The 56,220-nt window shown below is 68.3% G+C and carries 55 protein-coding genes (2 of these 55 running past the window's edge); 20 read left to right on the plus strand and 35 right to left on the minus strand.

The genetic code is table 11. The features are described 5' to 3' along the window. Positions 1–984: the beginning of a PEP/pyruvate-binding domain-containing protein gene (locus AOM45_RS08830; protein WP_030464908.1), read on the minus strand. It extends 1,500 nt beyond the left edge of the window; only the first 984 of its 2,484 coding nucleotides appear in the window; the start codon lies at positions 982–984; the stop codon falls past the left edge of the window. 73 nt (positions 985–1,057) lie between these two features. Continuing rightward, complete coding sequence (locus tag AOM45_RS08835; RefSeq protein WP_030464909.1) at positions 1,058–1,894, minus strand: alpha/beta fold hydrolase; 837 nt, start codon at positions 1,892–1,894, stop codon at positions 1,058–1,060. A gap of 46 nt (positions 1,895–1,940) precedes the next feature. On the opposite strand from AOM45_RS08835, the gene AOM45_RS08840 reads away from it, so the two are divergent. Beyond that, the gene (locus AOM45_RS08840; protein WP_051782707.1) at positions 1,941–2,399 is read left to right on the plus strand and encodes a CGNR zinc finger domain-containing protein; all 459 of its coding nucleotides are present in this window, start codon (positions 1,941–1,943) and stop codon (positions 2,397–2,399) included. On the opposite strand, the gene AOM45_RS08845 is transcribed toward AOM45_RS08840, so the two are convergent. Both AOM45_RS08845 and AOM45_RS08850 read right to left on the minus strand, forming a co-directional pair. Beyond that, on the minus strand, positions 2,396–3,277 hold the full coding sequence (locus AOM45_RS08845; protein WP_030464911.1) for an ADP-ribosylglycohydrolase family protein: 882 nt from the start codon (positions 3,275–3,277) through the stop codon (positions 2,396–2,398). The two genes, AOM45_RS08840 and AOM45_RS08845, sit on opposite strands and share 4 nt — an antisense overlap. A 33-nt stretch (positions 3,278–3,310) precedes the next feature. Then, positions 3,311–3,988 carry an SDR family oxidoreductase gene (locus AOM45_RS08850; protein ID WP_030464912.1) on the minus strand — a complete coding sequence of 226 codons (678 nt, stop codon included), beginning with the start codon at positions 3,986–3,988 and terminating at the stop codon, positions 3,311–3,313. Positions 3,989–4,059: 71 nt separating this feature from the next. Here AOM45_RS08850 and AOM45_RS08855 point away from each other — a divergent pair, with 71 nt between their 5' ends. Next, on the plus strand, positions 4,060–4,860 hold the full coding sequence (locus tag AOM45_RS08855) for a LysR family transcriptional regulator (RefSeq protein ID WP_030464913.1): 801 nt from the start codon (positions 4,060–4,062) through the stop codon (positions 4,858–4,860). Here the strand turns inward: AOM45_RS08855 and AOM45_RS08860 are convergent. The 3 genes from AOM45_RS08860 to nrdR form a co-directional block, all read right to left on the minus strand. After that, positions 4,835–5,386, minus strand: a complete 552-nt coding sequence (locus AOM45_RS08860; RefSeq protein WP_051782708.1) for a hypothetical protein — start codon at positions 5,384–5,386, stop codon at positions 4,835–4,837. The two genes, AOM45_RS08855 and AOM45_RS08860, sit on opposite strands and share 26 nt — an antisense overlap. Positions 5,387–5,475: 89 nt before the next feature. Beyond that, the gene (locus AOM45_RS08865; RefSeq protein WP_030464915.1) at positions 5,476–8,301 is read right to left on the minus strand and encodes a vitamin B12-dependent ribonucleotide reductase; all 2,826 of its coding nucleotides are present in this window, start codon (positions 8,299–8,301) and stop codon (positions 5,476–5,478) included. 66 nt (positions 8,302–8,367) lie between these two features. Then, complete coding sequence (gene nrdR, locus AOM45_RS08870; RefSeq protein ID WP_030464916.1) at positions 8,368–8,838, minus strand: transcriptional regulator NrdR; 471 nt, start codon at positions 8,836–8,838, stop codon at positions 8,368–8,370. A gap of 293 nt (positions 8,839–9,131) precedes the next feature. Here nrdR and AOM45_RS08875 point away from each other — a divergent pair, with 293 nt between their 5' ends. Together AOM45_RS08875 and AOM45_RS08880 are read left to right on the plus strand one after the other, a co-directional pair. Next, positions 9,132–9,566: a hypothetical protein gene (locus AOM45_RS08875; protein WP_156093531.1), complete on the plus strand. Its 435-nt coding sequence runs from the start codon at positions 9,132–9,134 to the stop codon at positions 9,564–9,566. Then, positions 9,539–12,583 (plus strand): AfsR/SARP family transcriptional regulator, encoded by a 3,045-nt coding sequence (locus tag AOM45_RS08880; protein WP_236703247.1) that lies wholly within the window; start codon positions 9,539–9,541, stop codon positions 12,581–12,583. Before AOM45_RS08875 ends, AOM45_RS08880 begins: the two co-directional genes overlap by 28 nt. Positions 12,584–12,616: 33 nt before the next feature. On the opposite strand, the gene AOM45_RS08885 is transcribed toward AOM45_RS08880, so the two are convergent. From AOM45_RS08885 to AOM45_RS08895, 3 genes are all read right to left on the minus strand, one after another. Further along, positions 12,617–13,030: a hypothetical protein gene (locus AOM45_RS08885; protein ID WP_030464919.1), complete on the minus strand. Its 414-nt coding sequence runs from the start codon at positions 13,028–13,030 to the stop codon at positions 12,617–12,619. A 22-nt stretch (positions 13,031–13,052) separates the two neighbouring features. Continuing rightward, positions 13,053–14,429, minus strand: coding sequence for a S1 family peptidase (locus AOM45_RS08890; protein WP_030464920.1), 1,377 nt, complete (start codon positions 14,427–14,429; stop codon positions 13,053–13,055). A 125-nt stretch (positions 14,430–14,554) separates the two neighbouring features. Continuing rightward, complete coding sequence (locus tag AOM45_RS08895) at positions 14,555–14,836, minus strand: hypothetical protein (RefSeq protein ID WP_156093532.1); 282 nt, start codon at positions 14,834–14,836, stop codon at positions 14,555–14,557. A 234-nt stretch (positions 14,837–15,070) separates the two neighbouring features. On the opposite strand from AOM45_RS08895, the gene lexA reads away from it, so the two are divergent. Next, the gene (gene lexA / locus AOM45_RS08900; protein WP_030464922.1) at positions 15,071–15,748 is read left to right on the plus strand and encodes a transcriptional repressor LexA; all 678 of its coding nucleotides are present in this window, start codon (positions 15,071–15,073) and stop codon (positions 15,746–15,748) included. Here the strand turns inward: lexA and AOM45_RS08905 are convergent. Beyond that, complete coding sequence (locus AOM45_RS08905; protein WP_063756950.1) at positions 15,723–16,481, minus strand: GbsR/MarR family transcriptional regulator; 759 nt, start codon at positions 16,479–16,481, stop codon at positions 15,723–15,725. The two genes, lexA and AOM45_RS08905, sit on opposite strands and share 26 nt — an antisense overlap. A gap of 110 nt (positions 16,482–16,591) precedes the next feature. Between AOM45_RS08905 and AOM45_RS08910 the strand changes: the two genes are divergently transcribed. Then, entirely contained in the window at positions 16,592–17,716 is a 1,125-nt protein-coding gene (locus AOM45_RS08910) for a cytochrome P450 (RefSeq protein ID WP_236703250.1), read from the plus strand. A 271-nt stretch (positions 17,717–17,987) separates the two neighbouring features. Here the strand turns inward: AOM45_RS08910 and AOM45_RS08915 are convergent, their stop codons facing one another. From AOM45_RS08915 to AOM45_RS08925, 3 genes are read right to left on the minus strand one after another with little or no spacing between them, the layout of a single operon-like run. Continuing rightward, positions 17,988–18,947 (minus strand): SdiA-regulated/phytase-like domain-containing protein, encoded by a 960-nt coding sequence (locus AOM45_RS08915; protein WP_156093533.1) that lies wholly within the window; start codon positions 18,945–18,947, stop codon positions 17,988–17,990. Then, positions 18,944–20,392, minus strand: a complete 1,449-nt coding sequence (gene hflX / locus AOM45_RS08920; protein WP_030464926.1) for a GTPase HflX — start codon at positions 20,390–20,392, stop codon at positions 18,944–18,946. The genes AOM45_RS08915 and hflX overlap by 4 nt, the downstream gene beginning before the upstream one ends. 25 nt (positions 20,393–20,417) lie before the next feature. After that, positions 20,418–20,918 carry an ArsR/SmtB family transcription factor gene (locus AOM45_RS08925; RefSeq protein WP_030464927.1) on the minus strand — a complete coding sequence of 167 codons (501 nt, stop codon included), beginning with the start codon at positions 20,916–20,918 and terminating at the stop codon, positions 20,418–20,420. 54 nt (positions 20,919–20,972) lie between these two features. On the opposite strand from AOM45_RS08925, the gene AOM45_RS08930 reads away from it, so the two are divergent. Then, a complete protein-coding gene (locus AOM45_RS08930; protein WP_030464928.1) occupies positions 20,973–22,214 on the plus strand; it encodes an MFS transporter in 1,242 nt (413 codons plus the stop codon). Beyond that, the gene (locus AOM45_RS08935; RefSeq protein WP_035908835.1) at positions 22,207–23,088 is read left to right on the plus strand and encodes an SMP-30/gluconolactonase/LRE family protein; all 882 of its coding nucleotides are present in this window, start codon (positions 22,207–22,209) and stop codon (positions 23,086–23,088) included. The genes AOM45_RS08930 and AOM45_RS08935 overlap by 8 nt, the downstream gene beginning before the upstream one ends. Positions 23,089–23,113: 25 nt before the next feature. Here AOM45_RS08935 and dapF read toward each other — a convergent pair whose 3' ends face one another. The 3 genes from dapF to AOM45_RS53745 are packed head-to-tail and all read right to left on the minus strand — an operon-like array spanning position 23,114 to position 24,998. Next, the gene (gene dapF / locus AOM45_RS08940; protein ID WP_030464930.1) at positions 23,114–23,908 is read right to left on the minus strand and encodes a diaminopimelate epimerase; all 795 of its coding nucleotides are present in this window, start codon (positions 23,906–23,908) and stop codon (positions 23,114–23,116) included. Continuing rightward, positions 23,896–24,804 carry a tRNA (adenosine(37)-N6)-dimethylallyltransferase MiaA gene (gene miaA, locus AOM45_RS08945; RefSeq protein ID WP_030464931.1) on the minus strand — a complete coding sequence of 303 codons (909 nt, stop codon included), beginning with the start codon at positions 24,802–24,804 and terminating at the stop codon, positions 23,896–23,898. Before miaA ends, dapF begins: the two co-directional genes overlap by 13 nt. Beyond that, the gene (locus AOM45_RS53745; RefSeq protein ID WP_308202546.1) at positions 24,801–24,998 is read right to left on the minus strand and encodes a class III extradiol ring-cleavage dioxygenase family protein; all 198 of its coding nucleotides are present in this window, start codon (positions 24,996–24,998) and stop codon (positions 24,801–24,803) included. Before AOM45_RS53745 ends, miaA begins: the two co-directional genes overlap by 4 nt. Positions 24,999–25,651: 653 nt before the next feature. Between AOM45_RS53745 and AOM45_RS08955 the strand changes: the two genes are divergently transcribed. Continuing rightward, positions 25,652–27,010, plus strand: a complete 1,359-nt coding sequence (locus AOM45_RS08955) for a DUF349 domain-containing protein (RefSeq protein WP_030464933.1) — start codon at positions 25,652–25,654, stop codon at positions 27,008–27,010. A 42-nt stretch (positions 27,011–27,052) separates the two neighbouring features. Here the strand turns inward: AOM45_RS08955 and AOM45_RS08960 are convergent, their stop codons facing one another. From AOM45_RS08960 to miaB, 3 genes are all read right to left on the minus strand, one after another. Beyond that, positions 27,053–27,730, minus strand: a complete 678-nt coding sequence (locus AOM45_RS08960; protein ID WP_030464934.1) for an RICIN domain-containing protein — start codon at positions 27,728–27,730, stop codon at positions 27,053–27,055. Between the two features lie 66 nt (positions 27,731–27,796). Continuing rightward, positions 27,797–28,264 (minus strand): Rv2732c family membrane protein, encoded by a 468-nt coding sequence (locus AOM45_RS08965; RefSeq protein WP_030464935.1) that lies wholly within the window; start codon positions 28,262–28,264, stop codon positions 27,797–27,799. Further along, complete coding sequence (gene miaB / locus AOM45_RS08970) at positions 28,261–29,727, minus strand: tRNA (N6-isopentenyl adenosine(37)-C2)-methylthiotransferase MiaB (RefSeq protein ID WP_030464936.1); 1,467 nt, start codon at positions 29,725–29,727, stop codon at positions 28,261–28,263. The genes AOM45_RS08965 and miaB overlap by 4 nt, the downstream gene beginning before the upstream one ends. Before the next feature lie 81 nt (positions 29,728–29,808). On the opposite strand from miaB, the gene AOM45_RS08975 reads away from it, so the two are divergent. After that, the gene (locus AOM45_RS08975) at positions 29,809–30,699 is read left to right on the plus strand and encodes a TAXI family TRAP transporter solute-binding subunit (protein WP_236703251.1); all 891 of its coding nucleotides are present in this window, start codon (positions 29,809–29,811) and stop codon (positions 30,697–30,699) included. 46 nt (positions 30,700–30,745) lie between these two features. Here the strand turns inward: AOM45_RS08975 and AOM45_RS08980 are convergent, their stop codons facing one another. Next, positions 30,746–32,131, minus strand: a complete 1,386-nt coding sequence (locus AOM45_RS08980) for a sensor histidine kinase (RefSeq protein WP_030464938.1) — start codon at positions 32,129–32,131, stop codon at positions 30,746–30,748. 57 nt (positions 32,132–32,188) lie between these two features. Then, on the minus strand, positions 32,189–32,863 hold the full coding sequence (locus AOM45_RS08985; protein ID WP_030464939.1) for a response regulator transcription factor: 675 nt from the start codon (positions 32,861–32,863) through the stop codon (positions 32,189–32,191). A gap of 159 nt (positions 32,864–33,022) precedes the next feature. On the opposite strand from AOM45_RS08985, the gene AOM45_RS08990 reads away from it, so the two are divergent. The 4 genes from AOM45_RS08990 (at position 33,023) to AOM45_RS09005 (ending at position 36,309) form a co-directional block, all read left to right on the plus strand. Beyond that, entirely contained in the window at positions 33,023–33,751 is a 729-nt protein-coding gene (locus tag AOM45_RS08990; RefSeq protein WP_174517896.1) for an amino acid ABC transporter ATP-binding protein, read from the plus strand. A gap of 39 nt (positions 33,752–33,790) precedes the next feature. Further along, positions 33,791–34,690 carry a glutamate ABC transporter substrate-binding protein gene (locus AOM45_RS08995; protein WP_030464941.1) on the plus strand — a complete coding sequence of 300 codons (900 nt, stop codon included), beginning with the start codon at positions 33,791–33,793 and terminating at the stop codon, positions 34,688–34,690. Between the two features lie 78 nt (positions 34,691–34,768). Continuing rightward, a complete protein-coding gene (locus AOM45_RS09000; protein WP_030464942.1) occupies positions 34,769–35,416 on the plus strand; it encodes an amino acid ABC transporter permease in 648 nt (215 codons plus the stop codon). After that, a complete protein-coding gene (locus AOM45_RS09005; RefSeq protein WP_030464943.1) occupies positions 35,413–36,309 on the plus strand; it encodes an amino acid ABC transporter permease in 897 nt (298 codons plus the stop codon). The genes AOM45_RS09000 and AOM45_RS09005 overlap by 4 nt, the downstream gene beginning before the upstream one ends. Positions 36,310–36,373: 64 nt before the next feature. Here the strand turns inward: AOM45_RS09005 and AOM45_RS09010 are convergent, their stop codons facing one another. Genes AOM45_RS09010 through AOM45_RS09020 form a run of 3 tightly spaced genes read right to left on the minus strand, consistent with a single transcriptional unit; the run spans position 36,374 to position 37,484 of the window. Next, positions 36,374–36,835 (minus strand): hypothetical protein, encoded by a 462-nt coding sequence (locus tag AOM45_RS09010; protein ID WP_059362309.1) that lies wholly within the window; start codon positions 36,833–36,835, stop codon positions 36,374–36,376. Beyond that, the gene (locus AOM45_RS09015; protein ID WP_156093535.1) at positions 36,820–37,185 is read right to left on the minus strand and encodes a hypothetical protein; all 366 of its coding nucleotides are present in this window, start codon (positions 37,183–37,185) and stop codon (positions 36,820–36,822) included. Before AOM45_RS09015 ends, AOM45_RS09010 begins: the two co-directional genes overlap by 16 nt. Positions 37,186–37,196: 11 nt before the next feature. Further along, the gene (locus tag AOM45_RS09020) at positions 37,197–37,484 is read right to left on the minus strand and encodes a hypothetical protein (protein ID WP_030464946.1); all 288 of its coding nucleotides are present in this window, start codon (positions 37,482–37,484) and stop codon (positions 37,197–37,199) included. 134 nt (positions 37,485–37,618) lie between these two features. Here AOM45_RS09020 and AOM45_RS09025 point away from each other — a divergent pair, with 134 nt between their 5' ends. Next, complete coding sequence (locus tag AOM45_RS09025) at positions 37,619–38,275, plus strand: response regulator (RefSeq protein ID WP_030464947.1); 657 nt, start codon at positions 37,619–37,621, stop codon at positions 38,273–38,275. Here AOM45_RS09025 and AOM45_RS09030 read toward each other — a convergent pair. The 4 genes from AOM45_RS09030 to AOM45_RS09045 form a co-directional block, all read right to left on the minus strand. After that, a complete protein-coding gene (locus AOM45_RS09030; protein ID WP_030464948.1) occupies positions 38,262–39,011 on the minus strand; it encodes a succinate dehydrogenase/fumarate reductase iron-sulfur subunit in 750 nt (249 codons plus the stop codon). The two genes, AOM45_RS09025 and AOM45_RS09030, sit on opposite strands and share 14 nt — an antisense overlap. Beyond that, on the minus strand, positions 39,008–40,876 hold the full coding sequence (locus AOM45_RS09035) for a fumarate reductase/succinate dehydrogenase flavoprotein subunit (RefSeq protein WP_030464949.1): 1,869 nt from the start codon (positions 40,874–40,876) through the stop codon (positions 39,008–39,010). The genes AOM45_RS09030 and AOM45_RS09035 overlap by 4 nt, the downstream gene beginning before the upstream one ends. Positions 40,877–40,885: 9 nt before the next feature. Further along, positions 40,886–41,650, minus strand: a complete 765-nt coding sequence (gene sdhC, locus AOM45_RS09040) for a succinate dehydrogenase subunit SdhC (protein WP_030464950.1) — start codon at positions 41,648–41,650, stop codon at positions 40,886–40,888. A gap of 85 nt (positions 41,651–41,735) precedes the next feature. Further along, complete coding sequence (locus AOM45_RS09045; RefSeq protein WP_030464951.1) at positions 41,736–42,029, minus strand: Rv0250c family protein; 294 nt, start codon at positions 42,027–42,029, stop codon at positions 41,736–41,738. A 228-nt stretch (positions 42,030–42,257) separates the two neighbouring features. Here AOM45_RS09045 and edd point away from each other — a divergent pair, with 228 nt between their 5' ends. From edd to AOM45_RS09065, 4 genes are all read left to right on the plus strand, one after another. Further along, positions 42,258–44,114, plus strand: coding sequence for a phosphogluconate dehydratase (edd, locus tag AOM45_RS09050; RefSeq protein WP_030464952.1), 1,857 nt, complete (start codon positions 42,258–42,260; stop codon positions 44,112–44,114). Between the two features lie 269 nt (positions 44,115–44,383). Then, positions 44,384–45,031, plus strand: a complete 648-nt coding sequence (eda, locus tag AOM45_RS09055; RefSeq protein WP_236703252.1) for a bifunctional 4-hydroxy-2-oxoglutarate aldolase/2-dehydro-3-deoxy-phosphogluconate aldolase — start codon at positions 44,384–44,386, stop codon at positions 45,029–45,031. A 215-nt stretch (positions 45,032–45,246) separates the two neighbouring features. After that, on the plus strand, positions 45,247–47,208 hold the full coding sequence (locus tag AOM45_RS09060) for a PEP/pyruvate-binding domain-containing protein (protein WP_030464954.1): 1,962 nt from the start codon (positions 45,247–45,249) through the stop codon (positions 47,206–47,208). Further along, positions 47,208–48,443: an MFS transporter gene (locus AOM45_RS09065; RefSeq protein WP_030464955.1), complete on the plus strand. Its 1,236-nt coding sequence runs from the start codon at positions 47,208–47,210 to the stop codon at positions 48,441–48,443. Before AOM45_RS09060 ends, AOM45_RS09065 begins: the two co-directional genes overlap by 1 nt. Here the strand turns inward: AOM45_RS09065 and AOM45_RS09070 are convergent. From AOM45_RS09070 to AOM45_RS09080, 3 genes are all read right to left on the minus strand, one after another. After that, positions 48,403–50,943 (minus strand): BREX system ATP-binding domain-containing protein, encoded by a 2,541-nt coding sequence (locus AOM45_RS09070; RefSeq protein WP_081901787.1) that lies wholly within the window; start codon positions 50,941–50,943, stop codon positions 48,403–48,405. The two genes, AOM45_RS09065 and AOM45_RS09070, sit on opposite strands and share 41 nt — an antisense overlap. Positions 50,944–51,177: 234 nt before the next feature. Continuing rightward, on the minus strand, positions 51,178–51,609 hold the full coding sequence (locus tag AOM45_RS09075) for a zf-HC2 domain-containing protein (protein ID WP_253728221.1): 432 nt from the start codon (positions 51,607–51,609) through the stop codon (positions 51,178–51,180). A gap of 4 nt (positions 51,610–51,613) precedes the next feature. Further along, a complete protein-coding gene (locus tag AOM45_RS09080; protein ID WP_030464958.1) occupies positions 51,614–52,141 on the minus strand; it encodes a sigma-70 family RNA polymerase sigma factor in 528 nt (175 codons plus the stop codon). Between the two features lie 260 nt (positions 52,142–52,401). Between AOM45_RS09080 and AOM45_RS09085 the strand changes: the two genes are divergently transcribed. Then, positions 52,402–53,631, plus strand: coding sequence for a DUF4142 domain-containing protein (locus AOM45_RS09085; protein ID WP_081901788.1), 1,230 nt, complete (start codon positions 52,402–52,404; stop codon positions 53,629–53,631). Positions 53,632–53,888: 257 nt separating this feature from the next. On the opposite strand, the gene AOM45_RS09090 is transcribed toward AOM45_RS09085, so the two are convergent. The 3 genes in view from AOM45_RS09090 to AOM45_RS09100 are tightly spaced (at most 46 nt apart) and all read right to left on the minus strand, a layout consistent with a single transcriptional unit that may run on beyond the window. Further along, complete coding sequence (locus AOM45_RS09090; RefSeq protein ID WP_201779925.1) at positions 53,889–54,968, minus strand: AAA family ATPase; 1,080 nt, start codon at positions 54,966–54,968, stop codon at positions 53,889–53,891. Between the two features lie 46 nt (positions 54,969–55,014). After that, a complete protein-coding gene (locus AOM45_RS09095) occupies positions 55,015–55,785 on the minus strand; it encodes an RNA ligase family protein (RefSeq protein ID WP_030464961.1) in 771 nt (256 codons plus the stop codon). Between the two features lie 42 nt (positions 55,786–55,827). Next, positions 55,828–56,220, minus strand: partial view of an MFS transporter gene (locus tag AOM45_RS09100; RefSeq protein WP_030464962.1) — the 3' portion only. 351 nt of this gene lie beyond the right edge of the window; 393 of the gene's 744 nt are visible here — the last part of the coding sequence; its start codon lies beyond the right edge, outside the window — the gene reads right to left on this strand; it ends in the stop codon at positions 55,828–55,830.

Consider the following 56,220-nt stretch of genomic DNA (forward strand, 5'->3'; position numbering starts at 1 on the left):
CGCCGCCCGCCCCATCGGGGTGATCGGCCGTTCCAGGCCCTGCGCGAGGCTGAAGCAGAAGTAGACGTGATCATCGCCGTCGGGGTTGTCCGGCAACGGGAACAGCGTCGTGATCGGCCGCGCCTGCGTCAGGTGCAGCTCGCCGTCGGCGTCGATCGCCCACTCGGTGTCCTGCGGCGCGCCGTAGTGCTGCTGCACCTTTCGGCCGAGGACGGCGAGCGCGTGGATCTGCCCGTCGGTCAGGCGGGGTTCCTCGTTCTCGCCCACCTCGACGTGCTCGGTACCGCCTCCCGGCAGCGACCGGATGACGAACTTCTTGTCCCCCAAGCGCTTCTCGACGATCTCACTGCCGTCGACGACGAAGTGGTCGGGATTGACCGCACCGGACACGACGGCCTCGCCGAGGCCGGGGCTCGCGTCGATGACGATCTGGTCGCGCTTGCCGGTGACCGGGTTTGCCGTGAACATCACGCCGGAGATAGCGGACTGCACCATCCGTTGCACGACAACGGCGAGGTAAGTGGTGCTGTGGTCGATGCCGTTGGTCTCGCGGTAGCTGACCGCTCGATCGGTCCACAGCGAGGCCCAGCACCGGCGCACCGCGTCGACGACCTCGTCCTCGCCGACGACGTTGAGGAACGTGTCCTGCTGGCCGGCGAAACTCGCGAACGGCAGGTCCTCGGCCGTCGCGCTGGACCGCACGGCGACCGGCACGCCATCCCCTAGCTGGCGGTACGCGTTGACGATCGCATCGCGAATCTCCTGCGGCACAGCGGTTTCCAGCAACGTCCTGCGGGCGTTCTCCGGCGTGGTGCTCGCCAGGGCGTCCGCCTCGGCGACGGCGCGGTAGGCGTCCGTGGTGACGCAGAAGCCCTGCGGCACCGGCAGCCCCGCGCCGGTGAGCTCACCGAGGTTCGCGGCCTTGCCGCCGACGACGGCCAGCATGGTGCCGTCGATGGAGCTGAAGTCGATGACGAGCGACATGGTTCCCCTCCAGGGTCCGCCTGGAGAGGAGGTTACGAGCGTCCGGCCAAAAACTCAACACGTGATGAATAAATCACACCGTTGGAGTGAAATCCCTGATCAGAGCAGCGATCTCCGTGAGGTTCTCCTCCAGGGCGAAGTGGCCGGTGTCGAACAGGTGCAGCTGCGCGCCGGGCAGGTCGCGCAGGTAGGCCTTGGCGCCGGGCTCGATGAAGAACGGGTCGCCCGTGCCCCACGTGATCAACGTCGGGGGCTGGTGCTCGCGCAGGTAGGCCTGCCACTCCGGGTACTTGGCGACGTTGGAGTGGTAGTCGAGGGCGAGGTCGACCTGAGGTTCCGGGCGCAGGTCGAGGTAGTGCTGGTCGAGCGTCCACGTGTCGGGCGAGATCGTCTCGGGGTCGCGCGCGCCTTCGAGGTAGCCGAACTTCGTGTACTCCAGCGCGAGCATGTCGCGGGCGGCCCGCCGGTCGCGGTTGGCGATGAAGTTCTTGGCCAGTTCGGAGAGGCCGTCCTCGTAGGCGTTGCCGTTCTGCACGATCAGACCGTTGATCCACTCCGGGTGGCGGGTCGCGATGCGGAAGCCGACCGGGGCGCCGAAGTCGAACACGTACATCCGGAAGCCCGTGAACCCGACGGTTTCCAGGAACTTCTCGATGGTGTCGGCGAGGAAGTCGAAGCTGTACTGCCGCTGGGGCGCGTCGCTGTGGCCCGAGCCGGGGTTGTCGGGCGCGATGACGTGGAAGTCGTCCTTGAGCTCCTCGATCAGCCGCGCGTACTGGTGCGAAGCGGACGGAAAGCCGTGCAGGAGCAGGAGTTTGGGCGCGTCCGAGTCACCGGCCTCCCGATAGAAGATCTTGATGCCGTCGACGTCGGCGAACCGGTGCCTGGTCACATGCGTCTTTGTGGTCATAACGCATTAGACTAATGATAACTCGCCATGTTGTACAGTTAGAGACGTGCTCGCACTGGACTTCGTCAACACATTGACAGCCGAGGAGGACCGCCTGCCCCAGTGGCTGGCCGAGCAGGGTCTCCCCTGGTCGGAGGCCGTTCTGGAGCTGCGCGGCCACGTCGAGGCCGCCGTGCTCGCGGCACGGGACGGCAGGGAGCCTGATCTCGCGCCGGTGAACGCGGCACTGCGCGGCGCCCCGGCGTACGAGGTGCTGTCGTGGTCCGGTTCCGTCGTGCGGACGAAGGAACGGGAGGGCGACGAGGTCACGCGGGCGCTCGCCGTGCTGGCGGGTGCGACCGCGGACCTGCTGACGTCACCGGCCGTGCTGAAGGTGAAGACGTGCGAGGGGCCGGGGTGCCGGTTGCTGTTCGTGCCCGCGCACCCGCGACGCCGGTGGTGCGATCCCGCGACGTGCGGGAACCGGGTGCGGGTGGCGCGGTACTACCAGCGGCACAAGGACTAGCGGCGCACCCAGTCCGGGAGGGGTTCGCGTTCGTCACGCCAGTCGGGCGGCGGTGTCGCGATGATGCCGCCGACGATCGCGGAGGTGGTGTCGACGTCGCCGCCCGCCTCGACGCACGTCGTGATGGCGGCACGGTAGTCGCCGAGGTGGCGAGCGGCGACCCAGAGCGTGAACGGCACGGTGTCCTGCGCCGTCACGCGTGAACCGTTCCCGAGGACGTACGCGGCCTCCTCGGCGGTCCGGATCCGGCGCGCCTTCTCGATCCCCTTGCGCACGAAGGAGTCCTCGAGGTGGTCGAGGACGGTGCCGAGCAGGTCCGGCGGTGGCGTGCCGGTCAGCCTGGCCTTCGCCGCGACGGCCGCCGCGTGCGCCACGGCGAGGCCACCCATGACGCCCTCCGGGTGCTGGTGCGTGACCTCGCTGGCCCGGATCGCCTGCGTGGTCACGGTTTTCGGGTCGTCGGCGAAGTACGCGCCGAGTGGCGCGATCCGCATCGCGGCGCCGTTGCCGCACGAACCCTGGCCGTTGAACGCGCTTCCGGCCGCCTCTTTCCACGGCGTGCCCTGGCGGATCTTGCGCAGGATGGTGAAAGCTCCGGCGCCGTAACCGCGATAGGGCTCGCAGCGATCGGCGAAGGTCGCCGCGAGCCGGTCCTGGTGGACATCACCGTGATCACGGAGCTCGGCGACGAGGTTGCAGGCCATTTCGGTGTCGTCGGTCCACTCCCACGGCCCTCGTGGCGGCTTGCCGGCCACGAGGTCGGGCAGCGAGCGGCCGACCATGAAGAACTGTGCGCCCAGAGCGTCGCCGACGGAGAGCCCGTCGAGCGAGTCGTATGCGAGGTCCAGGCGCGCACGAGCATGCAGAACTATGCGCATCGCCTGCTATTTTACCTTGCCCCGCAACGGATTTCAGGCGATCACGGCACCGCCGTCGACGGTGAGGATCGTGCCGGTCGCCCACGGCTGCGTCATCAGGTAGAGGTACGCGTGCGCGATCTCCTCGACCTCACCGACGCGCTGGAGCGGCAACGTGGCCGCGACGCCCGCGTAGATCGGCTCGGCGTCCGGTCCCCACAACGGGCTGCGCACCACGCCGGGGCTGACCGCGTTGACCCGCACCGGCGCGAGTTCCACGGCCAGCGCCTTGGTCAGTGCCTCCACCGCGCCGCAGATGCTCGCCGCGACCGCCCAGCCCGGTCCCGGCCGGTCCTTCGCGATGCCGGTGGTGAGCGTGATGGACGTGGTGACGTCGGCGGCTTTGACCGCGTCGAGCACGCTGAAGTACCTGAGGCCGAAGAAAGACCTCGCGCGGTCCCGGTCGAAGTCGGTGAGCGCCATCAGTTCGAGCGGCTCCCCCGCCGTGTACACGAGGTGGTCGATCTCGCCGATCGCCGTGAACGCGTCGGCGACGGCGCCGGGATCGGTCAGGTCGGCAGGATGGGTGGCGATGCCGGGCTGCGGCCCTGGTTTGCGCGAGACGATCGTGACCTGAGCGCCCGCGTCCCGGGCCGCGTGCGCCGTTGCCAGGCCGATTCCCGAGGAGCCGCCGAGGATCGCGACCCGCTGTCCGTCCAGTGTGGATTTCATGGTTCCCAGCGTGCTCCGCTGAGGAGCCGGCGGTCCAAGACCTGCTCCGTCGCCTGCCATACCCTGGAGGTATGGACCTGGACCTGCGGAAGCTGCGCTACTTCGTGGCGGTCGCGGAGCACCTCGGCTTCGGCCGTGCCGCCGAGGCCCTGCACATCGCGCAGCCCGTGCTGTCCCGGCAGATCCGCGCGCTGGAGTCCGAGCTGAAGGTGCAGCTCTTCGACCGTTCGTCGAAGGGCACACGGCTGACCCCGGCCGGCGAGCAGCTGCTGGCGGACGCACGACCGTTGCTCGCGCAGGCGTCGGCGTTGCTGCGGCGCGTGGGTGTGGCGGACACGTTCACGGTCGGGTTCATGCCCGGCCTGATCATCACGCCCGCCGTGCGCCTGCTGGCGTCACGGCACCCCGGGCTGCGGGTGGACGTGCTGCGGACGACGTGGGACGACCAGGTCGAGGTGATCCACGACGGGCGCGTGGACGTGAGCTACGTGCGGCTGCCGGTTCCCGCGGCCGGACTGCACCTCCTGCCGGTGTTCACCGAGCCTCGGGTGCTGGTCGTGCCGACGACGCATCGGCTGGCGGGCAAGGAAAGCGTGCGGGAGGCGGACCTCGCCGGTGAACGGCAGGTCCAGCACTCGACCCCGCCGGGGTTCCGGTCGGTCGAGGAGAAGCTGGAGCACGTCGCGCTGCACGGCGGCGTGGCCGTCCTGCCGTTGTCGACGGCGCTGTTCTACTCGCACAAGGACCTGGTGCACGTCCCGATCGAGGACATCGCGCCGAACGAGGTCGCGCTGGCGTGGGCCGAGCACCGGCAGACGCCGTTGATCACCGAATTCGCGGAAGTGGTCAGCGAGATTGCCCGGCAGGGGTGAAGACGAAGCTGTCGCGGAACCCGCCGTCACCACGCCGGGTCGCCATCAGCCGCAGCTCGGGCATGAAGTGGAAGAAGACGAGCGAACCCGACCGGTCCGGGTAGCCGAGTGTCTTCGAGTACTTCGGGTTGGTGCCGCCCAGCCACAGCGGCGGCTCGCCGTACTCCGCGATCACGTCGTCGAGCAGGCAGTCCCGTTCGCCCAGCACACCCGGAATCCGGCTGTCCGCGTCGAGCGACAGCCAGCCCTGCCGGTGCGCGAGGTCCGCGTACACCGACGCCATGACGTCCTCGGCGCGGTGACCGAGCGCTTCGTGGACGGCGCCGCTCACCATCGCCGCGTTCGCCGCGCCCCGCTTCACCAGCGCGTCGAGCTCGGCCTGCCACCGGTCGGTGCGATCGTCGGCGAACGCGAGCGCGTCGAGCAGGGTGAGGATCACCGGCTCGCCGCCGTACATGCCGGGGCGCCGGACAGCCGCGTTGAGCTGGCCGAGCAGGTAACCGCGTAAATCGTCGAACGAGCGCATTCCCGTTGTTCTATCAGTTGGGGCGCGGCCGGGAGAACGCCGGATGGGCGGCCCCGCGCGGAGCCGCCCATCCGTCACATCACTTCAGCTCAGCTGCAGCCGGACGTGCTGCCGCAGCCCTCGCACAGGTAGCACGAGCCCGCCGGACGCATCTTCGTACCGCAGGTCATGCACAGCGGCGCGTCAGCGGCCTTGCCCAGGTGCAGCTCCAGCAGCTCGGTCGAGCTGCCGACGTGCTTCGGAGCAGCGGTCTCGACCGCGGCCTCCACCGCCGGGGCGGCCTCGACCGATCCGCGCAGGCCCTCGAGGTCCACATCGGACGAAGGCGCGCCGTACTCGCCCGCCACCTGGGCGGAACGCTCGTCGGCGGTGAAGATGCCGAGCTGCGCGCGCTTGTCGTACGGCAGGTAGTCGAGCGCCAGACGACGGAACAGGTAGTCCAGCACCGACGTCGCGATGCGCACGTCCGGGTCGTCGGTCATGCCCGCCGGCTCGAAGCGCAGGTTCTGGAACTTCGAGACGTAGAACTCGAGCGGGATGCCGTACTGCAGGCCCACGGAGATGGACATCGAGAACGCGTCCATCACGCCGGCCAGCGTCGAGCCCTGCTTGCCCAGCTTGACGAAGATCTCGCCGAGGCCGTTGTCCGGGTAGGAACCGGCGTGCAGGTAGCCCTCCGCGCCACCGACCGTGAACGACACGGTCTGCGACGGGCGCTTCTTCGGCAGGCGCTTGCGGACCGGGCGGTATTCGACGACCGTCTCCGCGGTCTTCTTCTCCTCGGCCTTCGCGGACTTGCCCGCCGACAGCGGCTGGCCGACCTTGCAGTTGTCGCGGTAGATCGCGAGCGCCTTCAGGCCGAGCTTCCAGCCCTGGTAGTAGATCTCCTCGACGTCCTCGACGGTCGCCGTCTCCGGCATGTTGACCGTCTTGGAGATCGCGCCGGACAGGAACGGCTGCGTGGCCGCCATCATCCGCACGTGACCCATGGGCGCGATGGAACGCTCGCCCATCGCGCAGTCGAAGACCTCGTAGTGCTCGCGGCGCAGGCCCGGCGCGTCGACGACGTGGCCGTGCTCGCCGATGAACTCGACGATCGCCTCGATCTGCTCTTCCTGGTAGCCCAACGCCTTCAGCGCGCGCGGCACCGTCTGGTTGACGATCTGCATCGAGCCGCCGCCGACGAGCTTCTTGAACTTGACCAGGGCCAGGTCCGGCTCGATACCGGTGGTGTCGCAGTCCATCATCAGGCCGATGGTGCCGGTCGGGGCCAGCACGGACGCCTGGGCGTTGCGCCAGCCGTTCTTCGCGCCGATCTCCAGGGCCTGCTGCCACGCCTCGGTCGAGACCTTGTGCACCGCCGCGTCGTTCGCGTGGTACGTGCGGATGAGGTCGTTGGCGGCGGCGTGCTTGCGCATGACGCGCTGGTGCGCCGTGGCGTTGCGCTTGTAGCCGTCGTACGCGCCGACGATGCCCGCGAGCTCCGCGGAACGGCGGTACGAGACACCGGTCATCAGCGAGGTGATGGTCGCGGCGAGCGCTCGGCCGCCCTCGGAGTCGTACGCGTGGCCGGTCGCCATGAGCAGCGCGCCGAGGTTGGCGTAGCCGATGCCGAGCTGGCGGAACTTGCGGGTGGTGTCCGCGATCGGCTCGGTCGGGAAGTCCGCGAAGCAGATCGAGATGTCCATCGCGGTGATGATCAGCTCGACGGCCTTGGCGAACGTGACGGCGTCGAAGCGGCCGTCGTCACCGAGGAACTTCATCAGGTTCAGCGACGCGAGGTTGCAGCTCGAGTTGTCGAGGTGCATGTACTCCGAGCACGGGTTGGACGCGGTGATGCGGCCGGACTCGGGGCAGGTGTGCCAGTCGTTGATCGTGTCGTCGTACTGGATGCCGGGGTCGGCGCACTCCCACGCGGCCTTGGCGAGCTTGCCGAACAGCTCCTTGGCGTCGACGCGCTCGATGACCTCGCCGGTCTGGCGCGCGCGCAGGCCGAAGTCGCCGCCGCCCTCGTAGGCGTGCATGAACTCGTCCGACACGCGGATCGAGTTGTTCGCGTTCTGGTACTGCACCGACACGATGTCCGCGCCACCGAGGTCCATGTCGAACCCGGCGTCGCGCAGGGCGCGGATCTTGTCCTCTTCGCGCGCCTTGGTCTCGATGAACTCGACGACGTCCGGGTGGTCGACGTCGAGGACGACCATCTTGGCCGCGCGACGGGTGGCGCCACCGGACTTGATGGTGCCCGCGGACGCGTCGGCGCCGCGCATGAACGACACCGGGCCGGACGCGGTGCCGCCGGAGGACAGCAGCTCCTTCGACGAACGGATGCGCGAGAGGTTCAGGCCGGCACCGGAGCCGCCCTTGAAGATCAGGCCCTCCTCGCGGTACCAGTTCAGGATCGACTCCATGGTGTCGTCGACCGCGAGGATGAAGCACGCGCTGACCTGCTGCGGCGAGCTGGTGCCGACGTTGAACCACACCGGCGAGTTGAAGCTGAACACCTGGTGCAGAAGCATGTAGGTGAGCTCGTGCTCGAAGATCTCCGCGTCCTGCTCGGAGCCGAAGTAGCCGTGCTCCTTGCCCGCGCCCACGTACGTCTTCACGACGCGGTCGATCAGCTGGCGCAGCGACTGCTCGCGCTTGTCGCTGCCGACGGCACCGCGGAAGTACTTGCTGGTGACGATGTTGGTGGCGTTCACCGACCAGAACTCGGGGAACTCGACACCGCGCTGCTCGAAGTTCACCGAGCCGTCGCGCCAGTTCGTCATGACGACGTCGCGGCGCTCCCAGGTGACCTCGTCGTAGGGGTGGCGGCCTTCGGTGGTGTAGACGCGCTGGACCTTCAGCGCGGCAGGCTTGGCAGCCGCCCGTGCGGCTGTCTTCTTGGCTGAGCCGCCGACGGTCTCGGTCACGGTGGATCTCCCTCGTACTGGATGCTTAGAAAGTTGGTTGCGGGCACGCGCTGTGGAGCGCGTGGATCACTGCTCGGCCGGTGCTTCCTCGGCCCTGGCAGTGCGAAGATCAAGAATTTCCTTCTCGAAGTCCTCAACGGACGAGAAAGATCGATAGACGCTCGCGAAGCGGAGATAGGCGACTTCGTCGAGTTCTCTCAACGGGCCCAAGATCGCGAGGCCTACCTCGTGACTGGCGATTTCCGCGCATCCCGTCGACCGGATCGACTCTTCCACCCGCTGGGCGAGCTGCTGGAACGCGTCCTCGTCGACCGGGCGGCCCTGGCACGCCCTGCGCACGCCGACGACCACCTTGTCGCGGCTGAAGGGCTCCGTCACCCCGGAGCGCTTGACCACGGCGAGAACCGCTTCTTCGACCGTGGTGAACCTGCGGCTGCAGCTGTTGCAGGAGCGACGACGACGGATCACCTGACCCTCGTCGACCTCACGGGAATCGACCACCCGTGAGTCCGAATGACGGCAAAACGGACACCGCACGTCTGTTCACCCCTCCCCGGCGCAGCACCCGTCGCAGCAGCCGCACGAGGTTGGAGTTACCCACAACCTGTGGACTACTTACAACGGTGTAACCACTAGATGTAGGGGTAGAACCTAGATCGCGACGCAAGAGGTTGCAACTCGACACGGCGTGTCGGGCGACACTCGGATGGAGGAATCCGGGATGAACTGCGGCTACTACCCACCGACACCGCAGCGTGACCGACGAGCAACCTCAGCGACGCCTGGCCGCGTGATATTCCTGTGACACGTCACTCGGGTGGCGCAACGAGATGAGGGAGATCGTCTTGGGGTCTGGGGTGAAGAGGGCCGGTCTGCTGGCCCTGCTGGTGGCCGCGAGCGGCCTGCTGGCACCGGCGGCACAAGCCGCCACCGGGTCGGTGACCGCGAAGTGCGTCGAAGGAAGCTTCAGCGGCAAGTTCACGCTGACCTACGACATCGGCACGGAGTACCGGCTGCGGAACGGCAAGGGCGCGGCGGGTCCGTACATCGCCGACACCGGAGAGATGCACGTCCGGGTGCACCACCGCGTGGGCACGTCGCAGACCACGCTGTTCACCAAGTCGAGGACCGGCCTGAGGTCGGACGAGGTCGCCGAGGTGCCCGGCAACCGCGCGGCGGTGCCGCGCACGGGGCGTGCCTGGGTCGAGGTGAAGTTCGCCGACAGCAGCGGTGAGAAGTGCACTGCCAGGGCGGACCTGCGCTGAGATATCTGCTGCTCGGACCGGTCACGGTCCTCGGACCGGCCGGGCCAGTGCGCCCGGCCGGTCCGAAGCAGGCGTCGGTGCTGGCGGCGCTGCTGCTCAGCCCCGGCCAGGTCGTGCCGGAGGACCGGCTGATCGACCTGACGTGGGGTGAGCAGGCGCCGCGCAGCGCACGCGGGCGCCTGCAGGTGCACGTGTCCGACCTGCGCAAGCTGATCGGCGCCGACGTGATCACGCGCGGCGCCTCCGGTTACTCGATCGAGGTCGAGCCCGGCGACCGCGACCTCGACCTGGTCGACGCCGCCGTCGCCCACGCCAGGACGCTGACCGGTGAGGCCGCCATCGCACGGCTGCGCGAAGCACTCGCGTTGTGGACGGGCACGCCGCTGGACGGCGTGAGCGACGAACTCGCCGAGCTGGAACGCCCGGCGCTGGTCGAACGACGGCTCGCAATCGTCGAGGAGCTGCACGAGCTCCAGATCGCCGCAGGCCACCACGCGGAAGCGGTGGGCGGCCTGCGCAAGCTCGTCGACGAGCACCCGTACCGCGAACGGTTGCGCGCCGCGCTGATGCTGGCACTGCACCGGTGCGGACGTGCCGCCGAGGCGCTGGAGGTGTACTCCCGGGGACACGAACTGCTGGTGTCCGAGCTCGGCATCGAACCGGGACAGGCGTTGCGCGACGCGCAGCTGCGTGTCCTGCGCGGCGAGGACCGGGCTCCCACCCCGGCGGTCACCGAGGTGCGGCCCGCCGAACTCCCTCTGGCCGCACGGGGTTTCGCGGGACGCGCCGCCGAGCTGGCCGCGCTGGAGGACGGCGACGACGGCGTGTGGCTGATCACCGGTACGGCCGGTGTCGGCAAGACCGCGCTCGCCGTGCGGTGGGCGCACGCGGCCCGCGACCGCTACCCCGACGGGCAGCTGTACGTGAACCTGCGCGGGTTCGACGCCGACGACGAACCGCTCACGCCGACCGCCGCGCTGGCGCAGCTGCTGCGCGCGCTCGGTTCCACACCGTCCGAATCGGACGACCAAAGTGGACTTTTCCGGTCGCTGCTCGCGGACCGGAAAGCGTTGGTGGTGCTGGACAACGCGCGTGACGCCGCCCAGGTGCTGCCGTTGCTGCCGTCGTCCGGCCGCGTGCTGGTGACCAGCAGGCACCGGCTGGGCGACCTGGTCGCCCGCACCGGAGCCCGCACGATCACCCTGACGCAACTGCCGGTGCGGGACTCGCACGCGCTGCTCGTCGCGGCGCTCGGCGCGGACCGCGTGGCGGCCGAACCCGCTGCCGCGGCCGAGCTGGCCGAGGTGTGCGGGCACCACCCGCTGGCGTTGCGGATCGCCGCTGCCGGTGTGGGCACGAGCATCGGGTCAGTGGTCGCGGAGTTGCGCGCGGACCCGTTGCTCGCCTTCGACGGCGCGGAGCAGAGCGCGGTCGCCACGGCGTTCTCCGTGTCGTACCAAGCACTTCCCGCCGACCAGCAGCGACTGTTCCTGCTGCTGGGGGTCGTGCCGGGACCGGACTTCACGCCGCACGACGCGGCCGCGCTGCTCGGCACCGACGCCGGCGTGGCGACCCGGTTGCTGCGCGGTCTGAGTGCCGCGAACCTGGTCGAGGCGCATGCGCCGGGCCGTTACCGGTTCCACGACCTGGTGCGTCACTACGCCGAGGAACGGTCGGGCACCGAGGAGACCGCGCCCGCGTGGGAGAGGTTGTTCGCCGGCTACCTCGCGGCCGCCGACGCGGCCGTGACGAAGCTGGGCAAGCGAGTCGTGACACTCCCCCGCGACGACGATCCTCCAGAGAGCCCCCTGCGGTTCGCGGACAGCGCGGAAGCCGTGGCGTGGCTGGACGTCGAGGCGCCCAACCTGGTCGCGGCGTTGCGGCGGGCCGCGGTGACCGGCCCCCGCCCGCAGGTCTGGTACCTGGCCGACGCGGTGCGGCGGTTCTTCCACGACCACGGCAGGCGTGCCGAGTGGCTGGAGCTCGCGTCGGTGCTGTTGCCGGCGGCCCGGCGGCACGGTGCGCACGCCGCGGAAGCGTTGCTGCGCCTGACGATGGGCGGCGCGGCCTTCCGCGAAGGACGGCACACCGACGGTGTCGCGCACACCGAGGAGGCGGCGCGGGCGAGCCGCACGTGCGGCTGGCGCGAGTGCGAGGCGACGGCCGTGTCGAACCTCGGGTCGATGCTCGACTGGACGGGCAGGCTCGCCGAGGCGGTCGAGCACAGTCTTCGCGCGATCGAGCTGTTCCGGGAGCTGGGCAACCCGTCCGGGGAGAGTCACGCACTGAACTCATTGAGCTGTCACTACCGGCAGCTCGGCGAGCTGGCCGAGGCGAGGAAGTGCCTCGACGAGTCGGTTCGGTTGTGTCGCAAGAACTCTCTCGCTTTCTGGGAGGCCGCGAACCTCGCGGACCTGGGTTCGGTGCTGCTGGCGCTCGGCGACGTCGCGGACGCCGAGCACACGCTCCTGCTCGCGCTGGAGTCGTTCCGCGAACAGGGATCCCGCTTCGGTGAGGCCACCGCGCTGAGCGGACTGAGCGCGGTGCACCTGGCCCGTGACGACCGCGAGACCGCCCGCCGGACCGCCGCCGAGGCGCTGGAGTGCGCCCGTCAGGACGGCGACCAGCAGGCCGAGGCGGTGGCGTTGATCGGACTTGGCCGCGCCACGTCCGAGGCGCAACACCTGGTGCGGGCGTTGGAGATCGCGGCGCGGTCCGGCCTGCGCGGAGTGGAGGCGGAGGCGTCCGCCGTGCTCGCTCACGTCCTCGCCGCCACCGATCCGGTGGCGGCGCGGTCGCACGCGACCGCTGCCCTCGACGTGGCACGAGCGGGCGGGTTGCGGCTCCTGGAGGCGGAGGCACTGCTCGCCGTCGCCGCCGCGGAGTCCGCCTCCAGCGGGGACGCGCAGGCCGGACGCGCGGTGCGGGAGGCCCTGCGCATCTGGCGCGACACCGGACACGTCACCGGTGCCGCACGCGCGACGCGCGCCCTGGAAGGCCTCACCGCGCGGTCGTGAGCGGGGGTCCGCACCCGCTCACGACCGTGGACCTCAGGCCACGCCCGTGTCGGTGTCGCAGTACTTGAGCGTCGCGCCCTTCTCCTTCTGCAGACACACCTGCAGGTAGACCTTGGTGCCCTCGGGGATGTTGATGTCGTCCGGGTACGTGTTGCAGTTCAGCCGCGGGTCCTGGTGGTGGCCCGAGTGGTGCCACAACTTGTACTCGTACTGGATGCCGTTGTGCGTGTAGGTGAGGCGACCGCGGACGCCGAGGTCGTCGTAGTCGCGGTCGCAGATCCCGAAGTGCTCGCCGTAGGCCTTGAACCAGGCCATGCCGCCCTTGGGGTCCGGGTCATCGGTGTAGACGTCGACGTCCCGGGAAGCGGCGGCACTGGCGGCCGGCGCCATGGACATCACGGTGCCCACCGCGATCGCCGCGGCCGCGACGATTCGTCCGATCCTCATTCTCGTTTCCCCTGTTCGTTTTCTATCGTGGAGCCTGCACGCGGAGCACTCCGGCGAGTGCCTTCTCCGCGAGCGAGGTGTCGGTGAAGTAGTCCCAGCAGCTGCCGCTGGTGTTGGTGCTGCCGCCGCTGAGCACGCCCTTGGCCGCGACGCCGCCGTCGCTGCGGATCGTGTAGATCGGCGCGCCGGAGTCACCGCCCCTGGTGCACGCGCCGTCGCGGTGCCCTTCGGTGGCGTTGCGCAGGACCTTGCTGCCGAAGCGGACGGTGACGTACGTGGAAATGACCTTCCAGCCGCACATCTCGCCGGTCTTCTGGCCGCTCACGCAGTAGCGGTCGCCGTTGCCGGACCGGTTGCGCCACTTGTCGGTGACCGCGCGGGACTGGCCGGAGTTCGGGCCGCCGCGGTAAACGCGGTAGCTCGACGCTTTGCCGGACGACATCTTGATCGTGGAGACGTCACCCGAGTAATAGCTCTGGCCGTTCCACTTCACGGAGCCGGTGTTGTTGTTCCAGTTGTCGGCGGTGACCGTGCCCATCGTGCCGTTGTTGTTGCCCGCGGGCTTGTTCAACGACGTGCAATGGCCGGCGGTCAACATGTACGACTTGCCTTCGTGCACCCAGCCGAAAGCCGTTGTGCAGTAATCGAAGTAGGCACCGCCGAAGTACGGGCTGGAGTCGTCCTGCCGGTTGTCCTTGAGCGCCGGTTCGGGCATGCCGGGAACCAGGTAGAGCGCCACCCGGTCCGCCCCGTACCGCGCGGCCAGGGCTTCCCGCAGCTCCTGCGTGACCGCCGAAGCCTTGACGAGCACACGGTTGTTGGGCGCGTCGACGTACGCGGTGCGCAGCTTGTCGCCACCCGGCAGCGAGGTTTCCAGCACCTCCTGCTGCACCTGGTCGAGCTCGGCGAGGCCGTACCGCACCTTCGGCACGTGCGGACGCACCGTCAGCGTCGGTCCGGCCTGCTGTGCGGAGAAGGTGTTGGCCCCAGAGTTGGCTTCCGCGTTCGATTCTGCGGCCGGTTTCTCGGTGACACCGTCGTCGGGGATGCTGCCGTCGTCCGAGCCCAACCCCAGAGGGCTCGCCGCGACGGTCATGGCGGCGCTCGCGGCGTCGACGACCGGCTGGGACGCCGTCGTCCTCACCGGGGCGACGACGGTGTCGAACTCGGCGTAGGGCACCGAGAACTCGGCCGGAGCGGCCAGCGCGCGGTCCATCGCGACGTCGAGGGCGGCGCGCGTGGCGTCCGGCAGCGGCGCCTCGTCCTCACGGGGATCGTGCGTGATGACGGCGACCGCGGTGCCCGTCGCGGGCTGGTCGCAGGTGATGGTCGCGGCGTGCGCGGGAACTGCGCTGGTGGCGCTCACCGCGAGGACCACGCCGATGATCGCGCGTCTCACCGCGACGTCAGCTGGTCACCGGGGTGGTGGATCTGTCTCGCCATGGTGCCTCCGCGGGTGGTCTCGTCTGTCGCACCGAATGGTGGACAGGACCGCTTCCGTGAGGCTTCGGTTTCGCTTCGGTCTTACGGGGTGACGCCGACCTGCTGCAGGTAGAGCACGCCGAGAGCGATGATCGTCAAAGCGCTGAGCACACCGACGGCGAGGAGTTCGAGCGCGGATTCACGCTTGGGACGGACCTCGCAGGAGCTCGACTCGCGCGAGCTCGGCACCGCGACCGGTCGCGGTTTGGTCGCCGGGCGCCGCGGCATGACGCGGGGACCCGAACGGAGTGGACGTCCCGCTGCGACGGCAGCAACGTCACTGCCCTCGACCCCCGGCAACCGCTTCTCGACGAGTACCGCCATGACGCCCTCCATCGCAGGTCAAGCACCATGATCGAACAAGGGTTCGATCGAACGTCCGTGCGAATTTCTACCAGACCGACCCGCCGAATGCCACAACACGCCGACAAATACCTCGAACAGGTGTTTGATCTGTGCAGCAAACACGACTACCGTCGACCACGAAGATCGACGGAGGCCGGAATCCCATTCGAACTGGGGGCGGCGAGGAGGACAGCGACCGTGGCAGGCAAGACGATCGACCCGGACCCCGCTCTTGTGGAGACAGAGGTAAGCGAGATCGCGGGAAACGCCGGCCTGACATTGCGCCAGCGCAAGGTGCTCGACGTGATCCGTGACTGGGTCGACCGCTTCGGCTACCCGCCGAGCGTGCGCGAGATCGGCGAGGCCGTGGGCCTGACGTCGACCTCCTCGGTCGCGTACCAGCTGCGCGCGCTGGAGCGGAAGGGCTTCCTGCGCCGCGACCCGAACCGCCCGCGCGCGGTGGGCATGCTGCCCGCAGAGATCGACCCCGGTCTCGACCCGATGTCCAAGCCGACGCCCGCGTACGTGCCGATGGTCGGCCGGATCGCCGCCGGTGGCCCGATCCTGGCGGAGGAGTCGATCGAGGACGTGTTCCCGCTGCCGCGCGAGATCGTCGGCGAAGGCGAGCTGTTCCTGCTGCGCGTCGTCGGTGACTCGATGATCGACGCCGCGATCACCGACGGCGACTGGGTCGTGATCCGCAAGCAGCCGACCGCCGACCAGGGCGAGATCGTCGCCGCCATGATCGACGGCGAGGCGACCGTGAAGACCTTCAAGCGCAAGGACGGCCACGTGTGGCTGATGCCGCACAACCCGGCCTACCAGCCGATCAACGGCGACGAGGCCACCATCCTCGGCAAGGTCGTCACGGTGCTGAGGCGTCTCCCGTAGTTCTCCGGGCTTTCTCACGCGCGGCCTTCTTCTTCTCGAAGAAGTCGAGCCACTTCTTCCTGGTGGACTCCATGTCCACCACGACGAACGCGAAGAACTGCCCCATGTCTTTGAGGCGTGCGCCGACGGGGGTGTCGAGACCGAAGATCTCGGCACCCTCCAACGCGGTGTGCGCCCACACGGAGTTGCGTTCCGCGCTGCTCAGCCACGCCCGGTACCAGATGTCGTCGTCCAGGAAGTAGCGCATGCGCTTGCCGTCGCGCTCGCTGCGCAACAACCCGAGGTCCTGCAGGTAGCTCGTCGACCGCGACACCGTGCCCGGACTCACCGACAGCCGCAGCACCAGCTCGGTCGCCGACAGGCTGCCCTTGTCGACCATGAAGATCTCGGCCAGGATCCGCGCCGCTGTCTTCGGTATACCGGTCTGCACGAACGACGCGACGAGCCGCAGGTGGAACTCCTGCACCTCACCAGGACTCCGCCCGAACGAGTACGCCTCGTCATCGACGTCGAGGTCGTCCACCGCGGGCATCCGCCGCATGGCCCGCTCACTCGCCGCCCGATGCGCCGCACCCGGCCGGTAGCTGTTGTGGCCCCCGTTGCGGACCACCTCCCGCTGCACCGTCGAGGCAGGCCTTTGCAACCGCCTCCCGATTTCGGAGTAACCCAGCCCGTCCCACAGCCACTGGGCGATGAGCTGCCGTTCTTCCTCGTCTAGCCGCTTACCAGGCACAACCCCATCGTGCCTTGCGCTTCAAGCCATTGCAATGAGTCTTTTGACTTCGTCCGCAAACGTTTTAGCTTGCAAGAAGGGGAAACAAGCTCATTGCAAAGGGGGAGGCAATGCCACTCAGCCCGATGACGTTCCCGGACGGCCACGTCGGCTGGCGAGCGCACGACCACGCCACGGTGCGGGCGGTGCTCTCGAACAACGGCTTCAGCATCCGGCCGGATCTGATGCACAACCCGTTCGGCCCGGGCAGCCCCGGCGACGCGCCGCCGTCGCCGCCCGGCGCGTTCACCGACCACGACCCTCCCGACCACACCCGCTACCGCGGCAGGCTGACCGGTCAGTTCACCGTTCGACGGATGCGGCTGCTCGCCGAGCGGCTCGAAGTGATCACGGCCGAGCACCTGGACGGGCTGGCGGCGCAGGGGTCGCCGGCGGATCTGGTGGAGCACTTCGCGGTGCCGGTGCCGGGGCTGATGATCTGCGAGCTGCTGGGTGTGCCGTACGAGCGGCGGGCCGAGTTCCAGCAGGACGCCACGACTCTCACGGGCGGAAGCGGCGCGGAGGCCGGCGAGGCCGAGGCCATGTTCGAGGCGTTCGGGAGGCTTCAGCGGTTCATGCTGGAGATGGTCTCGGCGAAGCGGGCGCGGCCGAGCGACGACGTGCTCAGCGACCTCGTCAACTCCGAGGTCACCGGTTCGGGTGATGCGCTGACCGACGACGAGATGGCGGCCATGGGCATGGCGTTGCTCGGGGGCGGTCTCGACACGACGACGAACATGCTGTCCCTCGGCACGCTCGAACTGCTGCGCGACCCGGCGCGGGTGGAGGCGATGCTCGCGAATCCCGACGCCGCCGTCGAGGAGCTGCTGCGATATATCAGTTTGACGCCCGCGACTGTGCGCACGGCGTTGGAGGACGTCGAGGTCGACGGCGTCGTCGTGCGCAAAGGCGACACCGTGCTCGTCGAGCTCGGCTCCGCAAACCACGACCCGGCGCGCTACGCGGATCCGGACGTCCTCGACCTGGCTCGTGGTACGGCCGGGCACCTGGCGTTCGGCCACGGCGTTCACCAGTGCATCGGTCAGCACCTGGCGCGGATCGAGCTGAAGATCGCCTTCCCGGGCCTCTTCACGCGGTTCCCGAAGCTGCGTCTGGCCGTGCCGGAGGACGAGCTGCCGCGGCGGGCGAGCCTGGTGATCGGCGGGCTCGAACGGATGCCCGTCGCCTGGGACTAGACAGCGGCCCGAGCACCCCGTCGTCCGGTGCCCGAATCTTCGCCCCAGGCAGCACGGTGTACCTGAAGGCCGTGGTGCGAAGCCTTGATGTGGTATCAGCTCGGGTCGGAGAAGGAGATCGTGCGGCGGTCGGGTTGGTGCAAGCACTCCACACGGCGTGACCGGAGCATGGGGTCACGAACGGGCGCTCAACGCGGCACGACGAAGGCGGCGGCGAAGAAGATCGAGGATGCCTTCGCCGCAGCGATCCGTTCACCCGCCTGACACCAGGTCAGGCGCGGCGGCGGAAGCGGAGGCCGATGACGAGGGCGGCGACGAGGACGAGGCCGCCCAGTGTCAGCGCCAGTGGCCAGTTCTGCCAGGACGAGGCCCGGTTCGAGGACTCCTGAGGCGATGCCTGTGGCTGGTCCGCGGCCGGTGGAGGTGTCGTGGTCGTCGGCGCGGGTGGCTGGGCCAGGGCCGCGGCGCCCGCGACCGCGCGGATCGGTGTGCCGACGCCTTCCGAGGCGGAGAGCAGGGTGCCGTCCGGGTCGAAGGCGATGGCTTCGCCCTGGGGTTCGTTCGGCAGCGGGACGCGGACCGGATCGCCGGCCAACGCCTTCACGAGATCGCCGTCCGGGACCGGGAAGAGGTAGGCGTCCGTGTAGGTGCGCAGGGCGATGACGGAGCCGTCGGCCGTGGAGGCGGCGCCGGTCACCAGGCGCGAGTCGAGGGTGCCTTCGAGCGGGCCGCCCGGGGTGTCCGTGGTGGACAGCGTCACACGCGCGACCTGCTCCAACGGCACCGATATATCAGTTTGGAGCGGAGCCGTCGGGCGATATACCAGTGCGGAGCCGATGGGTTCCTTGGTGATGATGTACGGGATACCGGCCTTGTCGATGAGCAAGGCTTCGGCGTCGTGCTTGCCGTCCGGGTAGGTGACGCGGAACCGCTCCACGGCACCCGAAGGCGAGACCTTGTGCAAGGCGACCGTGGAGCGGGACTTGTTGTTGTCGCCGGTGTCGGACGCCCAGAGGGTGCCGTCCGGCGTCATCGCGAGGTCTTCGACGTCGAAGGGGTCGACGGGTGCGGTGATCGTCCGTTTGATGACGCAGTCGCGGCCCATGACCTGGATGCGCAGCGTGCCGTTGTCGCTGTCGCTGACGGCGAAGAACTGCTTGCCGTCGGACGTGAGCCCGGAGAGCTCCTGCATGGCTACCGGGCACACGTCCACCGGTGGAGGCGGGATCAAGCAGGCGTTCCGTTCGTCGCGAACTCCTCGAGCACGCCCGCGAGGTCCGGACGCACGCGGGCGCTGAGCAGCGTGCCCGACTCCGTGTGCTTCTCGGACAGCACCTCGCCGTCGCGGTGCACGCGGGCGACGACCTCGCCGCGCGCGTACGGCACGAGTGCCTCGACCACGACCTCGGGACGTGGCATCAGCTCGGCGATGCGGACCCGCAGCTCCTCGATGCCGAGGCCCGAGTGCGCCGACACGAACGACGCGTCCGGGAACAGGTGCCGCAGCCGGGCCAGGCCCAGGTCGCCCACCGCGTCGATCTTGTTCACGACGAGCAGCTCGCGCGGCATCGGCGTGCCGGTCTCCTCGTTGATCTCGGCGATGACCTCGCGCACGGCGCTGACCTGCTTCTCCGGCATGCCGTCGGAGCCGTCGACCACGTGCACGAGCAGGTCGGACTGGCCGACCTCCTCGAGCGTCGAGCGGAACGCCTCGACCAGCTGGTGCGGCAGGTGCCGGACGAAGCCGACCGTGTCCGTCAGCGTGTACGGCAGGCCCTCCGGCGTCACCGCGCGGCGCGTCGTCGGGTCGAGGGTGGCGAACAGCGCGTCCTCCACCAGGACACCGGCGCCCGTCAGCGCGTTGAGCAGCGAGGACTTGCCCGCGTTCGTGTAGCCCGCGATGGCGACGCTCGGGATCTCGTTCGCCGTGCGGCGGCCCCGCTTGGTCTCGCGGATGACGCCGATCGCGGCGATCTCGCGGCGCAGCTTGGCGATGCGCGCGCGGATCCGGCGGCGGTCGGTCTCGATCTTCGTCTCACCGGGACCGCGCAGACCCACACCGCCGTTGCCGCCGCCGGCACGACCACCGGCCTGCCGCGACAACGTCTCACCCCAGCCGCGCAGGCGCGGCATCAGGTACTGCAGCTGGGCCAGCTCGACCTGCGCCTTGCCCTCCTTGGACCGCGCGTGCTGCGCGAAGATGTCCAGGATGAGCGCGGTGCGGTCGATGACCTTGACCTTGAGCTTCTCCTCCAGCTGACGCAGCTGGCCGGGAGAGAGCTCGCCGTCGCAGATCACGGTGTCGGCGCCGGTCGCCTGCACCACGTCGCGCAGCTCGGCCACCTTGCCGGAACCGATGTACGTCGCGGCGTCCGGTTTGTCGCGCCGCTGCACGACCCCTTCGAGCACCTCGGAACCTGCGGTTTCGGCGAGGCGGGCGAGTTCTGCCATCGAGGCGTCGGAGTCCGCGGCCGTGCCCTCGGTCCACACCCCGACGAGCACGACCCGCTCCAGGCGAAGCTGCCGGTACTCGACCTCGGTGATGTCCTCGAGCTCGGTGGACAACCCCGCGACACGGCGCAATGCGGCGCGTTCGGCGAGTTCGTAGTCACCCGTCGAGAAGTCTTCCTCTTCCCACGCGGCGTCGAACTCTGTGCTCTGGATGTTTTCCGTCATTTGCCCTTCATCGTCCCATGGACCTTCAGTCCCCCGGATACACCGCGAGGTAGATCGCCACACGGGGAACGTCCGGTCTGACCGGTTGCGCGGCCAGCTCATCCATCAACGACGCGAGCCGCTGCTTTAGTTCCTCCGGGTCGACGGTGACGACCAGGCGGCTCTGATCCACGTCCTCGAGCCCGATGTCGGCAACCTCGCCGAGGAAAGCGTGCAGCATCGCCTCACCGACGGCGACTGCATTTTCGCTGTTGTCGAGCTGCCACGACAGCCCTGTCGACCGATAGGGGATCTCTTTCGCACCCCGGTTGCCCGCCCGCGGGGGCATCGCCTCGAGGAACCCGGCGGCGACGAGTTTGCGCACGTGGTGCAGCGTCGTGGCCGGGTCCTTGCCGAGCCGCTGCGCCAGCTCCTTGTTGGTGAGCGGGCGGTCGAACGTCATGCGGATCATCCGCAGCCGCAGGTCGGAGCTCAGAGCTGCGGCTTCCTCTTTCGTCGCGGGACGGCGCTTGCGGGAGAGTGGCACGCGCCCAGTCTAAGTGATTGACAGTTTCCAATCACTCGGGGCAGACTCGCCGGCATGGCGCTTTGGGGGCACCCCGACTTCCGCAGGCTCTGGATGGGCGACACGATCAGCCAGTTCGGCGCGAACGTCGGGATGACGGTCATCCCGCTGCTCGCGGCGGGTGTGCTGAACGCGACACCGCTCGAGATGGGCCTGCTGGCCGCGGCGAGCACGATCGCGTTCCTGTTGATCGGCCTGCCCGCGGGCGTGTGGGTGGACAGGATGCGGCGCAAGCCGTTGATGATCGCGATGGACATCGCCAGGGCCGCGCTGATGGTGAGCGTGCCCGTCGCGTGGTGGTTGGACCTGCTCGACCTGCCGCAGCTGATCGTCGTGAGCCTCGCGGTGGGGGTGTGCACCGTCTTCTTCGACGTCGCCTACCAGTCGTACCTGCCGTCGCTCGTCGGACGCGGCCAGCTCGTCGAGGGCAACTCGAAACTGCAGGCCAGCCTGCAGGTGGCGGAGGCGTCGGGACCCGCCATCGGTGGCTACGCGGCACAGTTCCTCGGCGCGGCCAACGGTGTTCTCGCCACCGGCCTGGGCTACTTGAGCTCGGCGTACTTCCTGTTGCGGATCAAGACCGTGGAGCCGGCACCGGAACTCCACCCCGAGCCCCACCTGCGGCGCGAGATCGCGGAGGGACTGCGGTTCGTCTTCGGCAACCACACCCTGCGCAAGATCGTGGCCTGCACCGGCACGTCGAACTTCTTCCACGGCATCCAGCAGGCCGTGATGGTGCTGTTCCTGCTCAAGACGGTGGGACTGAGCGAGGGAACGGCAGGTCTGGTGCTCAGCGCGGGCGGCATCGGCGGTGTGCTCGGCGCCGCGTTCGCGCACAAGATCGGACTGGTGGTCGGGCAGGCCAGGATGATCTGGCTCATCCCGCTGGTGACCTGGCCTTTCTCCCTGGCGCTGCCGTTCACCTCGAACGGCTTGGGCCTGGTGCTCCCGATGGTCGGGCAGGCGGTGACCGTGTTCGGGGTCGTCGTCTACAACATCGGCCAGGTGAGCTACCGGCAGACGATCTGCCCCGACCACCTGCTGGGCCGGATGAACGCCTCGACCCGCTGGGTGGTCTGGGGCACTATGCCGCTGGGCGCGTTGCTCGGCGGCGGGCTCGGTTCGTGGATCGGGATCGTGCCGACGCTGTGGGTCGCGCTCCTCGGCTCGTTGCTCGGGGTGGTGTGGATTCTGCTCTCACCGTTGCGGACGATGCGTGACCTGCCGGTCGAAGCTAGCGTCGAGGCCCATGGCTGACACGAAGGTCGTTCGCGAAGGTCTCCACTTCGGCGAGGGACCGCGGCGCGGCCCCGACGGTCGCCTCTACTACTCCGACTTCTACGCCGGCGAGGTGCACGCCCTCGACCTCACGACAGGTGCCGACGAGGTCGTCGTCGCCTTCGACGGCCAGCCTTCCGGCCTCGGCTGGCTGCCCGACGGACGCCTGCTCGTCGTGTCGATGCTCGACCGCACGGTGCGCCGCCTCGAAGGTGGTGACCTGGTCGTTCACGCCGATATATCAGCTGTCGCGACCTTCCACGCGAACGACATGCTCGTCGACGCCGAAGGACGCGCGTACGTCGGCAACTTCGGCTTCGACCTGCACGGCCTGATCGACGAGGTCGGCATCCCGCGGCTGCTCGAACCGGACTTCGACCCGCCGGGTGCCGCGCTCGCACTCGTCCAGCCCGACGGCTCCGTCAGCGTCGCGGCCGAGGACCTGAAATTCCCCAACGGCATGGCGCTGCTACCCGACCCGACCGGCCGATCGGAGAGCGGCACCATCTTGGTCGTCGCCGAAACCGTTGCATTCCACCTCACTTCGTTTTCGGTCGACCGCAACGGATCGTTGCAAAACCGCAGGGTGTGGGCCGATGTGAAGGAGTTCGGCATCGCGCCGGACGGCATAGCGGGAGACGGCGACGGCGTGTGGGTGGCGCCCGCGTTGCAGGCGGCGGCGTTCCGGGTGACCGAAGGCGGCAAGATCACGCATCGGGTGGAGACGACGCAGACGTGTTTCGCCGTCGCCGTCGTCGACGACCACCTCGTCTGCCTGACCGCGCCGGACTCGCATCCGAACGTGGTCAAGCCCGAGCGGCTGGGGAAGATCGAGGTGTACGAGCTCAGCTGATATCCGATATATCAGTTGCGCGGCTCTACTGCAGGGCGTCCCACCAGGACTTGTCGAGCTCGCCGCGCGCGACGAGCATGGCGGGTCCGGTGAGCGTGGACGTCGTCGGCTCGATCGTCACGAACACCTGGCCGCCGAGCACGTCGACGGTGGCCGAACCGGTGGTCTTGCCCTGGCCCGCGAGCCAGGACGCGACGGACGCCACGGTGCCGGTGCCGCACGAGCGGGTCTCGCCCACGCCGCGCTCGTAGACGCGCATGCGCAGCGCGTTGTCACCGATGGTGTTGATCAGCTCGACGTTCACGCCGTGCGGGAACATCACCGGGTCGAAACCGGGCGGCACGGTGAGGTCGAAGCTCTCGACCGGGACCTCGGTGACGCACGCCAGGTGCGGGTTGCCGACGTCGACCGCGAAGCCGCCGATGCCCTGGCCGTCGACCGCCGCGATGGACGTGCCGGTGATCCGCGCGGGGCCCATGTCGTTCGTGACGGAGCCGTCCGGGTGCGTGGTGACCGTCTTGTCCCCCGCACGCGTGGCGACGACGAACGAGCCCTGCGGCTGGTGGCCGGCGTCGACGAGGTAGCGGGCGAAGACGCGCAGGCCGTTGCCGCACATCTCGGCGATGGAGCCGTCGGCGTTGCGGTAGTCCATGAACCACTTGCCATCAGCACGCACGACGCGCAGCACGCCGTCGGCGCCCAGGCCGCGCTGCCGGTCGCACAGCGTCTGCACGCGCGCCACCGTCAGGTCCAGCTGGTCATCGAGGTCGGGCAGGACGACGAAGTCGTTCTCCGTGCCGTGCCCCTTCACGAACTCCACGGGACAAGGTTACCGGCGGCCTCGACGAGATCCGGCCTCGCACCGTCCAGCCAGGTGATGCGCTGGTCACGCCGGAACCACGACCGCTGCCGGCGCACGAACCGGCGGGTGGCGCGTTTGGTCTCCTCCGCGGCGAAGTCGATCGTGCACGCTCCGTCCATTGCGGACAGCACCTGCTGGTACCCCAGCGCGCGCGACGCGGTCTTGCCGTCGCGCAGGCCGGCCCGGACCAGGGCGCGCACCTCGCCCTCCAGACCCGAGGCGAACATGACGTCCACGCGCAGGTCGACGCGCGCGTCCAGTTCGGACACCTCGCGGTCCACGCCGATCTGGACGGTGCCGTAGCGCGCGGGACCGGGCTTGGGCAGGTTCGCGGAGAACGGTTGCCCGGTCAGCTCGATGACCTCGAGCGCGCGCACGATGCGGCGGCCGTTGGACGGCAGGATCGCGATCGCCGCGGCCGGGTCGAGCTCCTGCAGGCGCCGGTGCAACGCCTCCGGGCCAACGGAAGCGAGCTCAGCCTCGAAGCGCTCGCGCACCGCGTCGTCGGTACCGGGAAACTTCAGGTCGTCGAGCACGGCCTGGACGTAGAGCCCGGATCCACCGACGAGGATCGGCGGGCGACCGGCGGCGAGCAGGCGTTCGACGACAGCCCGCGTCTCCCGCTGGTAGGCGGCGACCGACGCGGTCTCGGTCACGTCGAGAACGTCGAGCAGGTGGTGCGGCACGCCGCGGCGTTCCTCCACCGTCATCTTCGCCGTGCCGATGTCCATGCCGCGGTAGAGCTGCATGGCGTCGGCGTTGACGACCTCTCCCCCGAACCGTTCGGCGAGCGCGACGGCCAGGTCCGACTTTCCGGTCGCGGTGGGTCCGACAACGGCGATTGGAACTATCACGGGCGCTCCCAGACGGCGACGTGGTAGCCCACGCCGAACGGTGCGAAGAACTCGGCTCCCAGACCGCGCCACGGTCCGGGCACGCCGGCGAGGACCTGCCACGCGGCACGGCCCTGCGCTCCCAGCTCGCGGGCGAGTTCGGGGTCGAGGTCGAGCAGGCCGTCCACATCGGCGGCCGCCAGCAGGTCGTGCACGTGCGAGTCGAAAGGTCCCGAACGCTCGTCGTGGGAACCTGGCGAACGCAAGCCGTGTCGTGTGGATCCGTCACCGAGAACCAACAGGCCGCACTCTTCCGAAGCGAGTCGTTGTCCAAACGAGACACAGTCGGAAGGGGACAGATCGCGCGGGACGAGTTCGACGCGTGACACCTCGACTGCGCAGTGTTCCCGCAGCCACGCGGTGATTAGCACAGGCAACGGAATGCGCGGGTCCGGGACCGAGTCACCGCCGAGTGACACGGGCACATCGACTCCATAACCGAGGAAAGTTCCCGAAAGCGGTGGCACGAAGGTCGCCGGACCGCTGTCGTCCACCGCGACCGCAACCCACGGACCGGGCAGTTTTCCTGCTGCGGCAAGGGTTGCGGCGCGCACGGGCTCGGTTTCGGCGGCGGCTCCCGCGACCAGTTCTGGCACCAGGAGGGGTGGGTGCGGCACCACCGCGGCACGGGTGATCACGACGAACGAGGCTACCTATCGTGGACTCCCAGTACCGAGTCGAGCTCTGACCTGTTTGAATGCGCGCGGGGAACTGGGGACGGGAGACCCTCCAGCGCCCGTATTGCATCGGCCCCGCCAACGGCGGGGCGCCCGTGGCAGGCACGGGCGTCAGATGGGAGGAACCGGCGATGTCGGAGCAGGACAGCACACCGGACGCTGTGACGGAGACCGTCCCAGAAGTGGGCCCGGAAGTGGGCGCAGCCGAGGGTGGGGTCGAGGAAACGCCGAAGGAGACCGTGCAGGCGACGCCTCCGGCCGTCCCCGTGGCGTCGGACCACCCTGACCGCTGGGGGCGCGTTGACGCCGACGGCACCGTGTACGTGAAGACCGAGGACGGCGAGCGCGCCGTCGGGTCGTGGCAGGCCGGCGAGCCGGTCGAGGGCCTCGCGCACTTCGCGCGCCGGTTCGACGACCTGCGCACCGAGGTCGAGCTGCTGGTGACGCGGCTCGCGTCCGGTGCCGGCGACCCGAAGCACGCCCTGACCAGCGCGAAGCACGTCAAGGAGCAGCTCGCCGAGGCCGCCGTCGTCGGTGACCTCAAGGCGCTGGCCGCCCGCGTCGAGCACGTGCTGGAGCGGGCCGAGGCCGGCATGGAGAAGGCGAAGGAGGCCAAGGAGGCCGCCCGCGCCCAGTCCGTGGCGCGCAAGCAGGCGCTGGTCGACGAGGCCGAGTCGATCGCGAACGAGTCGACCCAGTGGAAGGTCGCGGGCGACCGGCTGCGCCAGATCCTCGACGAGTGGAAGACCATCCGCGGCGTCGACCGCAAGACCGACGAGCAGCTGTGGCGCCGGTTCTCGAAGGCCCGTGACGCGTTCAACCGCCGCCGCGGCTCGCACTTCGCGGACCTCGACCGCCAGCGTTCGGTGGCGAAGGCGTCGAAGCAGGCGCTCGTCGAAGAGGCCGAGAAGCTGATCGACTCCGACGACTGGGGCCCCACGGCCGGTCGCTACAAGGAGCTCATGGTCGAGTGGAAGGCCGCCGGGCGTGCGCCCAAGGAGGCCGACGACGCGCTGTGGCAGCGGTTCCGCGCCGCGCAGGACGCGTTCTTCCAGAAGCGCTCCGAGGCGTTCAGCGAGCGCGACGCCGAGTTCTCGGCGAACGCGAAGCTGAAGGAGGAGCTGCTCGCCGAGGCCGAGACGATCGACCCGTCGACCGATCTCGAGTCGGCTCGCCAGCACCTCTACAAGATCCAGGAGCGCTGGGACGCGATCGGCAAGGTGCCGCGCGAGCGCATCCGCGAGCTCGAGGGCAAGCTCCGCGCCATCGAGGAGCGGGTCCGCGGTGCGGTGGACGCCCAGTGGCGTCGTTCCGACCCCGAGGCCGAGGCCCGCGTGGCGCAGTTCCGCGAGCGCGTGGAGCAGTTCGAGGCGCAGGCCGCGAAGGCCCGTGCCGCGGGCGACAAGCGCCGCACCGAGCAGGCCGAGGCTCAGGCCGCGCAGTGGCGCGAGTGGCTCGCCGCCGCTGAGCAGGCGCTGGCCACCCGCTAGTTCTGAACGCTGAAGGGCTCCTCCCCGCGCGGGAGGGGCCCTTCAGCGCGCAATGCGCCACTTCTGGTCGTCACGGCCTGAGCACAGCGACACGATCAGCCAGGTGCCATCGGCGTAGGAGCCGTCGTTGGCCGTGCCCAGGCAACGGCCGGATGCCACGTGTGCGAGCTGTGTGGTGTTCGTGGTCTGCCACAACTGTGCGTCGTTGCTCCACGAGCACGAGTTCGCCTTGATGTGCTCACCGAAGTTCTGCTGGTACACCGGCTCCATGCAGAGGTTCGCGCGCTCGTTCCGGATGCGGAACGAGGTCGGCGACGCGTCCGAGAACTCGCGCACCCAGTACGGCTGGAAGCTGGTGGTGTCGCTCGACGGGTGCCGCTCCCACATCACGACGTCGTTCCAGTCGTTCTGGTAGAAGTCGACGGCCCTCCGGTCGTCACCGGCGGGCACCAGGTAGCCCGGTCCGTCGTTCGCGGGCTTCTGCCGCGTCGACGGCGTCGTGCTCTCGCTCGCGGGCCCCGTGCGCGGTCCCAGATTCATCACGACGACGAGAAGACCCACCACCGCGGCACACACGACCACGGCGATGAGAAGCAGCGTCGGCGGGCGTTTCGGCGTGCCGTACTGGGTGATGGTGACGTCACCGCCGACGTCCCGGAACTGCATGGCCGATCCGGGCACGTCGCCGACGGTGTTCGCGGTCTGATCAGCGTCCGTCATCGCCAGCGCACCTCGACTCGCGTTCACCGTTTGACGGGAAAGGAATCGGGGAGGTGCGCCCGTTCATTACAGCTGGGGCGGACGTGAAGCCGCGATCTTCACCCACTTCACCAGCAGGACGATCACCGCGATCACCGCGATGATCAGGCCGACGCCGGGGCCGGGCCCGATCGCCTTGTTGCTCGTGGTCGTCTGCTGCGTCCAGATCGACAGCACGCCCGTCACCGAGCCCGCGAACAGGCCCAGGGCGCAGACCCACGCGAGACCCCAGCGCCGCACCGCGAGCGTGAGGCCGGACCCGAGTACGCCGATGCCGAGCGCGAAGAACGAGAACAGCCTCGGCACGAAGCTCGCCGACTCGCCGAGCACCACGCTCAGGCCCGTGTCGTCACCGACCCACGGCAGCACCAGCGACACCAGCAACGCCAGCACGGCGATGGAGATCGTGAGAGCGCCGGTACCGGGGTCGATGCGCTTGGCCGCCTGCTGTTCCACCGCGTCGATCTCCTTGCGCAGGTACTCCTCCTCGCTCACTGGGCCGAGCACCCCGACACGGCGGGCAGCGGCGCGGGCGCGCCGAACGACGGCAGACCGAGGCCCACGCCCGCGGTCTTGGGCTTGATCCCCGCCTCCGACCGGTCACCGGCCTTGGTGCGGCGCCACGACAGCGGTTCGCCGTCCGCGACGAGGTAGTGCGGGGCCGCGTACGTCACGACCGTCTCGACGACGTCACCGGGACGCGGAACGGTCGCACCCGGCGTGAAGTGCACGAGGCGTCCGTCGCGCGCGCGGCCGCTCATGCGGTGCGTCTCCGCGTCACGCTTGCCCTCACCGGTCGCCACGAGGACCTCGACGGTGCGGCCGACCTGCTCGATGTTCAGCGAGTGCGTCATCTCGTTCTGCAACGCCACGAGCCGGTCGAAGCGCTCCTGGACGACGGCCTTGGGCAGCTGGTCCGGCAGGTCCGCGGCGGGCGTGCCGGGACGCTTCGAGTACTGGAACGTGAACGCCGACGAGAACCTGGCCTGGCGCACCACGTCGAGCGTGCCCTGGAAGTCCTCCTCGGTCTCGCCCGGGAAGCCCACGATGATGTCCGTGGTGATCGCGGCGTCCGGCATGGCGGCGCGGACCTTGTCGATGATGCCCAGGTACTTCTCCGTGCGGTACGACCGGCGCATCGCCTTGAGCAGGCGGTCCGAACCGGACTGCAGCGGCATGTGCAGCTGGTGGCACACGTTCGGCGTCTCGGCCATGGCCGCGATGACGTCGTCGGTGAAGTCCTTGGGGTGCGGCGAGGTGAACCGCACGCGCTCGAGGCCGTCGATCTCACCGCAGGCGCGCAGCAGCTTGCCGAACGCGAACCTGTCGCCGAACTCGACGCCGTAGGAGTTGACGTTCTGCCCCAGCAGCGTCACCTCCAGCACACCCTCGTCCACGAGCGTCTGCACCTCGGCGAGCACGTCGCCGGGGCGGCGGTCCTTCTCCTTGCCGCGCAGGGACGGCACGATGCAGAACGTGCAGGTGTTGTTGCAGCCCACCGAGATCGACACCCAGCCCGAGTAGGCGGAGTCGCGGGAGGCCGGCAGCGACGACGGGAACGTCTCCAGCGCGTCGAGGATCTCGACCTGCGCCTCCGAGTTGTGCCGGGCGCGTTCGAGCAGCACCGGCAGCGAGCCGATGTTGTGCGTGCCGAACACGACGTCCACCCAGGGTGCGCGCCGGACGATCTCGCCGCGGTCCTTCTGCGCGAGGCAGCCGCCGACCGCGATCTGCATGCCGGGCTTCGCCGCCTTCTGCGGGGCGAGGTGGCCGAGCGTGCCGTAGAGCTTGTTGTCGGCGTTCTCGCGGACCGCGCAGGTGTTGAAGACGACGACGTCGGCCTGCTCGTCCTCGGCGGCCCGCGCGTAGCCAGCGTCCTCCAGTAGACCGGCGAGCCGCTCGGAGTCGTGCACGTTCATCTGACAACCGAACGTGCGGATCTGGTAACTGCGGGTCACTGCAACCAACCTTTCGTCGGGTGCAAGCGTAGAACGCCCCCGTGGCACGATGCGCAGGTGCTGGGACGAGTGCATGCCGCCGTGAGCCTGTTGACCGCCGCAACGGTCCTGACGGGCTGCGGCAGCACGGTCGAGGACGTCAAGATCACGATGGCGACCGGCAGCGAGGGCGGCGTCTACTACTCGCTCGGCAAGGGCCTCGCGGACATCTGGAGCGGCCGGCTCGGCATAGCGCGGCCCCAGGTCGTCCAGACGGCCGGATCCAAGGACAACGTCACCCGGCTGGTCAACAACCAAGCCCAGGTGGGGTTCTCGCAGGCGGACGCGGTAGCAGACGTCGCAGGCTCCACGCGGTTGCGCGCGCTGGCCCGCATGCACGACGACTACCTGCAGGTCATCGTCCGCGCCGACCTGCCGGTGAAGAAGCTCGGCGACCTGTCGGGACTGCGCGTGTCGATCGGCGCGAAGGAGTCCGGCGTCGAGATCATCGCCAACAAGCTGCTGCGGTCGGAGAACGTCACGCCGCAGGCGCTGAACCTCGGCCTCGACGACTCCGCCCAGGCGATGCAGGAAGGCAAGCTCGACGCGTTCTTCTGGTCCGGCGGCCTGCCGACGAAGAGGATCACCGACCTGACCAAGGGCCTCGGCGTGCGGATGCTCGACCTGAAGGACGAGCTGCCGAAATTCCGTCAGCAGTATCCCGTGTACGGTTCCGCGACCCTGCCGGCCTCGACGTACAACGTGCAGTCCGGGCCGGTCATCACGCTCGTCACCCGCAACTTCCTGCTCGTCACCGAGGCGATGCCGGACGACGTCGCCGAGGCGCTCGTGCGGCAGCTGTTCGAAGGCCAGCCCGACCTGGTGAAGGCCCACTCGGCGGCGCGGACGATAGAGCAGCGGTCGGCGATCGAGACGTCACCGGTACCGCTGCACAACGGCGCGATGCGCTACTACCGCGAAAGCAAGGTCTGATTTTCGGGGTCTGATTCTTCGGGTCTGATATATCGGATATCGGATATCACACGGCCGGCAGCTCGACCACGACCTTGAGCCCGCCGTCCTCGGGCGACTCGAGGCGCACGGCCCCGTCGACCCGTTCGACCACGAGCCGCACGATCGAGAGCCCGAGCCCGGAGCCCGGCACGTTCTGGTGGGCCGGACTGCGCCAGAACCGGTCGGTGGCGCGTTCGAGCTCCTCCGGCTGCAGCCCAGGCCCGTGGTCGGCGACCGAGAGCCGGACGACGCCGTCTGACTTGCGCACGTCGACCACGATCAGCGTGCCCTCCGGGGTGAACTTCAGCGCGTTGTCGAGCAGCGCGTCGAGAACCGTCTCGACCCCGCGCGGCGGTGCGAGCGCCATGCCGACGCGTTGCCCGTCGAGCACGAGGTGCACCTCCTTGGCCGCCGCGGCCGCCTGCCACGCCGACAGCCGCGCCGCCACGGACTTGTCGACGTCGACCGGCACCGGGTCGACCGAGCTCGACTCGGCGCGCGCCATGGCGAGCAGCTCGTCGAGAATCCGGTTCAGCCGGTCGGTCTCGCTCAACGCCTCGACCTGGTGCACCTCGGCCTCGGCGTCGACGTGACCCTCCAGATTGGACAGACGGAGTTTCAACGCGGTCAACGGGTTCCGCAGCTGGTGCGAGGCATCCGCGACGAACGCCCGTTGCGCGGCAAGCACATCGCTCATGCTGGCGGCCATCTGGTCGAACGACCGCGAGAGCTGCCGCAGTTCCGGCGGCCCGCTCTCCGCGCCCACCGGCGGCACCGGCCGTCCGGACACCACGGCCGCCAGCAGCTTGCCCGTCGCGTCGTCCAGCGCCTGCACCGGACGCAGCGTCCAGCGCACGACCGGCAACGCCAGCAGCACCGCGAGCGCCAGCACCAGCAGGCTCGCCGCGAGCAGCAGGCCCCACCAGGCGAGTACCTCGAACCGGGTCTTGGACGTCGGCGAGAACGTGATCACCGCGCCGCGCACCTCGCCGTCGACGAGGACCGGTTCGGCGAGCACCACCTGCGTGTCGCTCCACGGCATGAACAACGGCGGCGCGACCGGCAGCCGGCCCGCGAGCGCCTTGCTGACGAGGTCCTGCACGGCGCTGTCGCCGAGCGCGAGGTTGTTGCGGGACGCCACGACCGGGACCGTCGGCGCGTCGCGGGTCACCACGGCCACGCCGATGTCGTAGAGCTCGTCGTAGCGTTCCAGCTCAGGCCGCAGCAGGTGCGGCCGATCATCGATCAACGGCCGCTGCGCGAGCGAGGCGAACCGGCTGGTGTCGGTGAGCCGGTCCAGGAACATCTCCTGCTGCTCCGCGGCCGCCACGCCGCGGCCCAGCGGCACGCCCAGACCCACCAGGACGAGCACGATGAGGGCGAGTACCACGCCCAGCAGTCGGGACCTCACGACCCGTCACCCCGCCCCTTCGCGACACGCCGGTGAGCAAAGATCACCCATTCGTGATCACACCTGCCCCAGCCGGTACCCGACACCGCGTACGGTCTCCAGCAACGCCGGCCTGCCGAGCTTCGTGCGCAGCGTGGCGACGTGCACGTCGAGCGTGCGGTTGGCGCCGGACCACGTGCGTCCCCACACCTCGGCCAGGATCCGCTCGCGCGTGCACACCGCGCCGCCCGCGGCCATGACCAGCGCGAGGACCTGGAACTCCTTGCGGGAGAGGGCGACCGATTCACCCGCCACGGTGACTTCGTGGCGCCCCAGGTCGACCCGCACGTCGCCGGTCTCGAACACCTCCGTCGACACCGCGCCCACACCGACCGGGTCCGCACCGCGACGGCGCCGGACGGCGTGCACGCGCGCGACCAGTTCGCCCACGTCATAGGGCTTGACCAGGTAGTCGTCGGCCCCCGCGTGCAGGCCGAGGATGCGGTCGTCGATCTCCCCTCGCGCCGACACCACGATGATCGCGACGTCGGACGCGGCCCTGATGGCACGGCACAGCGTCACGCCGTCCATGTCGGGCAGGCCGAGGTCCAGCAACACCACGTCGACGCCCGTGAGGCGGTCGAGCGTGCCGCGGCCGGTGGCCTGCCTGTCGACGTGGAAACCCCGTCTGGTCAGGGCGGGGACCAATGCCTCGGCGACCCTGTCGTCGTCCTCGACGAGCAGCACGCGCACTTTCGCTACCTCCCGGGCAACCGATGTCTGCCTGTGACAGAGTTGAGACCCTAAGTCTTGCTCAATGTCCTGGACTGGTGTGGTGGCGGACACCTAGGTTTCCGCCAACGCCGACGACCCCAAATGGAGGACTGGATGACTGCCGCCTCTACCCCGCCGATGATTCGTGTGGCGGGTGTGGACAAGTTCTTCGGCCCGTTGCACGTGCTCAAGAACGTGCAGCTGGAAGTGCCGAAGGGGCAGGTCGTGGTCGTGCTGGGGCCGTCGGGTTCCGGTAAGTCGACCCTGTGCCGGACCATCAACCGACTCGAGCCGATTGATTCCGGAGTCATCGAGGTCGACGGGCAGCCGCTTCCGGCGGAAGGAAAGGAACTGGCACGCCTGCGCGCCGATGTCGGCATGGTGTTCCAGTCCTTCAACCTTTTCGCGCACAAAACCATCGTCGAGAACGTGATGCTCGCTCCGACGAAGGTGCGCAAGACGCCGGCCGCCGAGGCCCGCAAGACCGCGATGGAACTGCTGGAGCGCGTCGGGATCGCCAACCAGGCGGACAAGTTCCCCGCTCAGCTCTCGGGTGGGCAGCAGCAGCGTGCGGCGATCGCCCGCGCGCTCGCGATGAAGCCCAAGGTGATGCTGTTCGACGAGCCCACGTCCGCGCTCGACCCGGAGATGGTCCAGGAGGTCCTGGACGTCATGACGGGCCTCGCGAAGGACGGCATGACGATGCTGGTCGTCACGCACGAGATGGGCTTCGCCCGCAAGGCCGCGGACCGGGTGATCTTCATGTCCGACGGCGAGGTCGTCGAGGATTCCACCCCGGAAGAGTTCTTCTCGGCCCCGAAGTCCAACCGCGCGAAGGACTTCCTTGGCAAGATCCTGACTCACTAGTAGTCAGCCCACTTTCGAACGAATGGCAGGAGAAGGACGATGAGGGTTCGCACCCTTGCGGCGGTGCTGCTGGCGGGTGGTCTCGCCCTGACCGCTTGTGGCAAGGAAGGCACCGGCACCACCGACACTGGGGCGCCCGCCGGCGTCTTCGAGGTGGCCAAGGACGTCAAGGTCGACGGCTCGCCGACGTTCGAGAAGATCAAGTCGCGCGGCACCCTGACCATCGGTGTCAAGGAGGACCAGCCCGGTCTGGGCTTCAAGGACCCGACGACCAACAAGTACACCGGCTTCGACATCGACATGGCGAAGCTGATCGCGGCGCAGCTCGGTTTCGACCCCGAAACCAAGATCACCTTCAAGACGATCCAGTCCGCGGCCCGCGAGCAGGCGATCATCAACGGTGACGTCGACTACTACGTCGGCACGTACTCCATCACCGCCGCCCGCAAGGAGAAGGTGTCCTTCGCCGGCCCGTACTACGTCGCGGGCCAGGACCTGCTGGTGAAGAAGGACAACTCCGACATCACCGGTCCGGACAGCATCAAGAGCAAGAAGGTCTGCTCCGTGACGGGCTCCACGCCCGCCAAGCAGCTGCGCGAGAAGAAGCTCGTCGAGCCCGACTCGAACGTGGTCGAGCTGCAGAGCTACTCCCTGTGCGTGACGAAGCTGCTCGACGGTGAGGTCGACGCGGTCAGCACCGACGACGCGATCCTGAAGGGCTACGCGGCCGCCGAGCCGGAGAAGCTGAAGGTCGTCGGCAAGACCTTCTCCACGGAGAAGTACGGCATCGGCCTGCCGAAGGACGACAAGGCCCTGCGCGACAAGGTCAACGAGATCCTCGAGAAGTCGCTGTCCGACGGCAAGTGGGACCAGATCTACAAGAACACGCTGGGCAAGTCGGGTTCGGAAGGCAAGCACCCGACCCTCGAGAAGTACTGACGTTCCTTTGTGGCCGGTGGACTCGCACGGCGGGTCCACCGGCCGTTCCATTGACGACGGACGACGGCAAGGAATTCGATGGGCGTCCTCACCCGTAACCTCGACCTGTTCGTGAACCACTTCGCGAACACGCTCAAGCTGTTCGCGGTCTCCGGGATCGCGTCGCTGCTGCTGGGCATCTTCCTCGCGATGCTGCGCGTCAGCCCGGTTCCCGTGTTCCGCGGGGTCGGCACGCTGTACGTGACGGTCGTGCGCAACACGCCGCTCACGCTGGTCTTCGTGTTCTTCGTGTTCGCGTACCCCTACCTGGAGATCATCAAGTTCGAGTTCTTCACCGCCGCCGTCGTGGCGCTGACGCTCTACACGTCGGCGTTCGTCTGCGAGGTGGTCCGCTCGGGCATCAACACCGTGCCGATCGGTCAGGCCGAGGCGTCGCGGGCTCTGGGCCTGACGTTCACCCAGATGCTCGGCAGCATCGTGCTGCCGCAGGCACTGCGGTCCGTCGTCCCGCCCATGGTGAGCACGTTCATCGCTCTGCTGAAGAACACCACCGTCGCGGCGGGCTTCTCGGTCCGGGAAGCGGGCGCCATCCGCGACGCGCTGTCCGAGCTCGGTGAGGACACCCTGACCGGCATGCTGTGGGTCGCCGCCATCTTCGTCCTGCTGGTCATGCCGCTGACCTACCTGCAGCGGGTTCTCGAGAAGCGCTGGAGCGTGGCCCGATGAGCAGCACCGTCCTGTTCGACGTTCCCGGTCCGCGGGCCAGGATCCGGTACCGCGCGTACGCGGTCGTGGGTGTGGTCGCGATCGCCGCGCTCCTCGCGTACGTGGTGTGGCGCTTCGTCGACACCGGCCAGTTCGAGGGCCGCAAGTGGAGCTGGTTCGAGTACAAGCAGATCCAGATCTCCCTGGTCGAGGCGCTCGGCCGCACGCTGAGCGCGTTCGCGGTCGGCGCGGTGCTGGCGTTGCTGTTCGGTGCCGTGTTCGCGGCGGCACGGCTGTCGGACCACAAGTGGGTCAGCACCCCGGCGGCGGTGGTCGTGGAGCTGTTCCGCGCGATCCCGCTCGTCATCATGATGTTCTTCTTCTACTACGGCCTGCCGTCGACGGGCATCAAGCTCACGGCGTTCACGTCGGTCGTGCTCAGCCTGATGCTGTACAACGGCTCGGTGCTCGCCGAGGTGTTCCGCGCGGGCATCAACTCGTTGCCCAAGGGGCAGAGCGAGGCCGCGTACGCGCTGGGCATGCGCAAGACGCAGGTGATGGTGCTCGTGCTGCTGCCGCAGGCGTTGCGGGCGATGCTGCCGACCATCATCAGCCAGCTCGTCGTGCTGCTGAAGGACACCGCGCTCGGCTTCCTCATCACGTTCGAGGAGCTGCTGTACTGGGGCCGCCAGATCGGTGGTCAGCTGCAGTTCGGCCGTCCGCTCATCCCGACGATGATCGTGGTGGCGTCTATCTACATCGGACTGTGCCTGCTCCTCACGTGGTTCGCGAACTACCTGGAGAAGCGCAACCGCCGCAACAAGAAGGTCATCCACCTCGACGAGGACAAGGCCAAGCAGATCCAGCTCGGCGAAGCCTCGACCGCGGCTCCCGCCGGTGGTGCCGCTCTCTGAGAACGGCTTGAGGGAACGGGGCGTGTCCACATCGGACACGCCCCGTTCCTGTTTCCCCGGTTTTTCACTGCCACCGCACAGACTCGCAGTTGGACGTGACGTAGTCGGCGGCCTGCGAGCCGTCACCCGCCTTGGCCTTCTCCGCCGTCTCGCGGGCGTAGCGCTGTCCGTCCGGGTCCTCCGGCGAGAACGCCGGCAGGACTTCGTCCATCACCTTCAGCGCCTGGGAGACCGCCGCCTGGTCGCCGCGTTTCCGCGCGTCCTCCCAGCCGAGGTACCAGGCGCACGCGTTGGTCATCTCCAGGACGATCCGTTCGCTGCCTGCCGGTGCCCTGTCCGGTCCCGGCCCCGACTTCTCCGCGAGCACGGCAAGGTCCGGTTTGCGGCCCTCGGGCCACGTGTACCTGGCGAAGCCGTCCCGCATGGCCTGGGTGTACTGCTGCTGGTCCACTACCGCGGGTGCGGCTGGTTGCGGCGCCGCGCATCCGGCCACCAGGACCACCGCAGCGATCAGGTACCGCTCCACCACAGCGTTCCTCCGACGGTGCCTTCGGTGTAGGGGCTGTTCGAGGCGAGGCAGAACTTGGTGCCCTTCTTGAAGTTCGTGCCGACGTGCTTGCGCTCCTCCTCCATTCGCACGAACGCACCGCGCGTGTCGCGGTCGCCGCACTTGTACCAGGCGAGCTGCATGACGCCGCCCAGAGCGACCCTGGCGTCGATGTTCGAGCCCGCGACGGTGATCGTGCGCGCGGTCGTGAACCAGGTGATCTGGTTGTGCTTGAACGGCACCGTGATCGTGGTCGACGCCGCTTGGGCAGGCAGCGCGGACACCATCGCGAAGCCCACGGCGAGAAGACCTGCAAGAGCACGTTTCATCGGAAATCCCCTCACGAGTAGACGTTCCAGTCGACGACGCCGCACCAGACGTCCTCGCTCCCCGTCCCGCCGACGACGTCCAGACAGAACGTCGTGCCGGCGCGGAAGTTCGAGCCGATGCGCCGTCGTGCGCTGTCCCCCGCCGGGAACAGGACGGGGCTGCCCGACACCCGGTGGTCGTCGTCGCGGAACCAGCGGATCTCCAGGTCCACCGGACTGGAGGTGATCCGCAGGTAGATGTCCGAGCCGTCGGCGGTGATCGTGCGGACGGCGAGCAGGTCTGCCGATGCGGTTCGCATGGCGCGGAACGTATCGACGCCGCGGGATCCGGGTCGTCTGACGAAGAGTGGATCTCCCGTCAACTTTCGCGGTACGCTCGGAGTTGGGGAATCTGGGGATTTACGGCGGTGACGTCACCTGGCTGAGGGGCGTTGTGACGCGCGTGCTTGTGGTCGACGACCAGCCGTTGTTCAGGGCGGGCCTGGTCGCGTTGCTGACGGCGACACCGGGAATGACCGTTGTCGGAGAAGCATCTGATGGCGAGACGGCTGTGCCGCTCGCCGAGTCGGTGCGCCCGGACGTCGTGCTCCTGGACATCCGCGTGCCTGGCCTCGCGGCGCTGGAACGTGTTCTGGCTTCCACGAGAGTTCTCGTGCTGACCGCGTTCGACCTCGACGAGCACGTGCACGAGGCGTTGCGGCTGGGTGCCGCCGGGTTCGTGCTGAAGGAGTCGGAGCCGGCGAGGCTGCTGGCCGCGATCACCGCGGTGGCGTCCGGCGAGATGCAGTTCAGCCCGACGGTGATGCGCCGGCTCGTGGCGGCCTACCTGCGCGGTGACGTGGCGGACGCGCCGTGGGTCCCGGCGGGTCTGGGCGATCTCACCGACCGCGAACGCGAGGTGCTCAGGCTGGTGGCCACCGGGCAGACCAACGCGGCGATCGCGAGCAAGCTGAGCGTCACCGTGGGCACGGTGAAGACGCACCTGAACCGCGTGATGACCAAGCTGCGGCTGACCAGCCGGGCTCAGGCCGTCGTGACGGCTTACGAGTCCGGACTGGTCACGCCGCAGACGGTCGCTAAGACCGCTTGAACAGCTTGTTGCCGAGCCAGACGATCGGGTCGTACTTGCGGTCCGCCACGCGCTCCTTCATGGGGATGAGCGCGTTGTCGGTGATGTGGATGTGCTCGGGACAGACCTCGCTGCAGCACTTGGTGATGTTGCAGTAGCCGAGCCCGTGGTCGTCCTGAGCCTGGTCGACGCGGTCGGCCGTGTCGAGCGGGTGCATCTCGAGTTCGGCGACGCGCATCAGGAACCGCGGCCCCGAGAACGCCTCCTTGTTCTCCTCGTGGTCACGCACCACGTGGCAGGTGTTCTGGCACAGGAAGCACTCGATGCACTTGCGGAACTCCTGCGAGCGCTCGACGTCGACCTGCTGCATCCGGTACTCGCCGGGGGCCAGGTCCTTCGGCGGCGCGAACGAGGGGACCTCGCGCGCCTTGGTGTAGTTGAAGGACACGTCGGTCACCAGGTCGCGGATGATCGGGAACGTCCGCATCGGCGTGACCGTGATCGTCTCCGACTCGTCGAAGACCGACATCCGGGTCATGCACAGCAGCCGCGGGCGTCCGTTGATCTCCGCCGAGCACGAGCCGCACTTGCCCGCCTTGCAGTTCCACCGCACGGCGAGGTCCGGTGCCTGCGTGGCCTGCAGCCGGTGGATGATGTCGAGGACGACCTCACCCTCGTTGACCTCGACGGTGAAGTCCTCCAGCCCTCCGCCGGAGTCGTCACCGCGCCACACCCGGAACTTCCCCTGGTAGCTCATGACAACTCCTCAGCGGTGAGGTACTTCTCCAGCTCGGCGCGGTCGAACAGGTCCAGCAGGTCGCTGCGGATCGGGATCTGCGGTTTCTCCTCGACGCTCACCCCGTTCTCGTCGACGTTGCACACCAGCAGCTTGCGCCGCCACTCCGCGTCCATCGACGGGTGATCGTCACGGGTGTGGCCGCCGCGGGACTCCGTGCGCAGCAGTGCCGCCTTCGCCACGCACTCGGACACCAGCAGCATGTTGCGCAGGTCGAGTGCGAGGTGCCAGCCGGGGTTGAACTGCTGGTGTCCCTCGACCGTCAGCGACTGGGCGCGCTCCTTGAGCTTCTCCAGCCGCTGCAACGCTTCTTCCATCTCGGCCTGGCGGCGGATGATGCCGACGAGGTCGTTCATGGACTGCTGCAGCTCCATGTGCAGCGTGTACGGGTTCTCGCCGCCCTCCTGCTGGAACGGCTTGAGCGCCGTGGCCCGTGCCTCGGTGACGGTGTCCTCCGAGACCGCCGGGCGCTGGTCGAGTGCCCGCACGTACTCCGCCGCGCCTGCCCCGGCACGGCGGCCGAACACGAGCAGGTCCGACAACGAGTTTCCACCCAGGCGGTTCGAGCCGTGCATGCCGCCGGACACCTCGCCGGCAGCGTAAAGCCCTGCCACGGAAGAGGATCCGGTGTCCGGGTCGACCTCGACGCCGCCCATCACGTAGTGACAGGTCGGGCCGACCTCCATCGGCTGTGCCGTGATGTCCACGTCGGCCAGTTCCTTGAACTGGTGGTGCATGGACGGCAGTCGCTTGCGGATCTCCTCGGCGGGCAGACGTGTTGACACGTCGAGGAAAACGCCGCCGTGAGGTGACCCGCGCCCGGCCTTGACCTCGGAGTTGATCGCGCGCGCGACCTCGTCGCGGGGCAGCAGCTCCGGTGGGCGCCGGTTGTTCGCCTGGTCGGTGTACCAGCGGTCGCCTTCTTCTTCGTTGTCGGCGTACTTGTCCTTGAACACCTCGGGGATGTAGTCGAACATGAAGCGCTTGCCGTCGGAGTTGCGCAGCACGCCACCGTCGCCGCGGACGGACTCGGTGACGAGGATGCCCTTGACGGACGGTGGCCAGACCATCCCGGTGGGGTGGAACTGGATGAACTCCATGTTGATCAGCGAGGCGCCCGCGCGCAGTGCGAGCGCGTGGCCGTCACCCGTGTACTCCCACGAGTTCGAGGTGACCTTGAACGATTTGCCGATGCCGCCGGTCGCGAGGATCACCGCGGGTGCCTCGAACAGCACGAACCGGCCGGACTCGCGCCAGTAGCCGAACGCGCCGGCGATCCGGTCTCCGTCCTTGACGAGGTCGGTGACGGTGAACTCCTGGAACACCCGCAGGCGTTCCTCGTAGTTCCCGAACTCCTTGAAGTCCTCCTGCTGCAACGACACGATCTTCTGCTGCAGCGTGCGGATCAGTTCGAGGCCGGTGCGGTCGCCGACGTGCGCGAGGCGCGGGTACTCGTGGCCGCCGAAGTTGCGCTGCGAGATGCGGCCGTCCTTGGTGCGGTCGAACAGCGCGCCGTAGGTCTCGAGCTCCCAGACCCGTTGCGGCGCCTCCTGCGCGTGCAGTTCGGCCATCCGCCAGTTGTTGAGGAACTTGCCGCCGCGCATGGTGTCGCGGAAGTGCACCTGCCAGCTGTCGCTCGAGTTCACGTTGCCCATCGCGGCGGCGATGCCACCCTCGGCCATCACCGTGTGGGCCTTGCCGAACAACGACTTGCAGAGAACGGCGGTGCGCATGCCGTGCTCACGGGCCTCGATCGCGGCACGCAGACCGGCACCACCCGCGCCGATCACGAGAACGTCGAACGAATGCCTTTCCAGCTCGGGCAAAACCACTCCTTAGTTGATGAAGCGGAGGTCGGAGATCGTTCCCGAGGCGACCAGCGCGACGTAGAGGTCGGTGAGGCAGACGAAGATCAGCGACGTCCAGGCGAGCAGCATGTGCCGGTTGTTCAGCTTCGAGATCTGCGTCCACATCCAGTACCGGACCGGGTGCTTGGAGAAGTGCTTGAGCCGCCCGCCCGCGATGTGGCGGCACGAGTGGCACGACAGCGTGTACGCGGCGAGCAGGCCGACGTTGACCAGCAGGATGATGTTGCCCAGGCCGACGCCGGTGCCGAACGCGAGGACCGCGTCGTAGATGTTGATCAGCAGCAGGAGCGAGGCCGCGTAGAAGAAGTAGCGGTGCAGGTTCTGCGCGATCAGCGGGAAGCGCGTCTCACCGGTGTACTTGCTGTGCGGCTCTGCCACGGCGCACGCGGGCGGCGACGCCCAGGCGGCCCGGTAGTAGGCCTTGCGGTAGTAGTAGCAGGTGATCCGGAACCCCAGCAGGAACGGGATGATGATCACGGGCGGTGTCAGGAAGCCCGGTAGCGCCGGGAACCACCGGCCGAAGTGGCTCGCCGCGGGAATGCACTCCTCGGTGAGGCACGGGGAGTACATCGGTGTGAGGTAGTGGTACTGGTCGACCCAGTAGAAGTCCCCCTGGAACGTGCGGAACGCCGCGTAGATCGAGATGAGCAGCAGGCCGACGAATGTCGTCAGCGGCGGCAACCACCATCGGTCCGTGCGCAGAGTCCTGGCGGCGATCTCTGCCCTCGCCATTACTCACCTTTCTGGGGGTCCACGCCGTTGTGGGAAAACGCCGAACGGCCCCCGCGTCTCGCGGGGGCCGTCTGATCAGGTCGGCTCAGGTCCGGTTGCGGTAGCCACCGAGTCCTTCGTCGTCTGCGTCCTTCCACAACGACTCGTCGTAGGGCGTGTCGGGCACGACCACGACCTCGCGTTCCACTTGAGGAGCTTCGCGCTGCCTGGGGGTGGTGCCGAGGTCGACGAGTTCGGTGGCGTCGATGTCCATGCGTTCTACGTCGTTGGCAAGGCGTTGAACGGCCGCCACGTCGCCGTACCTGGCGCGCAACGAACTGACGCAGTGCCGCATCTGACCGATGACCCGGCGCAGTTCGACGATCTCCGTGGACGTCATGGGGACACCTCCGTTCCAAGGTCGTGCCCCGCACTCTGCCCAATCTCAAGCCATGTGACAAGCACCACACGCCAAGATTCAAAACTGGTTCCTTCCCAGTTACTGAATCGTTTTTGTGTCTACGACCAGCGATGACTTACTGTGTGTGGCGTCACGCCCGTCCGTGGGACGCCACCGTTGTCGTCTCGTGAGGGCCCCACCACGGCCCGTGATGACCCGGAGAGACCCATGAGCCAACTGCATCCCGTACTGACAGAGGTCACACGCCGAATCGCCGCCCGCAGCGCCGACTCCCGACGCGTGTACCTCGAACGTGTGGCCGCGGCGGCGCAGGACGGCACCTCGCGGTCCGGCTTCGCCTGCAGCAACCTGGCGCACGGCTTCGCCGGCATCACCGGCGGCGACAAGGCGGCGCTGCGGGCGCTGCGCAAGTCCAACGTCGCGATCGTGTCGTCCTACAACGACATGCTGTCGGCGCACCAGCCGTTGCAGGAGTACCCGGCCTGGATCAAGGACGCCGTCCGCACGGCCGGTGGCGTGTCCCAGTTCGCGGGCGGTGTGCCCGCGATGTGCGACGGCATCACCCAGGGCCGTGACGGCATGGAGCTGTCGCTGTTCAGCCGCGACGTCATCGCGATGTCGACCGGTGTCGCCCTGTCGCACGAGATGTTCGACGCGGCCGTGCTGCTCGGCGTGTGCGACAAGATCGTGCCCGGCCTGCTGATCGGCGCGCTGTCGTTCGGCCACCTGCCGTCGATCCTGGTGCCCGCGGGCCCGATGTCGACGGGCCTGTCCAACAAGGAGAAGGCCCGCGTCCGGCAGCTCTACGCGGAGGGCAAGGCCACCCGCGACGACCTGCTGGAGGCCGAGGCCGCCTCGTACCACTCCCCCGGCACCTGCACGTTCTACGGCACCGCGAACTCGAACCAGATGGTCGTCGAGGTCATGGGCCTGCACCTGCCGGGCGCCTCGTTCGTGCCGCCGGGCACCTCGCTGCGCCGAGCCCTGACCGAGCACGCCGGCCGCCGCGCCGTCGAGATGGCCCGCGGCGAGGGCTACACCCCGATCGCGCACATCGTCGACGAGAAGGCCGTGGTCAACGGCGTCGTCGCCCTGCTGGCGACCGGCGGTTCCACCAACCACACGATGCACCTGGTCGCCATCGCCGCCGCCGCGGGCATCGAGCTGAGCTGGGACGACTTCTCGGACCTGTCCTCGGTGGTGCCGCTGATCGCGCGGGTCTACCCGAACGGCAGCGCCGACATCAACCACTTCCAGGCCGCGGGCGGCGTCCAGTTCGTCGTCGGCACCCTGCTGGACGCCGGCCTGCTGCACAACGACGTCCACACGGTGGCCGGTTTCGGCCTGGACCGCTACCGCCAGGAACCGAAACTGGCCGACGGCACCCTGGTCTGGGTCGACGCCCCCGGCCGCTCGCTGGACCTCGACGTCCTGCGCCCGGCCTCTGACCCGTTCGCCTCCGACGGCGGCCTGCGCATGCTCTCGGGCAACCTGGGCCGCGCGGTCATCAAGGTCTCGGCCGTGGCATCCGAGAACCACGTCGTCGAAGCACCCGCCCGCGTGTTCACCACGCAGGAGGCGTTCCAGGAAGCCTTCAAGGCAGGCGAACTCGACCGCGACGTGGTCGTCGTCGTCCGCCAGCAGGGCCCCCAGGCCAACGGCATGCCCGAACTGCACAAGCTGACGCCCCCTCTCGGCGTGCTGATGGACCGCGGCTACAAGGTCGCCCTGGTGACCGACGGCCGCATGTCCGGCGCCTCGGGCAAGATCCCTGCCGCCATCCAGCTGACCCCGGAGGCCGCGGTCGGAGGCCCCCTCGGCCGGGTCCGCGACGGCGACGTCGTCCGGCTGGACGCCACGGCCGGAACGCTGGAGGTCCAGGTGCCCGCCGACGAGCTGGCGTCACGACCCCTCGTCGATTTCCCGCCGACGGGCCGCGAGTGGACCGGCACGGGACGCGAGCTGTTCGCCGCGTTGCGCCGCACGGTCGGACCCGCCGACCGCGGCGCCACGGTGTTCGGCCCGATCACGGCCGACCACTTCGCCCCGGTCACGCACCTCTGATCACCCCGCACCGCCAATATATTGGCTTCCCCAACCCCGCTGACCTGCCCCTTAGCAACGAGACTTTTGACTTCGTCGTCAAAAGACCTGTTGCAAAGGGGACGGCGACGCCCGACCAACCCACCCCTCACCGCCCTGCCCAGGAACCTTTGCAATGAGTCTTTTGACTTCGTCCGCAAACGTTTTTGCATCCGGGTGGGCCGCCGAGGGGGTGTGGCAGCATGCGATATATCGGTTTTCGATCCTCAGATCCGGCAAGGAGTGCACTCGTGACCAGCGGTGACAATCTTCGGGCGACCACTGGAGCGGACCTGCTCGCGCTCTCGCCCGTCATCCCCGTCGTCGTGGTGGACGACGCCGACCACGCGGTGCCGCTCGCCCAGGCACTGCTGCGCGGTGGGGTCCGCGTCATCGAGCTCACGCTGCGCACCCCGGCCGCGCTCGCGGCGATCGAGAACGTCGCGCGCGAGGTGCCGGAGATCGTGATCGGCGCGGGCACCGTCACGGCGCCGGAGCACGCCGAGCAGGCGGCCAAGGCCGGGGCGGCGTTCCTCGTCACCCCCGGCACGACCGACCGGGTTCTCGACGCCGCCGACGCCACCGGTCTGCCGTACCTGCCGGGTGCGGCCACGGTGTCCGAGGTGATGCGGCTGGCCGAGCGCGGCCTGAACGCGCTGAAGTTCTTCCCCGCCGAGGCCGCGGGCGGCGTCGACTACCTGAAGTCGATCGGCGGGCCGATCCCGCACATCCGGTTCTGCCCGACCGGCGGCATCACGCCGCAGACCGCGCCGAACTACCTCGCGCTGCCGAACGTCGGCTGCGTCGGCGGCTCGTGGCTCGCCCCGAAGGACGCGCTCAACGCTGGCGACTGGGACCGCATCGAGACGCTCGCCCGTGAGGCTTCGCAGCTCGGGTAACCCAGGTCACGAACCGGAAATTCGGCTCACACCACGAGACCGGCGTCCCACCGCGTTGGACCATTCACCCAACGGGAGGTGACGCCGGTCTCGTCTTAACGGAAGTTTGAGGAAAAATGAACCAGATGCCGGCCAATTGAGATTTCAACAGAAATAGAGCCACTGCCCGTGGCTGTCACACTTCCTCGCTGCAATGACGCACGAGAGGAGCAGGTGTGGCTGTCCAGGAAGCCGACGTGGCGGGGTTGGTCGGAGAACCGCTGACGATGTCGGCGTTCAACCAGCTGTCCGGCAGTCTGGGTGGTTATTCCTTCGTCAAAGTGGTCGTCGATCGGCACAACGAGACGATTCACTTCCTGAACAACGCACGTCACGAGTTCCACGCGCTGTACATCGGAACCGAGATCCTCGGCATCGGCGAGGACGAGGTGCGCGCGCGGATCGACGAGCTCAACCAGAGCTTCTACCACGCCTCTGACCGGCGGTTCTTCCTCGGCATCCTGTCCCTGCACCAGCGCGAGGACAAGCGCATGTTCTCGCTGGAGACGGTCGAAGTCGACACGATGTCCGTCGACATGATCGAGTTTTTCTACGCCGAGGTGAGCAAGAACGTCGACGCGGCCGTACCGTTGTTCTTCAAGCCCGCGAACCACCTCCAGGAACAGGCGGTGGCGGAGCTGCCGTCGGAAAGGCTTCCACGCATCCTGGCGCACGAATTGTTCTCCACTGCCGAGTTCGTGGCGTTGAACCCCGGTACGACGAAGGGCCGGTTGCGCGCATTCCGGACCGAGCAGGAGTACCGGGAGAGCACGCTGGAGTGGTTCGACATCGTCGTGATGCATCGCGTTCCGGACGACATTCCGCGGTTGGCCGGCATCATCAACGCGAGCCACACCACTCCCCTGTCTCACACGAACGTCCTGGCGACCGGTTGGTCGATTCCGAACGCCATCCAGATCGGCGCGTTCGACCTGATCGACCGGGAGAGCCTCGACGGCCGGTGGGTCGAGTACGAGGTGTCGGCGAAGGGCGCCGAGGTCGGGCTGCGGCTGATCGACGAGCCGGACGACATCGGCCGACGCCCGGCCTGGTACGCGCAGCGCGTCACGCTGGAGGAACCCGAGGACACCTACAACCCGATCGTCGACCTCGGCAGGATCCGCTACAACGACAGCCACCGCTACGGCACCAAGGCCGCGAACCTCGGCGAGCTGCACCACGTGCTGGCGAGCGAGTCGCCGCGCCGCCTGCTTGGGTTCTTCTCCGTGCCGCGCCCTCCACGCGACAACCTCCTGCCCTACCTGGCCAAACTCCTCGGCGAGGAAGACGACCTGCTCGCCGCCGCCCAGCAGCTGCTCGCGCAACGGGTCCGGGTGCCGCGCGGCATCGCGTTGCCGTTCTCGATGCACCAGGGCTTCCTGGAGTCGTCGCCGAAGATCCAGCAGGCCATCGGCAAGCTCAAGATGGCACTGGAGCTCAACGCCCGCGAGATCGAGCCGTTGTGCGTCGAGCTGCAGCAGCTGATCCGCAAGACCCGCGTACCGGACTACCTGCTGTCCGAACTGGACACCGCGCTCGTCGAGAACCTCGCTGGCGTGCGGACGTTCGTGGTGCGCAGCTCGTCGAACGCCGAGGATCTCGCCGGGTTCTCCGCCGCGGGCATCTACGAGTCGTACAACCACGTCACCAGCGCCGAGAAGATCGTGGAGTCGGTCAAGGACGTGTGGGCGTCGCTCGTCTCCGCGCGCAGCGTGCGTTTGCGGCAGCAGGCCGGCATCTCGCTGGACGACTGCTTCATGGGAGTGGTGATCCAGGAGCAGGTCAAGGCGGACTTCGGCGGCGTCATGGTGACCACGAACCCGATGAACCGCAACGACTTCCGCAACGTCTACATCAACGTCTCGCCGAACGTCACCGACGTCGTCGAGGGCTCGAGGCAACCGATGCAGTTCCTCTACTCCACTGTGGAGGGTGGCGGCCGCACGGTTTCTCTGGGTGACGCCACGAAGGACCTGGACGTCCACGGCCACGCGCAGCTGCAGCGGCTCGCGATCGTCGGCCGGTTGCTGCAGTCGCACTTCTCGCCGGACTACACGTTCGACTCGCCGGTCGACATCGAGTGGCTCGCGACCGACGAGGTCCTGTACGTCCTGCAGCTGCGGCCGTACGCGATCTGATGCTGGGTCTTCGCGTACCGGCGACTCCGGAAGTGGCGCGTGCCGTCCGCCTGACGTACGGCTTCCAGTTCTTCTTCGGGCTGCTGCTGTGGATCCCGATCTTCTACGAGTACCAGAAGCAGCTCGGGCTGAGCGATGCCGAGATCTTCGGCATCCAGTCGATCTACTACATCGCGTTCTGCCTCATGGAGATCCCGACCGGCATGGTCGCGGACCGGTTCGACTACCGCACGTCGTTGTGGCTCGGGGCGAGCGTGCTGGTGGTGGCGAACGTCGTGCCGGTGTTCGCCGGGAACTACACCGGGTTCCTGGTCCACTTCCTGCTGATCGCGCTGGCCAGGTCGTTGATCTCGGGCGCCCAGAGCGCGTACCTGTACGAGTACCTGCACGCGCACGACGCGGGCCACCTCTATCTGAAGGTGGAGGGCGTCGGACGGTCGTACAGCCTGGTCGGCAAGATCGTGTACTGGCCGGTGATCGGTCTGCTGATGCAGTGGAACACGCCGTCGCCGTACTGGCTCACCGCGATCAACGCGGCGATCGCGGTGGTCCTCGCGCTGAAGCTGCCACCGATCCCCGGTTGGGAACGTCCGGAGGGCAAGACGTCCAAGCTGCTGGCCGGCGTCGGCGGGGCGTTCGGGGCACTGAGGAAGTCGCGGTGGCTGCTGCTGTTGATGATCCAGGGCATCGCGATGTTCACGCTGGTCCGGATCCTGCAGGTCAACCTGTTCCAGCCGGTGCTGGAGTCGAAGAACGTCCCGGTCACCTGGTACGGCTCGGTCCTCGCGGCGATGACGATCTTCGAGGCCGTCGCGGCCGCACGCCCGCACCGGCTGTCGAAGAAGATCGGGCCGGCCCGGTCGGTGTTCGTGCTGACGGTCGTGATGGCGCTGTCGATCGGCTTCATCGTCCCGTCCGGTGGTGCCGTGACGATCGTGTTGCTGTGCTTGTTCTCGGTGACCGCGGGCATGAGCTTCCCCGTCCAGAAGAAGCTGCTCAACGACGCGATCCCGGATTCCCGTTACCGCGCAACCCTTCTTTCGATGGAGTCCATCATGGACCGTGCGGTGTGCGCGGTGGTTGCGATCGCGCTCGGTGCCTATCTGGCGGCCGGGCAGCTCAACGAGTTCCTGGTGCTGTCGTCCGTCGTCACGGTGATCCTGATGGCGTTGCCGGCGGGCCTGCTGATCGCCGTCAGGACCACAAGGCGGCGACGAGCTCAGCCCGTCCCGTGATGCCGAGCTTGCGGTAGGCGCTCGACAGGTGCAGCTCGACCGTGCGGCGGGTGAGGTGCAGGGTCTCGGCGATCTGCCGGTTCGTCAGGCCCTGCGCCGCCATCCGCGCGATGCGGTTCTCCTGCCTGGTCAGGCCCTGCACCTGGTCGTCGCCGTCGCGGACCTCGTCACCCGCGAGCTTGGCCAGCGGGTGCGCGCTGAGGTGGCGAGCCAGTTCGAACGCCTGCCGCAGGTGCGGGGCGGCCGCGTCGGTGCGGCCCTTGCGGCGCAGGTGGTGGCCGAGCCAGTACGACGACTGGGCGTGCAGCAGCCGGTGCGGTGACGAGGCGAGAAGCTGTTCGGCCTCGACGAGGACGTCGATGTCGTCGGTGCTGATGCCGACGCTCATCAACGCGGTCCCGATCACCCTCGTGGAACCCCACCGCTTGGCGAGGTCGAGCTCCTCGTGCGCGAGCCGGGCAGCGTCGTCGCGGTTGCCCAGCGCCAGGTACGCGCGGACGGCGTGGTGACGCCACGCGACCAGCGCCGGGTTGGGCATCTCGCGCGAGGCGAGCCGCCGGCCGGCCTCGAGCAGGTCTTCCAGTGCGCCCTCCGCGTGGCAGGACGCGAGCTTGAGCCGGCCGCGGGCGTAGACGACGTTGATGTGCTGCAACAGGTCGCCGTCTTCGGTGACGAGCTGGGCGGCCTCGTCGAACTGCCCCATCTCGATGCAGACCTCGGCCAGCTTCGCGGTGGCCAGCAGAACAGCGGGGCACTCGAGGTTGCCGGTCGAGACCGGCGGCGTCAGGAACGTGTACGCACGGGCGAGGTCACCGCTGTTGTGGAAGGCGGTGGCGCGCGCGATCATGCTGAGCATTCCGCGGCGCAGGTGCGGGTCGTGCGAGACCGGCGCGGTGCTGTGCGAATGCCACAACTTGTTGATGTGCTGGGGATCGTCGCCGAGCACCGGCACCAGGAACGTGAAGAGGTAGGGCGCGCCGAAAACGTCGACCCACTCGCCGTCGAGGGCTTCCAGCGCGTGGCCGACGGCTTCCGCGGACGAGTCACCGCTGCGGGCGTTGCCGACGGCGAGCAGTGCCGACCGCGCGCGCTTGAGGTTCGGGTCCTGCGGGATGTCGCCGATGAGGTCGTCGAAGTACTTGCCGGCGCAGTTGGCCATGCGGGCGTCGCGGTTGGCGGCGAGCAGATAGGTGGTGCAGACGAGGTTCCACACCATGTCACGGTCCTCGGGCAGCAGCCGGGCGATGACCATGATCGCGAGCGAGACCGCGAAGTGGGCGTCCGAGCCCGTGCACATGCGCTGGATCAACGACAACGCGACGTCGGCAGCGAGGTGCGGGTCCTCGCACTGGACCAGTGCGTCGCGCACGCGGTCGCGCCCGAGTGCGTTGTCCTTCAGGTGTTCCGCGTGGCCGAGCTCGGCCTCGATCGACAGCCGGTCGGAGTCGGAGAGGTGCTCCTCGAGCGCCCGTTCCAGGTGCTCGACGCCGCCGACCTCCCGCAGCAGGTCGACCGACCACGGCAAGCGGACGGACCTGGCCTTCAGCACGTGCTCGGCGACGCGGCCGTCGGGAGCGTCCGATTCGAACAGCAGCCAGGCCGCGCGGGCGTGCGCGGCGGAGCGGACGGCGACCGGCATGTCGGCGAGGATGCTGTTGCGCACGAACGGATGCCGGAACGTCAGCGGGTCGGTGTCGGCGAGCACGCCGAGCCGGACGAGCGTGTCGACGGCGGGCAGCGCGTCGAAGCCGGTGAGAGAGGACAGCAGTTCGAGTCCGGCATCACCGTCCAGGACCGCGGCGGAGCGGGCAACCTCCGCGGCGCCGGTGTACTCGCGCAGCCTCATGCCGATCATCTCGCCGACCGCGGCCGAGCCCTCGCCTTCCTCGCGCAGCAAGGCCTGGAGCAGGTACGGATTGCCGCCGGTGAGCTCATGGCACCGTTGCGGGTCCTTGCCGGGGAACCCTTCGGCGAGGCGTTCGACGGCCGCGACGTCGAGACCTTCGAGGTCGATGCGGTGGGGATGGGCGCCGGCGATCTCGGGCAGCGTCACCTCGTCCGTGGACAGGTACCCCTGCGACGCGCCGAGTGCGATGACGACCGGCATGTTCTGCAGCCGTGTCCGCAGGTACGCGAGCACGCGCTTGGAGAAGGTGTCGGCGACGTGCACGTCGTCGACGACCATCAGGATCGGCGCCTTGCGCGCGGAGTTCACGGCATGCGCGTAGAGCTCTTCGAGGTCGTGTTCGTTCGCGAGGCACGGCGCGAGCTGGCGCACCACCCCACCAGGCAGGTGGCTCTCCAGGCGGGCGCTCTTGGCCAGACGGACCGTGAAACCTCGCTCACGGGCCTCGGCGGTGAACGCGTCGAGCAGCGCCGTCTTGCCGATGCCGAAGCCACCGGTGACGACCACGCACGAGCCCGTTCCGCGCAGGGCGTCGTCCAGCAAGCGTCCGAGAGCAGCGAGTTCCGCGTCTCGGCCGAGTAGTGGAGATGTCACCTCTGTCTACCCCTGCCTTCGGTACCGAGAGGACCGCAGGTCGAACGTTCCGGTGTTCCTTCGGTGTCGACCGTAAAGACCTGCGCTTCGTCGTCGGGCAAACTTACCCACAGGTAACGGTCAACGGAACTGTGAGCTGTTCGCAGTGGTGAGCGGGAGCAAGCGATGATCTTCGCCAGGCTGGTGCGCGGCTGGTTGCGCCTCGCCTGCCTGCTCACGCGCTCCCGCCAGGACTCACACGCGCTGGAGCAGCGGAAACCTCTCGAGCTGAGCAGACTCGGCGCGCGTGAGGATGCCGACCTCGATCGGATCCTCGACGTGCGAGGAGAGCGACTCCACGACCGACAGCACCGCGGCAACGGCCACCACGACGCCCGCCGCCACCAGCAGGATGCTGCGAGTGACGCCACACGGCTGACGCGCGGCACCCGGCGGACTCTCACTGAGCACCGGCCGCAACGCCGGCGCGAACAGGCCGAAGTCGGCCGCGTCTCTGCGGCAGCCCTCGCACCCGGTTAGGTGCCGGGAGAAGATCACGTGCTCCGCGGGCTCCAGGACCCCGAGCACATACGCCGCGACATCACCGCACGGCCCGTCCGGGCTCGTGCGGTTTTCGCCGTTTGTCCACTCCTGCTCGTGCTCGTGATGTGGTTGACGAGTCACCATCACGCTAGCTCCTGTCCTGCAGCGCCCGGCGGATCGTGTGCATCGCCTTGTACAGCCGGGACTTGACGGTTCCTTCCGGGACTCCGAGAACGATCGCGGCCTCCTTCACCGTTCGTCCCATGACATACGTTTCGTAAATGGCCGACCTGTGTTCGTCACTCAATTGGCGTACTACATCGGTAATGACCATCACCGAAAGTGTCTGTTCCGTGTCGTCCGGAGATTCGGCGATGTCCGGTCGCAGCAATTCCACTTCCTGCGGGCGCGCCTGACGGCTGCGCCATCCGTCGATCACAATGCGACGAGCCACAGTACAAAGCCATCCGCGCAACATCCCCGGTTCACGAACCAGATGTGCGGAGTTCTGCCAAGCCCTGATCAACGTCTCCTGAACGACATCTTCAGTCCACTGGCGGTCGTAGTTGGTCAGGCACAGAACTTGCGAGAACAACATCCGCTGGAACTGCCCGTAGAGGAGGGTGAGCAATTCCTCATCCTGATGGGCTTCCGCGACCTTGCCCTGATCACCCATGAAGCTTGCGACCTCCCCAGATATCGGCGACGTGTTCGCTTCGGGCGGCAGGCCTAGCGACTCGGTGGCCGAGCGTGGAATCTATCGCATCCTACATCGTGAACACGAAATCTTCTCGGGTACGTAAATCAAGCCCAAATGGTTCGCATGTTGTTGTGTGATGCACGTCACATCCACATCTCCGCATGTGAGGTGAACCCTGACCTCACCTGCGCGTATCACCTTTGAAGGCAGCTCGATCGCGGGGAGGAACGGGCACTATGCGTCACCGGTTGGGCACGCTGGGGCAGCACGCAGCGCTGTTTACCGCCCTGTCTGTCGCATTTCTGGGGGTCGTCATCGGAGCGATCCCGGCAAATGCGCAGTCCACCGAAGTACAACCATCCGACCGCTCTTTCATGGTTTCTCTGCGCCAAGCGAACTCATGGCTCGTTCCGGTGAGCAAAGAAGTTCCGGCACGCACCACGAATGCGGCGATCAACAACGCGGGACGGGACATTCTCGAAGGACACACCAGGCTCGACGTCGATCTGCTCAAATCCGCCAGCGATCTCGGAGTGGTGCTGCCGAACGACGTGAGCAGTGAACACCAGTCACTCATCAACGAGATGGCCGCACGCACCGGAGACAACCACGACCGCGCCTACGCGACGATCGTCCGGCAGGCGCAGGGCGGCCTTCTGGTGATGGCCACGCAAACACGCGCGACAACGCAGAACACCGCAATTCGCACCATCGCCCACCAAACTGTGCAAATGCTGGTCCGCACGATGACGCTTCTCGAGAACACAGGACTCGTCGACCCTTCCGCGCTCGAATTGGTGACCGCCAAGGCACAGGTGAACGCAGTCCGCATCATCGGCCAGAAAGTCGAGCCGTCGGACCGGGAATTGCTCGTTCTGCTCGCTCAGCATTCGCTTTGGCAGAAACCGGCCAGCCGCGAAAGCTCGGACCGGGCGCGCGACGCGAAGGTCCGCAAGGTCGCCGGCCAGCTCGCCGCCGAGCAGACCCAGCTGGCGCAGGCGGTAGCCGACGCGGCGAAGCAGCTCGGCGTGGATCTCCCGGCCGAACCGACGACCGAGCAGAAGTCGTGGGCGAACGCGATCTCGTCCAGCTCGGGCGACGAGCTCGACCGGATGTACGCGAACCTGTCCCGCGCCGCCGACGGCTCGCTCATCGTCCAGGTCGCCCAGGCCCGCGCGACGACCAAGAGCGTCCCCGCCCGCGTCGCCGCGCAAACCGGCCTGACCCTCATGCTCAAGCACATGCTGCTGCTGGAGGGCACCGGCCTGGTGAAGTCGAACTCGCTGCAGATGACCGACATCCCGGCGATCACCCAGCAGAAGCCCAACAGCAGCCCGTCCTCCCAGCCCCACGACTCGCCGCTGAGCATCGGCTTCCTCACCGGCATCGCCGTCCTGGTGGTCGCCGGCGCGGGCACGCTGTGGCTCGTCCGAGCAGTCGGCCACCGAGGCGAACACCGCCGCTAGCAGCGTCCCACTGATATATCGGTTGCCGCCCTCGCCGACCGATGTATCACCGCCCGGCAGGCCCTTCGCCAGCCAGCCGCAGGCTCCTGCTCACCCCTTAGCAATGACTCTTTTGACGACGAAGTCCAAAGAGTCATTGCTAAGGGGCAGGTCAGCGCAGTGCCGGGTTGACATAATCAAGGTGAACGGCGGCAGTGCGCCGACGGGACGCCAGAGCCTGCACTGATATATGGATCTTCAGGTTGGGGGCGCCGAGATCACTTACGAGGCGAGCTCTGCGCTGTGTCCACCAGCTCGACGACGTGCGCCTCGGTCGGGTCGACCGCCTCCCACTTGTCGACGAGCCGGTCGATCACGGCGGCCGGCACCGGTTCCGGGCGCGCGCTGTTGCGAGCGCGGATCACGTTCTTCGGTGCCTCGAGCCCGACCAGGGTGACCCGTGCGCGGTAGTCCGCGGCGAGCCCGATGCACCGCTCGCGCAACTGCCGAGAGATGTTGGTCGCGTTCCAGACGAACCGCTCCCCCGCTCTCAGCAAGGTCCGCGCCTCCTCGAAGGCCGCGGCCGCCACCGCACGTTGATCACCGTCGGGCGCGATGCCGAGGCGCGAGCGCACCGCGTCCAGGCTCACCACCGGCCAGCCCGGACGGTGCGTGGCGATCCAGTGATCCTTGCCGACGCCGGGCAGGCCCGACAACACCGTCACGTCGAGGCGCGTGTCGTCGTAGGCCGCGTAGCCGGGGTCGCGACCGGGTGTGCGGAAGTACTGGAACCGCGCGTGGATGGACGGGAACTCGCGTGGCCGGTCCAGGCAGTCGCGTTCGCGGCAGTACTCCTCGAACAACGCGATGTTCTCCAGCACCGACTCGGTGTCACCGCAGATCCGGCCGAGGATGTCGGCGCGCGCCAGAGTCGCGAGGTCGTCGTTGCGCGCGAGAAGGCTCACCCGGAACGCGATGCGGTCGAGGTCCGGCCGCTCCAGCGCCCAGAACGGCACCTGGTGGTGCCGGACCAGCGCGGCGACGTGCTCGCGCCAGGCGATCGGGCGTCCCATCTCCCACAGCACCTTGCGCGTTAGAAGGTCTCCCGCGCGTGAATGGCCGTGCGCGGTGATGCGGCCGTCTTCGATCTGCGTGCGGAACGGCTTCGCCACGTCGTGCAGCAGCACCGTCGCGAACAGCCGCACGCGGTCCGCTTCCGGCCTGGCCCGCCACTCCGGCAGTGACACGAGCGCCTCGCAGGCCATGCGCGTGTGCGTGGCGACGTCGCCCTCCGCGTGGTGCACCGGATCCTGCGGCACGCCCTCCAGTGCGCGAACCCACGGGAACGCCGAGCGCACGGCGTCCCAATCAAGCGTCCATTGAGGACCGGATGGGCAGAGCGACTCAAACACCGGGAACCACCACCCGGTTCGGCAGGATCGGCCGGTCCTGCCAGTGGCTGCCCGAGTCCAGCACGGCGGTGACGAACGTCGGTCGCACCCACTTGTAGCGCTCGACCGTGCGCCCGTCCTCCTCCACCTTGATGTACAGGCCTTCCATGTCGTCGTCCGAATCCGTTTCCGCGACAACGACCTCTGGGTCCTGCCCTGCCGCGCGAGCCGCTTCCACCAGCACGTCTCGCCACTCCGGCGTGCGGCACGTGGACGGGCCGATCAGCGCGGTCAGGTCCTTCGCCCTCCGCAACGGTCCTTCGTGCAGCACCGGCACGGACACCACCGGCGTGCCGGACAGCAACCGGCGGCGTTCCGGTGTGGACAGGAACTCCCCTGTCTCGCGGTCGAGCAGGTCGAACTCGCAGAAGTGGTGCGGCAGCGCGTCGTAGAACACGGTGTGCTTGGCGTAGAGCCATTCCCCGTAGAGGACGTACCGCGTGCCGAGCCTCTCCCACAGCACACCCTGATGCGTCGCGGCCCACGCCTTCAAGAGCGCGAACTGCCGCTCGCGAGGCCCGCCGGTCAGGAAGTGGCCGCGTGACTGCAACTTCAGCACGCCGCCGGAGTCGAAGCTGATGCCCGCGTTGGCACCGTCGAGCTTCTCCTCGACGACGAGGTGCCGTCCCGCGATCGCGCGGAACGGCACCTGGTCGAGATCCTCATCGCCCGGTTGCAGGCGCGAGCCCTCGAGGTGGGGCGTTCGCGGGTACTTGCGCAACATGCCCCGATTTGTAACCCGTCCGAGCGCCCGCTCGCGAACGGTTTACGCCTGACCGACGAACGCCGCCTTGTCGGAGTTGAAACTCGGCTCGAACACCAGCTGCATCTCACCGGGTTGCGCGCCGACCGAGTACACGACCTCGTAGGTGTAGGTCTTGCCCGGCAACACCGTCGTGTTGTCGACCGTGCTGCCGCAGGCACCGTCGACGCCGTCGAACACCTTCGAGGCCTTCTGCCCGTTGAACTGCGCGTCGTTGCCCAGCGACAGCAGCGCGGTCTCGAACGCGGCACTCGTGCCGTTGGTGATGGTGACCTTGAACTTCACCGCGCGCACGATGCCCGACGGCGCCGCGTGCCGGCCAGGTGTGCACGCGACGGGCTCGGCGACGTCGACCGAGAGACCGTTGGCCCACGTGTAGCGCTTGCCCCACGTCAA

The sequence above is a fragment of the Lentzea aerocolonigenes genome (assembly GCF_000974445.1).
In the GTDB taxonomy this organism is placed as follows: domain Bacteria; phylum Actinomycetota; class Actinomycetes; order Mycobacteriales; family Pseudonocardiaceae; genus Lentzea; species Lentzea aerocolonigenes.

Excerpts from the sequence above, each read along its gene's own strand:
- AOM45_RS08835 (WP_030464909.1), bottom strand. The coding sequence starts at position 1,894 with ATGACCACAAAGACGCATGTGACCAGGCACCGGTTCGCCGACGTCGAC.
- AOM45_RS09020 (WP_030464946.1), bottom strand. The coding sequence starts at position 37,484 with ATGCGAACCGCATCGGCAGACCTGCTCGCCGTCCGCACGATCACCGCC.
- AOM45_RS09065 (WP_030464955.1), top strand. The coding sequence starts at position 47,208 with ATGCTGGGTCTTCGCGTACCGGCGACTCCGGAAGTGGCGCGTGCCGTC.
- sdhC (WP_030464950.1), bottom strand. The coding sequence starts at position 41,650 with ATGGCGAGGGCAGAGATCGCCGCCAGGACTCTGCGCACGGACCGATGG.
- AOM45_RS09030 (WP_030464948.1), bottom strand. The coding sequence starts at position 39,011 with ATGAGCTACCAGGGGAAGTTCCGGGTGTGGCGCGGTGACGACTCCGGC.
- AOM45_RS08930 (WP_030464928.1), top strand. The coding sequence starts at position 20,973 with ATGGCGCTTTGGGGGCACCCCGACTTCCGCAGGCTCTGGATGGGCGAC.
- AOM45_RS08895 (WP_156093532.1), bottom strand. The coding sequence starts at position 14,836 with ATGGCGGTACTCGTCGAGAAGCGGTTGCCGGGGGTCGAGGGCAGTGAC.
- AOM45_RS09080 (WP_030464958.1), bottom strand. The coding sequence starts at position 52,141 with ATGGGTGATCAGGGCAAGGTCGCGGAAGCCCATCAGGATGAGGAATTG.
- AOM45_RS08875 (WP_156093531.1), top strand. The coding sequence starts at position 9,132 with ATGAGGGAGATCGTCTTGGGGTCTGGGGTGAAGAGGGCCGGTCTGCTG.
- AOM45_RS08885 (WP_030464919.1), bottom strand. The coding sequence starts at position 13,030 with ATGAGGATCGGACGAATCGTCGCGGCCGCGGCGATCGCGGTGGGCACC.
- AOM45_RS09095 (WP_030464961.1), bottom strand. The coding sequence starts at position 55,785 with ATGTTGCGCAAGTACCCGCGAACGCCCCACCTCGAGGGCTCGCGCCTG.
- AOM45_RS09000 (WP_030464942.1), top strand. The coding sequence starts at position 34,769 with ATGGGCGTCCTCACCCGTAACCTCGACCTGTTCGTGAACCACTTCGCG.
- AOM45_RS09005 (WP_030464943.1), top strand. The coding sequence starts at position 35,413 with ATGAGCAGCACCGTCCTGTTCGACGTTCCCGGTCCGCGGGCCAGGATC.
- AOM45_RS08990 (WP_174517896.1), top strand. The coding sequence starts at position 33,023 with ATGATTCGTGTGGCGGGTGTGGACAAGTTCTTCGGCCCGTTGCACGTG.
- AOM45_RS09045 (WP_030464951.1), bottom strand. The coding sequence starts at position 42,029 with ATGACGTCCACGGAGATCGTCGAACTGCGCCGGGTCATCGGTCAGATG.
- hflX (WP_030464926.1), bottom strand. The coding sequence starts at position 20,392 with ATGACGGAAAACATCCAGAGCACAGAGTTCGACGCCGCGTGGGAAGAG.
- edd (WP_030464952.1), top strand. The coding sequence starts at position 42,258 with ATGAGCCAACTGCATCCCGTACTGACAGAGGTCACACGCCGAATCGCC.
- AOM45_RS08860 (WP_051782708.1), bottom strand. The coding sequence starts at position 5,386 with ATGCGCTCGTTCGACGATTTACGCGGTTACCTGCTCGGCCAGCTCAAC.
- AOM45_RS08935 (WP_035908835.1), top strand. The coding sequence starts at position 22,207 with ATGGCTGACACGAAGGTCGTTCGCGAAGGTCTCCACTTCGGCGAGGGA.
- AOM45_RS09015 (WP_156093535.1), bottom strand. The coding sequence starts at position 37,185 with ATGAAACGTGCTCTTGCAGGTCTTCTCGCCGTGGGCTTCGCGATGGTG.
- AOM45_RS08910 (WP_236703250.1), top strand. The coding sequence starts at position 16,592 with ATGCCACTCAGCCCGATGACGTTCCCGGACGGCCACGTCGGCTGGCGA.
- AOM45_RS08995 (WP_030464941.1), top strand. The coding sequence starts at position 33,791 with ATGAGGGTTCGCACCCTTGCGGCGGTGCTGCTGGCGGGTGGTCTCGCC.
- AOM45_RS08955 (WP_030464933.1), top strand. The coding sequence starts at position 25,652 with ATGTCGGAGCAGGACAGCACACCGGACGCTGTGACGGAGACCGTCCCA.
- AOM45_RS08960 (WP_030464934.1), bottom strand. The coding sequence starts at position 27,730 with ATGACGGACGCTGATCAGACCGCGAACACCGTCGGCGACGTGCCCGGA.
- AOM45_RS09085 (WP_081901788.1), top strand. The coding sequence starts at position 52,402 with ATGCGTCACCGGTTGGGCACGCTGGGGCAGCACGCAGCGCTGTTTACC.
- AOM45_RS08855 (WP_030464913.1), top strand. The coding sequence starts at position 4,060 with ATGGACCTGGACCTGCGGAAGCTGCGCTACTTCGTGGCGGTCGCGGAG.
- AOM45_RS08850 (WP_030464912.1), bottom strand. The coding sequence starts at position 3,988 with ATGAAATCCACACTGGACGGACAGCGGGTCGCGATCCTCGGCGGCTCC.
- AOM45_RS09075 (WP_253728221.1), bottom strand. The coding sequence starts at position 51,609 with ATGGTGACTCGTCAACCACATCACGAGCACGAGCAGGAGTGGACAAAC.
- AOM45_RS08845 (WP_030464911.1), bottom strand. The coding sequence starts at position 3,277 with ATGCGCATAGTTCTGCATGCTCGTGCGCGCCTGGACCTCGCATACGAC.